The organism is Aromatoleum toluolicum (genome assembly GCF_012911005.2).
GTDB lineage: Bacteria > Pseudomonadota > Gammaproteobacteria > Burkholderiales > Rhodocyclaceae > Aromatoleum > Aromatoleum toluolicum.
Genome location: NZ_WTVS01000014.1, coordinates 57,466 through 98,776 on the forward strand (window position 1 = coordinate 57,466; position 41,311 = coordinate 98,776).

The window sequence follows — 41,311 nt, forward strand, 5'->3', positions numbered from 1 at the left end:
ACATTTGCACGAACAATCGATCCCGGTGTGGAGTTGGAAACTAGTCTTTTCCGATATACGGATTGTGCGAGGTGCGGAATTGTATCCGCAACGGCGTGCCCTGCAGTTTGAACGCCTCGATGAAGGTACGTTCCAGAAAGCGCACGTAGGACACGGGGACGTGGTCGAGCGCGGCGCCGTGGATGACCACGACCGGCGGGTTGTTCCCCCCCTGGTGCGCGTAGCGCATCTTCGGACGGGAGATGCCGTGGCGCGGCGGCGCCTGCTTCGCGAGCGCAGCCTGCAGCGTGCGGGTCAGGCGCGGGGTCGACAGGTTCACCATCGCGGCCGCATAGGCGGCATCGACCGACTTCATGACCGCGGCCACGCCCGCGCCCTTGAGCGCGGAAATGTAGTGGAAGCGCGCGAAGGACAGGAAACCGAGCTTGTGCGCGATATCGCGCTTGATCAGTTCGCGGCGGTAGTCATCGACGCTGTCCCACTTGTTCACCGCGACGACCAGGGCTCGGCCCGATTCGAGGATGAAGCCGGCGATGTGGGCGTCCTGATCGGAGATGTCCTGCGCCGCGTCGAGCACCAGCACGACGACGTTGCACTGCTCGATCGCCTGCAGCGTCTTGATGACGGAGAACTTCTCGATGGCCTCGAAGATCTTGCCGCGGCGACGCAGGCCGGCCGTGTCGATCAGCGTGTAGTTGCGGCCGTCGCGCTCGAACGGGATCGCGATGGCGTCGCGCGTGGTGCCCGGCATGTCGAAGGCGATGACGCGCTCCTCGCCGAGCAGGCTGTTCACGAGCGTCGACTTGCCGACGTTCGGGCGGCCGACGATCGCGATGCGCGGGCCGCGATCCTCGGCCTCGCCCGGCTCATCATCGAGCGGGAAGTCGGCGAGCACCAGATCGATGACCTGCTTGATGCCGTCGCCGTGGGCGGCCGAGACCGGCAGCGGCGCTCCGAGGCCGAGCGCATGGAAATCGGCCGCGACGATGCTGCGCTCCATGCCTTCGGCCTTGTTCACGACCAGATGCACGGGGCGCCCGGCCCGGCGCAGGCGCGAGGCGATCTGCTCGTCGTGCGGCGTCAGGCCGGCGCGGCCGTCGACGAGGAACAGCAGCACGTCGGCTTCGGCGATCGCCTGTTCGGCCTGGCGGGCCATCTCGTGCATGATGCCGGTCTTGGCGACGGGATCGAAGCCAGCGGTATCGACGACCAGATAGTCGCGGTCGCCGACCCGGCCGATGCCGTAGTGGCGGTCGCGCGTGAGGCCGGGCTGGTCGGCGACGAGGGCGTCGCGCGTGCGCGTGAGCCGGTTGAACAGCGTCGACTTACCGACGTTGGGACGACCGACGAGGACGATGGTGGGTTTCAAGCGCTCATTCCCGCTCAGCGGGCCTCATACACATGGATGCCGCCATCGCGCGTCTGGACGACGAAGCCGTCTCGCCCGAAACGGCGCGGGTCGGCGGTAACGGAGCTGCTGTCGGCGCGCGTCCGGGCGGCAAAGCTGCCGTCATCGCGCTTGAGCAGATGGATATAACCTTCGAAGTCGCCGACCGCGACGAAGTCACCGACGATCAACGGGCGCGACAGGGCGCGGCGCTGCAGTGCTGCCTGCTTCCACACGTTCGCGCCGCTGGTGCCGTCGAGCGCATGGACCGCGTCGTTGTCGTCGGTGATCACGACGAAGCGGCTGTCGCGATCCATGCCGACGCTGCTGGAGAAGTCGCGCGACCACAGCGCGTTGCCGTTGGTGGCATCGAAGCATGCGGCGCGCCCCTGGAAGGCGACGGCGCACAGCTCCTTGCGGCCGATCACCGGCGTGCCGGCGACGTCGGCGACGCGCTCGAGTTCGGTCGAGCCCTTGGGCGTCGCGACGGTCAGCTCCCAGAGCTGGCCACCGTTGGCGAGGCTTACCGCGACGAGCTTGCCGCCCGGGTAGCCGGCCACTGCGGCCGGGCCTTCCAGCGTGACACCGGCGAAGCTGCGCAGCGACAACGGCGGCGTCGCGCGCTGGAACACCCAGCGGCGTGCGCCGTTGGTGGCATCGAGACCGATCAGGCGGCTGTCGGAGGCGCGCACGACGACGATCGCGTCGCCGACCGCCGGGGCGGCGAGCACTTCCGCGCCGATCGCGGCGCGCCAGCGCTCGGCACCGTTCGCCGCGTCAAGCGCGACGACCTCGCCGGCCGTGGTGGCGACGACGGCGAGCTTGCCGTTGCTGCCCACGCCTGCGGACAGGCGCTTGGCGGCGTTGACCGACCACACTGCCTTGCCGTCCTTGAAGCGCGCGACGGCGCCGTCATGGGCGGCAGCATAGACGTCCTCGCCGACGACGGCGGGCTGGAACACGTAGGGGCCGGACTTGCCGATGCGCGCCTGCCACACCGGGCGCAACTCGGCCGAGGCCTTGAAGTCGGGCAGCTTGGCCGGCTTCGGTCCCGACTCGGCGAACGGGTTGAGCGAGGAGCAGCCGGCAAGCAGCGCCAGCGAGGCCGCCAATGCGAGCGCGGTGAACGGTCGCTTCATCGATCAGCTCTCCAGGGCCTGCTGCTTGACGCGAATGACTTCGCGCAGGGTTTCGCTGCCGTCGGCACCTTCCGCGGCCAGCGCATCGAGTGCAGCCTGATAGGCGCTGCGGGCCTCGGCGGGCTTGCCGCTCGCTGCCAGCACGTCGCCGCGCAGGTCTTCGAAACGCGCCTTCAGGGCCGGGGCGGGAGCATTCGTGAGCTGCGCGAGCGCCTGATCGAAAGCGCCTTCATCGAGCAGCAGGGCAGCCAGGCGCAGGCGGGCGATGTCCTTCAACGCGGGATCGCTGCCCTTGGCGAGCAGCCATTCGAGCTGGGCGCGCGCGTTCTTCGCATCGCCCTTCTCGACCTGCACGCCGGCCGAGGCCAGTGCAGCCATTTCCGCATACGCCGTCGAGGGGAATTTTTCGATGAGCTGCCCGGCCGCTTCACGCGTCTTCTGCGCGTCGCCGTTCATCACCGCCTGTTCGAGCGCGAAGTACAGCGCACCGGCATCGCTGGCCTGACGGTTCTTGTAGTACTGGAAGCCCTGCCAGCCGACCGAGGCCAGCGCGGCAGCCACGGCGATCGCAGTCACCAAATTGCCGTACCGGACCCACCAGGCCTTCAGTTCGGAAATCTGTTCCTGCTCTTCGAGGTCATACACTGCCATCGTTTTCCTCTTCTTCTTCAGTAAATAGGCATTCGGCGACGACATCGCCGAGGACTTCGAGGGCGACGCGCTGCTGGCCGCCGGGGCCGCGCAGGGGCTTCAGGCCGACCTCGCCCGCCGCGGCCTCGTCGTCGCCGATGACGACGGCGAGCTGCGCGCCGCTGGCGTCAGCCTTCTTCATCTGCGACTTGAAGCTGCCGCCGCCGCAGTGCGTGAGCACCGCGAAACCGTAGCCGCGCAGCGCTTCGGCGGCGCGGAAGGCAAGGCGCTGGGCCTGTTCGCCGAGATGCACGACATACACGTCGGGCAGCGCACGCTCGACCTCGCCGCCGCCGTCGCGCCACAGGGCCAGCAGGCGCTCGACGCCCATCGCGAAGCCGGCCGCCGGCGCAGGCTTGCCGCCGAGCTGCTCCACCAATCCGTCGTAGCGGCCGCCCGCGCACACCGTGCCCTGGGCGCCGAGCCGCGTCGTGACCCATTCGAACACGGTGCGGTTGTAGTAGTCGAGGCCGCGCACGAGACGCGGGTTGATGCGGTACGGGATGCCGGCGTCCTTGAGCAGGGCCTGCACGCCGTCGAAGTGCCGGAGCGAGTCATCGCCGAGGAAGTCGATCAGCCGCGGCGCCGCTTCGACGAGTTCCTGCAGGTCGGGGTTCTTGGTGTCGAGGATGCGCAGCGGGTTGGTGTGCAGGCGGCGCTTGCCGTCCTCGTCGAGACGTTCCTGGTGCGCGGACAGGTAGGCGATCAGCTCGGCGCGGTGGCGCGCACGCTCCTCGCTGGAGCCCAGCGAGTTGAGTTCGAGCCTGACGTCCTCGAGGCCGAGGTCGTCCCACAGGCGCGCGCACATCAGGATGTGCTCGGCGTCGATGTCGGGACCGTCGAAGCCCAGAGCCTCGACGCCGATCTGGTGGAACTGGCGATAACGGCCCTTCTGCGGGCGCTCGTGGCGGAACATCGGCCCGTGGTAGTAGAGGCGCTGGGCGCCCGTCGCGAGCATCTTGTGCTGGATCGCGGCGCGCACGCAGGACGCGGTACCTTCGGGGCGCAGCGTCAGGAGCTCGCCGTTGAGGGCATCCTCGAAGGAGTACATCTCCTTCTCGACGATGTCGGTGACTTCGCCGATGGCGCGCTTGAACAGCGGCGTCGGTTCGACGATGGGCATGCGGATCGGGCGGTAGCCGTAGCTGCGCAGCCAGTCGCGCACGATGTCTTCGAAGTGTTCCCAGGCCTCGGCGTCGTCGGGCAGGATGTCGTTCATCCCGCGCACGGCCTGCAGTGTCTGAATTACTGTTTTCTTTTCGCTCATGGCTGGACGGCTCAGGCCGCCTTTTTTGTGTATTTGGTCGCGACGTAGTTGTCGATGATCGCAATGAATTCGGCCGCGATGTTATCCCCGCGCAGCGTAACCGTTTTTTCGCCATCGACGAACACGGGCGCCGCGGGGGTCTCGCCGGTACCGGGCAGCGAGATGCCGATGTTGGCGTGCTTGCTCTCGCCCGGGCCGTTGACGACGCAGCCCATGACGGCGAGGGTCATGTTCTCGACGCCGTCGTATTGGTCGCGCCACGCGGGCATCTGCTCGCGCACGTAGGTCTGGATGGTCGACGCGAGCTCCTGGAAGAAGGTGCTGGTCGTGCGGCCGCAGCCGGGGCAGGCGGTGACCATCGGCGTGAACGCGCGCAGGCCCATGGTCTGCAGGATTTCCTGCGCGACGACGACTTCCTGCGTGCGGCTGCCGTTGGGTTCAGGCGTGAGCGAGATGCGGATGGTGTCGCCGATCCCTTCCTGCAGCAGCACCGCGAGCGCGGCGGTCGAGGCGACGATGCCCTTGGAACCCATGCCAGCCTCGGTCAGGCCCAGATGCAGCGGGTAGTCGCAGCGACGCGCCATCTCGCGATACACGGCGATCAGGTCCTGCACGCTCGACACCTTCGCGGACAGGATGATGCGGTCGCCGCCGAGGCCGTATTCCTCGGCCTTGGCCGCGGATTCGAGTGCGGAGACGACGAGCGCTTCGCGCATCACCGCGCCGGCATCGCGCGGCTCGGCGAGCTTGGCGTTGTGGTCCATGACGCGCGCGAGCACGGACTGGTCGAGGCTGCCCCAGTTCACGCCGATGCGCACGGGCTTGTCGTACTTGCAGGCGAGTTCGACGATCGCCGCGAACTGCGGGTCGCGCTTGACGCCCGCGCCGACATTGCCCGGGTTGATGCGCAGCTTCGCGAGCGCTTCGGCGCACGCGGGGAAGTCGGTGAGGAGCTTGTGGCCGTTGTAGTGGAAGTCGCCGACGAGCGGGACGTCCATGTTCAGCGCCAGCAGACGGTCGCGGATGTGCGGGACGGCCTTGGCGGCAGCTTCGTTATTGACGGTGATGCGCACCAGTTCGGAACCCGCGCGTGCGAGTTCGGCAACCTGCATCGCGGTGCCGAGGACATCCGCGGTATCGGTATTGGTCATCGACTGCACGACGACGGGTGCGTCGGCACCGATCAGCACGCGCCCGACGCGGACTTGGCGCGTACGGTGCCGCGGCAGGGGGCCGGCGTGATTGTCGGGGGTGGGGGTTGTAGCCAATTCAGCTCACTCCAGGGTGAATCTAGCGACGCTGACGCGCACGTGAGGCTTCATGTCGTACGGCTTGCCGCGATAGTCGAGAGACACCTGCCTGGCGTTGCCGACGACCAGCGCGAAGGGCGGCTTGCCCTGCACGGTGCGCGAACTGCCGGCGCCATTGACGCCCGAATAGACGATGGACCCGCGCGCATCGCGCACCTCGATCCAGGATTCGCCTTCGAAACGGAACACGATATGTTCGACGCCCTCGGCGGCGGGTAGCGCCGCCTGAGTGGCAGCAATTGGCGGCACCACCGCCGGCGGGACGGCCGTGGCGGCAGCGGGGACCGGCGCAAGCGCAGCGGACGGGGGCGCCGCCGGAGCCTGCACCGCCGCGGTTTCCGGCGCAGGCGCGGCAGACGTAGCCGGAGCAGCGACCGGAAGCGAAGGCACGACGCCGCTCGCGGCGAGCGCGGACTCCGACACCTGACCTTGCGGCGCCGCAGCGACGCTGGTCACGGCGGGGGCCGCCTGCGTCGCCGGTTCGACGACGGTTTCCGTGACTTCGGCGGTCTCCGCGGGCATGCGGAACCAGTCGAAGTACCAGCCCACCAGCACCACGAGCAGAAGCGCGCCGGCGATCAGTCCCGCAGGGATTTGCACCGCGCGCCCGCCGCTGCCGCTGGGCATGACGCCTACGGCGTTCGACACCGGCGCGAGTTCGAGAACGCGCGGGGCGACTTCGGCATCGAAGGCCGCGAGCACGGTCGCCGCATCGACACCGAGGTAGCGGGCGTAGTTGCGCAGGAAGCCGCGCGCGAACGCGGCGCCGGGCAGGAGGTCGAGCCGCCCCGCCTCCATCGCCTCGATCTGCCGGCTGGTCAGCTTGAGGGAATGCGCGACGTCGCTCGTCGTTTCGCCACGGGCTTCGCGCAACTGCCGAAGTTGCGCGCCCATCTCGGCAGCGAGGTCGGTCGATGCCGCCCCCTGCTGGTCCAGATGCACTTCTGTCACTCGTAATTTCCCTGAATCATCGTCCGGTATTCGGCACTGTCGGCGAAGCGGCCGCGCAGCTGCGCCGCGTAGCTGGCTTCGGCGTCACGGTTGCCCTGGCGGCGCGCGGTGCGCAGCCCCAGCCACACCGATTGCGGCGTCGGCTCGCCCTGCTGATGCAGGTCGACCAGCAGCGCGCTTGCGACGTCGTAGGCGCCGCGCCGGTAGGAGATGCCGGCGAGCTGATACATCGCCTGACGGTTCGCCGGGTCGGCCTGCAAAGCGCGGCGGAATTCCGCCTCCGCGGCCACATCGTTGTTCTGGCGCAGCTGGCACAGGCCGGCGTTGGTGTAGGGCCGGGTCGGGGTGCGGTAGTACGGGTTGCGCGCCGACGAGGCAAGTCGCGCCAGGCCGTCCTGCACATTTCCGTTGATGCACTGGAACCAGCCGAAACTGTTGTTGAATTCGGGGTCGTTCGGCGCGGCCTCGAGTGCGCGCAGGAAGTGCTCGCGCGCCGCGCTGGCGTCGTCGATGGCCATGTACACCAGCCCCATCAGGTGATAGGCCGGCGCGTAATTGGACTGGCTCTGCAGCGCGATGCGCGCTTCATCGAGCGCGACGGCGTAGTTGCCGAGCTGCAGGTAGGCCACGCCCAGTTCGACGTGCACCTTGGCCGTTGCCTCACCCTTGCCCGACACCGGCATGTCCGCCACGGGACGATCCGCGAGCGGCGTGCCGGCGGCGTTCATGGTGGCGTTGCAGCCGGCGAGCGCCAGCGCGAACAGCGGAAGCGACAGCTTCACGAAGAGCCGGGTCATGCACGATCCTCCATCGGTTTGACAAGGCGAACGGTGCGACGCGTGCGATCCTGGACCTGCCCCGCGAGCTGGCCGCAGGCGGCATTGACGTCGTCGCCACGGGTCTTGCGGGTCGTCGTGACGATGCCCGCGTCGATCAGGATACCTGCAAAGCGGCGTATGCGTTCGGGCTGGGAACGACCGAAACCCGAGTTGGGGAAGGGGTTGAACGGGATCAGGTTGAACTTGCACGGCACGTCGCGCACGAGGGCGACGAGCGCGCGCGCATGCGCGTCGGAGTCGTTCACGCCGTCGAGCATGACGTATTCGAAGGTGACGAAGTCGCGCGGGGCGCGCTCGAGGTAACGCCGGCACGCGGCCATCAGCTCGCGCAGCGGGTACTTCTGGTTGATCGGCACGAGGCGGTCGCGCAGCGCGTCGTCGGGGGCGTGCAGCGACACGGCGAGCGCGACCGGACATTCGTCGCGCAGGCGGTCCATCGCCGGCACGATGCCGGAGGTCGACACGGTGACGCGGCGGCGCGACAGGCCGTAGGCGTGGTCGTCGAGCATCAGGCGCAGCGCGGTGACGACATTGTCGAAGTTGGCGAGCGGCTCGCCCATGCCCATCATGACGACGTTGCTGATGACGCGGCCGTTATCCGCGTCGCCCTCGGCGTCCTTGGCCCCGGCCGGCGTCGACGTGCCGCCCAGCAGTTTGTTCGCGAGCCACAACTGGCCGATGATCTCGGCCGCCGACAGGTTGCGGTTGAAGCCCTGCTTGCCGGTCGAGCAGAAGGCGCAGTCGAGCGCGCAGCCGGCCTGCGACGAGATGCACAGGGTGCCGCGGTTGGTCTCGGGGATGAACACAGCCTCGACCGCGTTCGCATTGCCTACGTCGAGCAGCCACTTGCGCGTGCCGTCTTCCGACACGCTGTCACGGATGGCCTGCGGCGGGCGGACGCACACCTCCTGGGCGAGCTTCGCGCGCAGGCTCTTCGCGACGTCGGTCATGTTGTCGAAATCGGTTTCGCCGAAGCGGTGCATCCAGCGCATCACCTGACGCGCACGGAAGGGCTTCTCGCCGCGCTCGGCAAACCAGGCGACGAGGCCGTCGACGTCGAAATCGAGCAGATTGACCGGTGTTTCCATGTGTTTCCTGTACTGCCCTCAAAATGCAATCGGCCCGCGTTGCACGAAGTGCGCGGGCCGATCCGCGGGCGTAGCCCTGAGAGGCTTAGCGGGCGTAAACGTTCATTCCCGGGAAGAAGAACGAGACTTCGACCGCGGCGGTTTCGGGCGCATCCGAACCATGGACGGCGTTGGCGTCGATCGAATCGGCGAAGTCGGCGCGGATGGTGCCGGCGGCAGCCTTCTTCGGGTCGGTGGCGCCCATCAGGTCACGGTTCTTGGTGATTGCGTTCTCGCCTTCCAGGACCTGAATCATCACCGGGCCGGAGATCATGAAGGACACCAGATCCTTGAAGAAGGGGCGTTCCTTGTGCACGGCGTAGAACTGGCCGGCCTCGCGCTCGGACAGGTGCACCATCTTCGAGGCGACGATCTTGAGACCCGCATCTTCGAAGCGCTGGTAGATCTTGCCGATCACGTTCTTGGCGACGGCGTCGGGCTTGATGATGGACAGGGTGCGTTCGATAGCCATTTGAAAAAACTCCGGTTTGAATCGGTCAGCGAAAAATTGGGCGCAAAAAGCGTAGCTCGTGATTCTAGCAGTTTTTCTTGACAGACTCCCAGCGCGGCGACAACCACACGCGAGCCGCAGCACCTCGCCGGGCGTGTATCTTTTGCGCCGCAGCAAACGTGGTGCGGTTCTTGCGGAAGACCATGCATCAAACATGGAAATACAGGTTCCGCCATGACGCACTCCGGCCATCATCGCCGCACATCCGACATCGATCTGCTGACAATTTACGAGATCAGCAAGGTTCTGACCTCATCGCTCGACTTCAGGCAGTGCGTGCAGAGCGTGCTGCGCCTGCTGCTGACGCAGCTCCACATGCGCCACGCGCTGGTCGGTCTGGTGCAGACGGACGAGCAGTTGCACATTCTTGGTGCAGCGGGCGTGCCGTGGCCGATGAGCGAGGCGCCCATCCTCGACCCCGGCGTAGGGGTGATCTCGAAGGTGATCCGCAGCGGCTCGCCGATCGTGATCCCGGACATCGCCGCGGACACGAACTTCACCAACCGCACCGGGCGCGACCCACAGCAGCTCGCAGGGGTTTCCTACGTCGTGGTGCCGCTGAAGCTCGACCGCGAGGTGATCGGCATCCTCTCGGCCGACCGCCATCCCGACGCCGAGCTGCCGGTCAACTTCGAGCGCGACGTGCGCATCCTGTCGCTGGTCGCGAACCTGCTGGCGCAGACCTACCGTCTGCACCAGTCGGTGGCGGCGGACCGGCAGGTGCTGATCGAGGAGTCCGCCCGTCTGCAGAAGCAGCTGCAGGGGAGCTACGACATCGAGAACGTGGTCGGGCGCTCGAAGCGCATGAAGGAGGTGTTCGCGGACGTGCATCAGGCGGCGCCATCGGGGGCGACGGTGCTGTTGCGCGGGGAGTCGGGCACCGGCAAGGAGGCGATCGCGCATGCGATCCATTACCTGTCGCCGCGGGCGAAAGGCCCGTTCGTGAAGCTGAACTGTGCGGCGCTGCCGGAAACGCTGCTGGAGTCGGAGCTCTTCGGCCACGAGAAGGGGGCGTTCACCGGCGCGACCTCGGAGCGCAAGGGGCGTTTCGAGTTGGCGAAGGGTGGCACGATCTTCCTCGACGAGATCGGCGACATCTCTCCGGCCTTCCAGGCAAAGTTGCTGCGCGTGCTGCAGGAGCAGGAGTTCGAGCGCGTCGGAGGCAACAAGACGTTGCGCGCCGATGTGCGGCTGGTGGCGGCGACGAACCGCAACCTGGAGGAGATGGTGCAGAAGAACGAGTTCCGCGCCGACCTGTATTTCCGCCTGAATGTGGTGACGATCTTCATGCCGTCGTTGCGTGAGCGCAAGGATGATATCCCGCTGCTGGTGGACTTCTTCCTCGACCGCTTCAATCGCGAGAACCGCCGCCAGCTGACGATGACGCCGGGGGCGCTGGAGATCCTGATGCAGTGCAACTGGCCGGGCAACGTGCGCGAGTTGGAGAACTGCATCCAGCGCGCGGCGACGATGACGCGCTCGAGCACGATTCGCGAGGTGGATATGCGCTGCCAGAAGGGGCAGTGCTTCTCGGCAGTGCTGCTGGAGAGCGCGCAGTCGCGGGCGTGCTTCCCGATGATCGGGATGCCGGCGCGCGGCCTTGCCCCCACGCGCACGGCGCCCGTCCCGCCGGCCGAGGCGGACAACGAGGGCGCGGCCGCCCGGGCGCCGGCCAGCGAGCGCGAGCGCTTGGTCGATGCGATGGAACGCTGCGGCTGGGTGCAGGCGAAGGCCGCACGGATGCTGGGGCTCACGCCGCGGCAGATCGGCTACGCGCTGCGCAAGTACAACGTGGAGGTGAAGCAGCTTTGATGGCGCCCGTGCTGCGAATACGCGCCGGCGGGGTGGGCTGCCGGGCAGGCGCTCACGGACAGCCCGACAGCCCACCCCACCGGCGCTCGGACGGGTTGAGGCGAAAGGGCCGCTCACACCGGCCGGTTGTCGGCGACCTTCACCGGCCCCATCTCGGCCAGTGCCTGCGCGTACTCGGCGCGCGGGAAACCGCCGCCCACCTTCGCCGCGGAGTCGACGATCGCGTCGATCTTGGCCTCGGAGGACATCTTCTTGAGGTCGCCCTTTTCGAGGTACAGGAGGTCGAGGAGCTCGTTGTAGACGGTCGCTTCGTCGAGGGGGAGGACGTGGTAGCTGACACCGTCGATGTCGAGCAGGTATTTCTTCGAGATGTCGACGTTGCCCGCGAAGACGAAATACTTGCCGGTCGGCACGAGTGCGGCGCCGAAGGTGGCGCGAACCTCGTCGAGGTGGGCGAGCGAATCGACGTGCAGGGCGAGGAAGCTCACCGTCTCGCCTTCGACCGCGAGGATGACCTGGTCGGCCTTGATTTCGGGCGGGCGTTTTTCGCCGGCGACCGAAGGCGGGAACTTGAGCCCGAGTTCGCCGCGGAAGCCGTAGCGGGCGGTCTTGCCGGTGGGGCCGGAGAAGGTCGGGGACAGGAGCTTGCCGTCGAGCGCGGCGAACAGGGCGGGATGAGTCATGGCAGGGCCTCGCGTGGTGATTGATCGGGCTCGTTCAGCGAGAACCATGCCACCGGTTCCTTTCCGCGTAGCTGCCGCACTCGCGCCCGGCACATCGCGGATTTGTCGCGACAATGTGCGGTATCTGACAGACAGTGTGCGATTGGAACCCCAATGGGTAATGCCGCAGCTGACAGGGGAGATCTCCATGTGACAATGAGTGGCTGTCTGACGAGCCTGTAACGATGCCGACTCCCGCCCGCCCGGACGACCCGATCCTCCCGAACGTGCCGCGCCAGCGCGTCCTCTTCGTCGCGACGATGGCGATCATGGTGCTGGCCGGGCTGTTCGGGTGGTACGGCATTGCCGACCGCCGCACGATCATGGACGAGGGCATCGAGGCAGCCGAGCAGATGGCGAGCCAGACCGCGCTGATCGCCGCGGGGACGCTGGAGTCGGGCGAGCAGTTGCTGCACGCGATGGAGTTGCTCGTGAAGCCGCCAGTCGCCGCCGGCCGCCCCGATCCCGAAGCGGTACGCGCGGCGCTGCTGGACCTGCGCAACGCCGCGCCGCACCTCATGGATCTGCTGATCCTGTCGGGCGATGGACGGATCGTACACTGGACGGGCTCGGGCACGCCTCCGTCCGTCGCGGAGCGCGAGTATTTCACCGCTCACCTGCGGTCCGGCAGCCCGCTCTACGTCGGCCCGCCGCAACTGTCGAAGGTGCATGCCGGTCGGTGGTTCTTCGCATTGAGCGAAGCCCTGCGTGACCCGGCGGGCGGACTCGCCAATGTCCTCGTCGTGATCATCGACGTCGACCTGCTGCGCGAGCGGCTGACGCTGCGCAACCCGCGCCGCGGTGTCAGCCAGGCGCTGCTCAGCGAGGACGCCCGCGTGTATTCGCGCACGCCCGATCACGAACGCCACGTGGGCAAGCAGTTGCCGCTCTCGGCCGAACGCAGCGCGGTGTCGGCCGGCAATCCCTATGCGAGCACGGTGACCGTGTCGCCACTCGACGGGCAGGAGCGCATCGTCGCCTACCAGCACCTGCGCCGCTACCCGATGGTGGCCGCGGCGACGCTGCCGGTCGCCGAGCTTCTCGCGCCGTGGCGCAAGCGACTGACCATCGTGTGCTTCCTGTGGCTGGCGCTGAGCGCGGCCATCGTCGCGATCGCCCGGCGCGCGGCGACGATCAGCCGCATGCAGCGGGAGCAGGCGAGCCTCGACGGACTCACCGGGGTGCATAACCGGCGCTCGATCATGGCGCACGCGGACGAGTTCGGGCGCGTGCTCGATCGCAGAGGCGAACTGTCGATGCTGATGATCGACATCGACCACTTCAAGGAGATCAACGACACCTACGGCCATCTGGCCGGCGACGACGCGATCCGCCGCATTTCGCAACTGCTGCGCGACGAGGTGCGCGGAAGCGACGTCGTCGGGCGCTACGGCGGCGAGGAGTTCCTCGTCCTGATGCCCGACACCGGCACGGAGGGGGCGACCCACGTGGCGGAGAAGCTGCGGGCAGCGGTCGCGACGCAAGTGACGGCGCCCAGGCCGGTCACGATCAGCGTCGGGGTCGCGACGAGTGCGCGCGGCGAGCGCTCGCTCGAGCCCACGCTGACGCGCGCCGATGCCGCGCTGTACGAGGCGAAGCAGGCGGGCCGCAATTGCGTGCGCGTCGCCCAGGCCCCGGCCGAACCCGCAGGGACCACGGGCTGAGCGGCCGGCGGGGTGCGAGTGTCGCGCTTGCGCCGCGATTGTCCCGAACCGTACACAGGTCCGGCCGGGCCACACACCCTAAACATATCGTTACCAATCAACGCACTAGAGCAACAAGGCACGGATGGCACGGGCATTGCAGTGAGGGTATCGATGGCGCAGCCGCGCCGACCCCATATGCCCGAGGGAGAATGCCATGCCTGCGCCCCTGCCGTCCGCTTCGCCGTCGCCAGCAACCCCTGCCCGCCGCGTGATCCCGTTGGCGCCGACCGGCGCCGCGGGGCGCGGCAGCACCTGCGGGACGGCGACCAAGGGCGGTTGCGGTTCGGGTAGTTCCGCCGGCCTGCCCCAGCACATCCGCGACCGGGTGCACGACCACCCCTGCTATAGCGCGGAAGCGCACCACCACTTCGCGCGCATGCATGTCGCCGTCGCCCCCGGCTGCAACATCCAGTGCAACTATTGCAACCGCAAGTACGACTGTGCGAACGAGAGTCGGCCGGGAGTGGTGTCGGAGAAGCTGACGCCGGAACTGGCGGCGAAAAAGGTGCTCGCGGTGGCGGCACGCATCCCGCAGTTGTCCGTCGTCGGAGTGGCGGGACCGGGCGACGCGCTGGCGATCCCGGAGAGGACCTTCCGCACCTTCGAGCTGATCAAGGAGGCGGCGCCCGACATCCGGCTGTGCCTGTCGACCAACGGGCTGGCCCTGCCCGACCACGTCGAGCGCATCAAGGCGTTGGGCGTGGACCACGTGACGATCACGATCAACATGATCGACCCGGAGGTCGGCGCGCACATCTATCCGTGGATCTTCTTCGACCACAAGCGCCGGCGCGGGCTGGAGGCGGCGCGCATCCTGCATGAGCGCCAGATGCTGGGGCTGGAGATGCTCGTCGCCGCCGACGTGCTGGTGAAGGTGAACTCGGTGATGATCCCGGGGATCAACGACCGCCACCTTGCCGAGGTGAACGAGGCGGTGAAGTCGCGCGGGGCCTTCCTGCACAACATCATGCCGCTGATCTCGGACCCGGCGCACGGCACGCATTTCGGCCTGACGGGGCAGCGCGGGCCGACGCCGGCCGAGCTGAAGGCGCTGCAGGATGCGTGCGAGGGCGAGATGCAGATGATGCGCCACTGCCGCCAGTGCCGAGCCGATGCGGTCGGGATGCTGGGCGAGGACCGCGGCGCGGAGTTCACGTCGCAGAACATCGACGCGATGGCGGCCGGGGTCGATGCAGCGGCTGTCGCCGAGTCGCGCGCGGCCTATCGCAGCTTCGTCGAGCGCGAGCGCGCCGATCAGATCGAGGCGGCGGATGCGGCCAGGTCCCAGCTCAGCACGACGGCCGAGACGCGGCTGGTGGCGGTCGCGACCAAGGGGTCGGGGCGGATCAACCAGCACTTCGGCCACGCCGAGGAATTCCAGGTGTACGAGGTGTCGGCCACCGGCGCGAAGTTCGTCGGCCATCGCAAGGTGTCGCTGTACTGCCAGGGCGGCTATGACGATGACGAGGCGCTGCCGGGCATCGTCGAGGCGCTCGCGGGCTGCGGCGCGGTGTTCGTCGCGAAGATCGGCCACTGTCCGCGCAAGGACCTCGCGACGGCGGGCATCGTCGCGGTCGAGGACTACGCGCACGAATACATCGAGGCCTCGCTGATCGACTGGTTCGCAAAGTCGGTCGCGGGCGCCGCCACCATCGCAGCCTGAGGAGGAATGACCATGTGCGTGACCCTGACCCCCGCCGCCGCCGGCTTCATGAAGCGCATCGTGCGCTTCGGCGGCGGCAGCGCCGACAGCGGCTTCCGGCTGTCCGTGAAGCCCGGCGGCTGTTCGGGCTTCGATTCGAGCTTCACGGTCGAGACCGCACCGGCCGCGGGCGACGCGGTGATCGAGCAGCTCGGCGTGCGCCTGTTCCTGACTGAGGACAGTTGCGCGCTACTGCGCGGCTACACGGTGGATTTCACCGAGAACAGCGTGGACAGCCGCCTGAGCTACCACAAGGAGGGCGCGGCGGAGGGCTGCGGCTGCGGCTCGGGGACCGGCGCGCAGGCGCCCGGCGCCGCGGTCGCGGTGAAATTCTTCAAGCCCGGCAGCAGCTGCACCAAGGCATAGGAGGGAATCATGTTCGCGCGCGATTCGGACATCGTCGAACTCGACGGGCAGCCGGCCTTCGACTACGGCGAGAAGGTCATCTCGCGGAAGAACGTCAGGAACGACGGCACCTTCCACGGCCGCGAGATCGGCGACGTGCTGGTAAAGAAGGGCGACGTCGGCTACGTGAAGAGCATAGGCACCTTCCTGCAGCAGTTCTACATCTACGGCATCGACTTCGTCGACCTGGGCTACGTGGTGGGCATGAAGGGGCGCGAATTGCGCTCGCTCGATGCGCCCTCCTCCGGCACCTGCGACGAGGACGATGAGCTCCATTTCGACGAAGAGGAAACGATGCGATGAAAGTCACCGTGCGCAAGGAAGCGGCCGGCCACTATTCGATCTACGTGGCGAAGAAGGATCTCGAGGCGCGCATCGTGAGCGCCGAGCAGCCGGCGATCTGGGGCGGCAAGGTGGAGCTCGATAACGGCTGGACGCTGGAGATGCCGGCGATGGCAGCCGACACGCGCCTGCCCATCACGGTCGAGGCGAGACGGCTGGGCGAGGGCTGAGCTTCAGGCACTCCCGAGCGCGAGCAGGCCGTCGACCTGCCGCACGATCGCGTCGCGCACGTCGCGGTCCAGCCGCTTGATCCAGCGGCCCGGGATCGCGTCCACGCCGTAGTGCGCCCCCGCCAGCATGCCGGCGATCGCGCCGGTGGTGTCGGCGTCGCCGCCGCAGTTGACGGTGCGGATCAGGCAGGATTCGAAGCTGTCGGTGGCGAAGAAGGCGTGCAGCACCGTCTGCACGGTGTCGACGACGTAGCCGGTCGCGCGCTTCGGGTAGGGGTCGAAGCGGAACGGGCGGTGCGCCTCGACCAGCGCCTTCGCTTTCGCACGCAGCTTGGCGAGATTGTCGCGCCAGTCGCCGCCATACAGGAGATCGGCGAGCATGCGGGCGACGCACAGCGTCGCGGCGTCGGACAGCGGATGGTTGTGCGTGACGTGCGCCTGCGCGACCGAGCAATGCTCGAGGAGCGCCGCGTCGCGGAAGGCGTACAGCACCGCGGGGAGGTTGCGCATCAGCGCGCCGTTGCCGGCGTCCCCGTCCGAAAACGGCGATTCGAGCGACCCGTCGCGCCCGTAGCGCACGAGGCCGCGGCGGCAGGTGTTGCCGACGTCGATCGGTTTCGACTTCAGCCACACGAGCCAGTGCGTGGCGATGTTCGTCAGGTTCCACCCGCCGGATTCCAGGATCGCAGCACCGAGCGCGAGCGACATCTGCGTGTCGTCCGTGACCTGTCCGGCTTTCAACCTGAGCCAGCCGCCACCAACGATGTCGCGCAGCTCTCCGTACTGGTGGCGAATCTCGGAAGGCGTCAGGAATTCGACCGTGGCGCCCAGCGCGTCGCCGACGGCAAGGCCCAGGTAGGCGCCCAGGGCGCGTTCGTGCAGGGTCGGACCCGACTCGTTCGTCATAGGACCGCCATCCTGACACCATAGTCGCCGCCGAGCACCAGCATTTCGCCCTCGCCGCGCAGCAGCGGACCCGGCATCAGCTCGTTGCAGTACACGACCTTGCACAGCGGCACCTCGACTTCGAGGATGGTGTCGCCGAACTGGTCGGCGATGTCGCGCCGTGTCGTGAACGAGACAAGATTGTTGTGCCGCGCGATGGCCTCGCGTGCGCGGCCGGACCTGCCGTCGGCGCGCGGCAGCCAGGCGACGACCTGGTGCTCGGCGAAGTCGTTCACGCCGCGGTACAGCGTGAGGTGGCGCCGGCCGGGGTAGAGCCAGCGGCGGAACGTGTGCTGCGCGTACTCGTACAGCAGGTCGAGCTGCGCGTGGATGCAGTTGTTGTGGAAGCGCGCGTTCATCTTTTCCTCGACGTACGCCATCCACGCCTCCGACGGGTAGCGCCCGAGGGGCCGCTTGTGGAAGGTCGGATGCAGACCGAAGCGCGACTCCGCCCAGCCCTTGAGCACCGCCCCTTCGCGGCCGTTGGCGTCGAAACCCCAGCCGCGCAGCAGGCGCAGGTAGCTCGCGCGGTAGCGCTTGCGCCCCGCGGCGTCGCGCTCGCCGGGCAGGTCCAGTTCGAACACGGTGCGCATGTAGATCTGGAAGGCGAGCACGGCCTCGTCGGCGCTCGTCGCGTCGTCGAGCATCGCGAACAGCGCGCGGTTGGTTTCGCGCACGCCGTGGATGTGCAGCGGCAGCGGATGGGCGTTGAACGCGACGCTCGCGACGAGCCCGGTCGGGATGCCGACGAGGTTGGTCGAGTGGCCGTACGCGGCGGCGCCGGGCTCAGTAGTTGCTGAAATGGCCTTCACGCCTTGCCTGCGCACGCGCCTGCTTCACCAGTTCGCCCGACTGCGGCGGCGCGGCGGGCGCGGACACCTGTTTTTCCAGCGTGGAGCCGCCACAGCGCGGGCAGTGCGGCGTCTGGCTCGTGCGCACGAGCAGCTCGAAGGTCTTGGCGCAGGCGGGACAGCGGTAATCGAAGATCGGCATGGGGCCTCCGTGAAAGTCGGTTCGATTCACCTCACATGCAAAAAGGATGCCGTTGTGCGAGCATTTCCCGTAGGGCGGAAGAAGCGCAGCGCATCCCGCCAATCCAGCCGGCCAGCGGAACTCCGCCTGCCGCGCGGCGGGATCCGCCTTCGGCTCCTCCCGCCCTTCGCAATGTGGCCTCGGGCGTCTGGCAGGAGTCGGACGGGCCTCACCGCGACATGCCGATGTCCGACACCCGCCGCGTCCTTGTCGCGTTGCCGACAGCTCCGGCGCCGCTCCTGCAGCCCTCCTCTACCAACCTGGAACCCTTGCTGCGACAGGCTTTCGTGACTTTTTGCCGCCACTGGCACAGCCCTTGCCATAGGAGAAGCGTTCCGGTTCGCCGGGTGTGAAAGCAGGACTCACTTTTCTTGAGGAGAAATGAAATGTCCCTTCGTCAAATCGCGTTCTACGGAAAGGGTGGCATCGGCAAATCGACCACATCGCAGAACACCCTCGCCGCGCTGGCCGAGATGGGCCAGAAGATCCTGATCGTCGGCTGCGACCCGAAAGCCGACTCGACCCGCCTGATCCTGCACGCCAAGGCGCAGGACACGGTGCTGTCGCTCGCCGCCGACGCCGGCTCGGTGGAGGACCTCGAGCTCGAGGACGTGCTGCGCGTCGGTTACCGCGACATCCGCTGCGTCGAGTCGGGCGGCCCGGAACCCGGCGTCGGCTGCGCCGGCCGCGGCGTCATCACCGCGATCAACTTCCTCGAAGAGAACGGCGCCTATGACGGCGTGGATTACGTCTCCTACGACGTGCTCGGCGACGTCGTGTGCGGCGGCTTCGCGATGCCGATCCGCGAGAACAAGGCGCAGGAGATCTACATCGTGATGTCGGGCGAGATGATGGCGATGTATGCCGCGAACAACATCTCGAAAGGCATCCTGAAGTACGCCAATGCCGGTGGCGTGCGCCTGGGCGGCCTGATCTGCAACGAACGCCAGACCGACAAGGAATGGGATCTCGCCGACGCACTGGCGAAGAAGCTCGGCACCTCGCTGATCCACTTCGTGCCGCGCGACAACGTCGTGCAGCACGCCGAACTGCGCCGCATGACCGTGCTGGAGTATGACCCCGAGTCGAAGCAGGCCGCCGAGTACCGCCAGCTGGCGCAAAAGATCCACGCCAACAAGGGCAACGGCACGATCCCGACGCCGATCAGCATGGAAGAGCTGGAAGACCTGCTGCTCGAGTTCGGCATCATGCAGAAGGAAGACGACAGCATCGTCGGCAAGGCCAAGGCCGTCGCCTGAGCCCCCCCGCGCATAGGAGAACCATTATGAGTGCGGTACTGGACGACAAGACGCGCAACAAGGCGTTGATCAACGAGGTGCTCGAGGTCTACCCCGAGAAGGCGGCGAAGAAGCGCGCCAAGCACCTCAACGTGTATGAGGAAGGCAAGCCCGACTGCGGCGTCAAGTCCAACATCAAGTCCCTGCCGGGCGTGATGACGATCCGCGGCTGTGCCTACGCCGGCTCGAAGGGCGTGGTGTGGGGCCCGATCAAGGACATGGTGCATGTCAGCCACGGCCCGGTCGGCTGCGGCCAGTACTCGTGGTCCACGCGCCGCAACTACTACAACGGCACGACCGGGGTGGATGCCTTCGGCGCGATGCAGATCACGTCCGACTTCCAGGAGAAGGACATCGTCTTCGGCGGCGACAAGAAGCTCGACAAGGTGGTTGACGAGATCACCCAGGTCTTCCCGCTTGCGAAGGGCATCTCGGTGCAGTCCGAGTGCCCGATCGGCCTGATCGGCGACGACATCGAGGCCGTGTCGAAGAAGAAGTCCAAGGAAGTGAACCTGCCGATGGTGCCGGTGCGTTGTGAAGGCTTCCGCGGCGTGTCGCAGTCGCTCGGCCACCACATCGCCAACGACGCGATCCGCGACTGGGTGTTCGACAAGGCGGACTACGAGAAGCCGTTCGAATCGACGCCCTACGACGTCGTGCTGATGGCCGACTACAACATCGGCGGCGACGCGTGGAGCTCGCGCATCCTGCTCGAAGAGATGGGCCTGCGCGTGATCGGCCAGGGCACCGGCGACGCGACGCTCAAGGAAATCGAGATGATGCCGCGCGCGAAGCTGCTGCTGCTGCACTGCTACCGCTCGATGAACTACATCGCCCGCCACGTCGAGGAAAAGTACGGCGTGCCCTGGTTCGAGTACAACCTCTTCGGGCCGACCAAGATCGCCGAATCACTGCGCGGCATCGCCGCGTTCTTCGACGACACGATCAAGGAGAAGGCCGAGCAGGTCATCGCCAAGTACACCGCGCTGTCGCAGGCGGTCATCGACAAGTACAAGCCGCGCCTCGCGGGCAAGAAGGTGATGCTGTATGTGGGCGGCCTGCGCCCGCGTCACGTCGTCGGCGCGTACGAGGACCTGGGCATGGAAGTGTGCGGCACCGGCTACGAGTTCGGCCACGGCGACGACTACCAGCGCACGACCCACTACGTGAAGGACGGCACGCTGATCTACGACGACGTCACCAGCTTCGAGCTGGAGAAGTTCGCCGAGAAGATCCGCCCCGACCTGATGGCCTCCGGCGTCAAGGAAAAGTACATCTTCCAGAAGATGGGCATCCCCTTCCGCCAGATGCACTCGTGGGACTACTCCGGCCCGTATCACGGCTACGACGGCTTCGCCATCTTCGCCCGTGACATGGACATGGCGATCAACTCGCCGGTTTGGGGCATGACCAAGGCCCCCTGGAAGAAATAAGGAGCACGACCATGCCTCAATCAGCTGAAAAGGTCCTCGACCACGCCGGTCTGTTCAAGGAGCCGGAATACCAGGAGATCTTCGAGCGCAAGAAGGGCTTCGAAGGCGGCTGCGGCGCGGCCAAGGTCCAGGAGATCGCCGACTGGACCAAGACGATGGAGTACCGCGAGATCAACTTCAAGCGCGAAGCCCTCGTCATCAACCCGGCCAAGGCCTGCCAGCCGCTCGGCGCCGTGCTGTGCGCCTCCGGCTTCGAAGGCACGCTCCCCTACGTGCATGGCTCGCAGGGTTGCGTCGCCTACTTCCGCTCGCACTTCAACCGCCACTTCAAGGAACCGTGCTCGGCGGTGTCCGACTCGATGACCGAGGACGCGGCGGTGTTCGGCGGCCTCAACAACATGGTCGACGGGCTGGCGAATGCGCACGCGCTGTACAAGCCGAAGATGATCGCCGTGTCGACCACCTGCATGGCCGAAGTCATCGGCGACGACCTCGACGGCTTCATCAAGATCGCCAAGCAGAAGGGCTCGATCCCCGAGGACTTCCGCGTGCCGTTCGCGCACACGCCCTCCTTCGTCGGCAGCCACGTCACCGGCTACGACAACATGCTCAAGGGCTTCCTCACGAGCTTCTGGGACGGCAAGACGCGCAGCGAGACGGCCGCACCCGCGATCAACATCAACGGCGGCTTCGACGGCTACTGCGTCGCCAACAACCGCGAGCTCAAGCGGATGATGAAGGAGATGGGCGTCGAGGCGACGATCATCTCCGACCCATCCGAGGTCTTCGATACCCCGACCGACGGCGAATTCCGCATGTACGCGGGCGGCACGACGGCCGAGCAGATGGAAGCCGCGCTCAACGCCAAGGGCACGGTCTTCATGCAGGGCATCTCGGCGGCGAAATCGGCCGAGTACGTCGAGAAGGCCGGCCAGAAGGCGGTGTCGCTCAATTGCCCGGTCGGCGTCACCGGCACCGACGCCTTCCTGATGGCGGTGTCCGAGCTCACCGGCCAGCCGATCCCGGCTGCGCTGGAACTCGAGCGCGGCCGCCTCGTCGATGCGATCGCCGACTCGCAGGCCCACCTGCACGGCAAGCGCTTCGCGCTGTTCGGCGACCCCGACATGCTGCTGGGCCTCACCGCCTTCCTGCTGGAACTGGGCGCCGAGCCGGTGCATATCCTCTGCACCAACGCGACCAAGGAATGGACCGAGAAGATCAACGCGCTGCTCGCCGCCAGCCCCTTCGGCAAGGAGGCCAAGGCCTGGCCGGGCAAGGACCTGTGGCACCTGCGCTCGCTGCTCGCGACCGAGCCGGTCGATTTCCTGATCGGAAGCTCGCACGGCAAGTACCTCGAGCGCGACATCGGCACGCCGCTGATCCGCATCGGCTTCCCGATCTTCGACCGCCACCACCACCACCGCTTCCCGATCTGGGGCTACCAAGGCGGCCTGAACGTTCTCGTGAAGATCCTCGACAAGATCTTCGACACGCTGGACGCGAAGACCTCCGACTCGGCCAGCTTCGATCTGGTGCGCTGAGGAGATCCGGCATGCCCACCGTTACCTTCAGTTCGCCGAAGATGCGCCGCGACCTCACCGTCTATGCCCCTGCGGGCGACCGCAAGAGCATCCTCGGCGTCGCCCGGGAGCACGGCGTCGCGATCGACTGCGAGTGTCAGAAAGGCGAATGCGGCTCCTGCACGGTCGAGGTGATCCACATCGGCAACAAGCCGCCGATGGCGGTGCACCTCACCGAGAAGGAAAAGCTCACGCTGCTGACGTCCGGCAAGCTCGCACGGCAGGAGTTCGAGGAACTGGAACTGCTGGACCTCGCGCCGCGCTACCGGCTCGCGTGCCAGTACCTGCTGCTGGATGAGGATATTGTTGTGAAGTTCTGAGCGGATGGACTCTGCTCACGGCATCCGGCGATCTCTCCGCGTCGGATGTTGCTCGGCCCGCCCCCAAGGCGGGCCTTTTTCCTTTGGGGGCGATTCAGGCTTGGAACTCGCCGAAAAATGCTCCGTCAATTTCGTAGGTGGTTACAGGTTTCAGACCAAGCATCGAGATGCTCAAGCATGTCCACAAGCTTCTCGCCATCGATCAGTTCGATCGGGGGAACTCCATCTCGTGATGCTTCACGACGGGCCTCAGCCGTAAACGTACCTGTGGTGATGATGATGCCTTTGTCCGCGCGGCCTGCCATCGCGCCCCGAAAATCACGAACACCCAAGCGACTTGGTTTCGGTACCTCAACTCCCCGGTAGGAAGGAGCTCATTTTGAATTTCGTCGGGAAGCACAAGGTCGGAGGCAATGCGTTCGACAACCTCGTCAGGTGAGCCTGAACCGCCCAGCCCTCGCAGGGCATCCAACAATGGCCCGAAATACCTTACAAACTGCGAGCCTTCTTCTTTGCCCTTGCGCGCAATATGCGTATCAAATATTTGACTTTAATATATAGAACAAATGTGACCCATCCCCACGTGAATCTATTGGGGTCAGGTCTCGGCTCTTGCCTCAGTAACCGAGTAACCGCCCTACTCGCGTCGGTTCAGCCAGTTTTCCACGGTCAGTCCCGGCACCCGGCGGAACTCCTTCAGATTGGCGGTGACGACGGTAAGGCCCAGCGCGCGTGCATGCGCCGCTATCAGCAGATCATTCGGGCCGATCGGCATGCCGGCGCTTTCCAGCAGGGCGCGGATCTCTGCATAATGTTCGTCAGCGGGAGATTCCAGCGGGAGCACCGTCAGCGCGGAAAGAATGACGTCAAGCTGCCGACGCAGCCGGGGCGAGCCGCTCTTCGCCGCACCGAACCGGAGCTCGCTCGCGACCACGATGCTCGTACAGACGGCCTCTTCGCCCACTTCGGCAATCCGGGCCGCGACCTCTCCCTGGGGATTGCGCACAAGGTCGGAGACGACATTGGTATCAAGCAGGTAACGCGGCACGCCGGGTTGCACCGCCCTCCTCATAACGAAACGTCGTCGAGCGGCGGCAAGCCGGAATCGATGTCGGGGAATTCTTCTGCGATCGCCTCCAACCCGGCCAGCACGGCAAGCAGGCGCTTCCTGCGCACAGGCACGATGATCAGCTTGTCACCTTCGCGGTGGATGATCGCTTCGTCGGCATCGAGTTCGAATTCGCGGGGGATTCTGATGGCTTGATTTCTACCATTCCTGAAAACGCGCACGTGACGTTCGGCCTGCATGGGTGTCGCCTTTAAATTTAGCCTATGCTGGAGCATAGGCCGGTCTGACTGGTGCGTCAATTTTGCCGAACCCGGAGATGGACGCCATGCACCAAACGATTCTGGACTTCTGGTTCGACGAGGTCTCACCCGCCCAATGGTGGAAGAAGGACGCGGCCTTCGACCGCATGGTCGCCGAGCGTTTCGGCGACATGTATGCCCAGGCCGCGCGCGGCGAGTTGTTCGAGTGGCGCGGGACGGCGGCCGGGCGGCTGGCGGAGGTGATCGTGCTGGATCAGTTTTCGCGCAACCTGTTCCGCGACTCGGCGGCGGCGTTCGCGTGCGACGGGATGGCGCTGGTGCTGGCGCAGGAGGCCATCGCGGCGGGCGCGGAGCAGGCGCTGCGGCCGGTCGAGCGCAGCTTCCTGTACATGCCCTTCATGCACAGCGAGTCGCTATGCATCCACGAGGTTGCGGTGCAGCTCTTCGAGCGCAACGGCATACCGGACAACCTGGATTTCGAGCTGCGGCACAAGGCGATCATCGAGCGCTTCGGGCGCTATCCGCATCGCAATGCCGCACTCGGAAGGGAATCGACACCGGAGGAGGTTGAATTCCTGAGGCAGCCGGGTTCGCGTTTTTGAGGGCCGCTGGTCGGGCGGGATGGAATCCCGCCGGTTTCCGGCTGACCCGGGCGGAATTGCTTGCCCGGGCGCAGCATGTCGGGATTCGCTGCGCTGCTCCCGACCTACGAGGACGGGGCAGCTCCTCGCGGTCAGAGGATCATGCGGCCGACGTACCACGCGGCGCCGGCGATCAGGGCGCTGCACGGGATCGTGAGGATCCACGCCCAGACGATGCTGCCCGCCACCCCCCAGCGCACGGCCGAGACCTTGCGCGAGGAGCCGACGCCGACGATGGCGCCGGTGATGGTGTGGGTGGTCGACACCGGAATGCCCAGCGCGGTGGCGAGGAACAGCGTGATCGCGCCGCCGGTTTCGGCGCAGAAGCCGCCGACCGGTTTCAGCTTGGTGATGCGCTGGCCCATGGTCTTGACGATGCGCCAGCCGCCGAACATGGTACCGAGGCCGATGGCGAGGTAGCAGGTGACGATGACCCAGGTCGGCACGGGGTCCGAACTCTGGCTGATGCCGGCGGCGATCAGGAGCATCCAGATGATGCCGATGGTCTTCTGCGCGTCATTGCCGCCGTGGCCGAGGCTGTAGAGCGAGGCCGAGACGAGCTGCAGACGGCGGAACCACTTGTCGACCTTGCGCTGGGGCGTTCGGAAAAATAACCATGAAACGCCCACCATAAGCAGCGAACCGAGCAGGAAGCCCAGCAGCGGCGACACGAGGATGAAGGCGACGGTCTTGATGAGGCCGGAGGCGAGCAGCGAGCCGAAACCGCCCTTGGCGACCGCGGCACCGACGAGGCCGCCGATCAGCGCGTGCGAGGAGCTGGACGGGATGCCGTAGTACCAGGTGATGGCGTTCCACGCGATCGCCCCGACCAGAGCGCCGAACACGACGATGTGGTCGACGACCGCGGGGTCGATGGTGCCCTTGCCGATCGTGCTCGCGACCTTCAACTGGAAGATGAAGATGGCGACGACGTTGAAGAAGGCCGCAAACGCGACCGCGTGCTGCGGCTTGAGCACGCCGGTCGAGACGACCGTCGCGATCGAGTTCGCCGCGTCGTGGAAGCCGTTCATGAAGTCGAACAGCAGGGCCAGCACCACGAGCAACATCACCGTGGCGAGCCCGATCTCCAAAGTTGCCATGTCGTTTTCCTGGAGATCGCGGGTCAGGAGTTTTCGAGCACGATGGCCTCGAGGATCTTGGCGACGTCCTTGCAGCGATCGGTGACCGACTCGAGCAGTTCGTACACACCTTTCATCTTCAGGACCACACGGACGTCGGGCTCTTCGCGGAAGAGGCCCGACAGCGCCTTGCGCAGGACGCGGTCGGCGTCGGATTCGAAGCCGTCGATCTCGTGGCAGATGCGCAGGATCTCGCGGCCGTTGTCCATGTTGGACAGCAGCACGACCGCGGCGCGCACGCTCTCGGCGCAGGACATGGACAGCTCGGCGATGCGCTGGGCTTCCTCGGTGACCTCGACGATGTCGTACAGCGAGACGGTTTCGGCGACGTCCTGGATCGTGTCGAGCACGTCGTCCATGTGCGAGATGAGCTGGTGGATCTCGTCGCGGTCGAGCGGCGTGATGAACGTGGAGTGCATCAGCGCCATCACGTCGTGGTTCAGCTTGTCCGCGCGGGTCTCGATCTCGTCGATGTCGGCGGTTGCCTTGGCCGCTACCGATGCGTCCTTTCCGACGGCCTGCATCAGCGTGACCAAGGCTTTCGCGCCGGCCACGATCTCGTCTGCGTGGGAGTTGAACAGGGTGAAGAACTGTCCCTCACGGGGCATGAAGCGGGAGAACATGATTGTTTTTGCCTGCCGGCGGAGTGAGATTAGGGCGCGATTTTAGCAGCGGAAACAATCCTGTAATGTTCCGCGCGCAAATTCAGCCTGAAATCCCGCAATCCGGGGCCATGTGCCCACCGCGGACTGCCGCGACGGCCTACATGCGCAGGCCGAAGGCCTTGCCGATCGCCTCGACGGTTTCCGGGCTGTCCCATTCCTTCGCGCCGAACACCTTGTGTACGACCTTGCCGTCGGCATCGACCAGCACCGTGAGCGGGATGCGGTTGGCGCCGAGCATGTTCTCGAGCGCGAGCTTGTGGTCGATGAAGTGCGGGAAGCTGGTCTTCGCCTGGGTGAGGAAGGCCAGGGCGCGCTCGGGGTAGTCGTCGATGGAAATGCCGATGACGTTGAACTGCTTGCCGTAGCGCTTCGACAGGCGCTCGAGCGAGCCCATCTCGGCGAGACAGGGCGGACAGTAGCTCGCCCACACGTTGATGATCAGCGGCTTGCCGCGATAGTCGCCGAGCAGCTTGGAGCCGCCGGTGAGGCCCTGCATCGGCATCTGGCGCAGGGTGCCGCCTTCGGGCACTTCTCCGGGGGTGGCGAAGGCGGGAGCGGACAGCGCGGCGAAACACAGGGCGAGGGAAACAAGGGCTTTCTTCATCTTGGCTGCGGGCGGAGGCACGGCGCGGTACGTCGGAAAAGCGTGAGCATAGCAGGAGGCGCCATGCCGCGCAGGGGCGTCAGGGGCGTGTAACGAGTTCGACAAATGCGTTGTCGCGAGTTCGACAGCAGCGGCGACGTATCCGTGTACGCTTCGCAAGCCGTTGATTTTTCTCACCGCGCCGTCTGGCATCGATCGTGCATCGGGTTCCCCGCCCCCCGACATCCGCGCCACGGGCGCACAGAGGAAACCGACATGAGCGCACTCAAACAGAGAATCGACAGCCTGCTGGTCGAACCCGGCTGCGCCACCAACCAGGCGAAGAGCGACAAGGCACGCAAGGAAGGCTGCAAGAAACCGCTGACGCCCGGCGCGGCGGCCGGCGGCTGTGCCTTCGACGGCGCGAAGATCGCGCTGCAGCCGGTGGTGGACGTCGCCCACCTGGTGCATGGGCCGATCGCGTGCGAAGGCAATTCGTGGGATTCGCGCCACGTGTATTCGTCCGGCCCGCAGACCTACCGCACGGGCTTCACCACCGACATGGCGGAGTTCGACGTGATCTACGGCGGCGAGAAGCGCCTGTACCGCGCGATCAAGGAGATCATCGACAAGGTGAATCCGCCGGCGATCTTCGTGTACCAGACCTGCCTGCCGGCGATGATCGGCGACGACGTCGAGGGGGTGTGCAAGGCGGCGAGCGCGAAGTTCGGCACGCCGGTGATCCCGGTGAACGCGCCCGGCTTCGCGGGCAGCAAGAACCTCGGCAACAAGCTGGGCGGCGAGGCGCTGCTCGACCACGTCGTCGGCACGCTGGAGCCGGAATACACGACGGACTGCGACATCAACCTGATCGGCGAATACAACGTCGTCGGCGAGTTCTGGCAGGTGAAGCCGCTCTTCGACGCGCTGGGCATCCGCGTGCTGGCGACCTTCTGCGGCGACGCGCGCTACCGCGACATCGCCGGCTCGCACCGCGCCAAGGCGGCGATCATGCTGTGCTCGCAGGCGCTCATCAACATCGCACGCAAGATGGACGAGCGCTACGACATCCCCTTCTTCGAAGGCAGCTTCTACGGCATCGCGGACATGTCGGACTGCCTGCGCCGCATCACGCGCCTGCTGGTCGAGCGCGGCGCACCGGCCGACCTGCCGGAGCGGGCCGAGGCGTTGATCGCACGCGAGGAGGCGCGCGCGTGGGCGCGCCTGGAGAAGTACCGCGCGCGGCTCGCGGGCAAGCGGGTGCTGCTGTTCACGGGCGGAGTGAAGTCGTGGAGCGTGGTGTCGGCGCTGCAGGAGGTGGGCATGGAGATCGTCGGCACGTCGATGCGCAAGTCGACGCAGGGCGACCGCGCGAAGGTGGTCGAGATCATGGGCACCGACGCGCACATGTTCGACGAACTGCCGCCGCGCGAGATGTACCGGATGCTGAAGGAGTCGCAGGCCGACGTGATGCTCTCGGGCGGGCGCTCGCAGTTCGTCGCGCTGAAGGCGAAGACGCCGTGGGTCGAGATCAACCAGGAGCGCCATCACGCCTACGCGGGCTACGACGGCGTGGCGAATCTCGTCGCCGAGATCGACAAGGCGCTCTACAACCCGATCTGGTCGCAGGTGCGGCAGCCGGCGCCGTGGGAGCTGGCCGAGGGCTGGGGGGAGTGAGCGAGCGCGGGCGGCTCGGTGGGCCGCGGCGCTACACGGCCGATGCCGGCGTTTCGGGCACCGGCAGCGCCTGCGACAGCGCTTCGATCAGGTCGGCGAGCGTGCGTGCGGCGCGGTCGCGGGCCTCGTCGATGTCCGCGGCGGGGGTACCCTCGTGGATACGCCGCTCGAGTTCGGCCGCGACTTCCTGCAGCGGCGCCGCGCCGATCTGCCCCGCCAGGCCTTTCAGCGAGTGGGAGAGACGCTCGGCGGCGGCGAGGTCGCCTGCCGCGAGGGCGGCGTCCAGGCGCGCGGTGAAATCCCCGTAGCCGATGACGAACTTGCGCATCAGGGAAAGGTAGAAGTCTTCCTTGCCCATCAGGCGCCGCACACCCAGGTCGGGATCGAGGCCGGCAATCCGCCTGAGCCGTGCGAGGACGGCGCGCGGAGCGGCGGACAGCGCCCCTGCTGCGCCCGGCGTGGCGGCGGCGGTTGCGTCGCCGCGCGGCGCGATCCAGCGCAGCAGCGCGGCCCACAGGCGATCGGGGTGGATCGGCTTGGCGATGTGGTCGTTCATGCCCGCCTCGATGCACTGTTCGCGGTCGCCCGCCATCGCGTTGGCGGTCATCGCGACGATCGGCAGGTCGGCACAGGCAGGCAGGCGTCGGATCGCGCGCGTGGCGGTCACGCCGTCCATCACCGGCATCTGCATGTCCATCAGCACGAGGTCGTAGGCGGCCTGCTGCACGCGCTGGACGGCTTCCGCACCGTTGCAGGCGATATCGACGCGGAGGCCGGCGGCGCCGAGCAGCTCGCTCGCGACCTCCTGGTTGAGCTCGTTGTCTTCGACGAGCAGCAGCCGCGCACCGCGGATCGCGGCGAGCTCGGCCGGCGCTTCGCCGGCGGCGGCGTGCGGCCTGGCCGGACGCAGGGCGCCGTCGAGCAGCCGGATCGCGGTGTCGAACAGCGCGGAGGCGGTGACCGGCTTGAGCAGGATATCGTCGACGCCGGCGCCGACGGCCGCGCGCGCGACATCCTCGCGCCCGTAGGCGGTGACGACGATGCGCACGGGCAGCCGCGGCAGGCCGAGCTGGCCGATCGCGCGCGCGGCGGCCACGCCGTCGAGCTCGGGCATCTGCCAGTCGAGCAAGAGAATATCGTAGGGTTCGCCGGCGCGCGCCGCGCGCTCGACTTCGGCGACGGCCGCGCGCCCGCAGTCCACGGCGTGCACGCGGAAGGTCATGCAGCGCATCATCTCGGCGAGCACCTCGCGCGAGCTGAGGTTGTCGTCGGCGACCAGGGCGCGCAGGCCGCGCAGGTCCGGGGCGGGCATCAGCAGGTGCCCCTCGGAGCGGCCGATGCCCAGGCGGCAGGTGAACCAGAAGGTCGAACCGGCGCCGGGCTGGCTGTCCACGCCGACGCTGCCGCCCATCATGCCGGCGAGCCGCTTGCTGATCGCGAGCCCCAGGCCCGTGCCACCGTACTTGCGCGTGGTGGAGGTGTCCGCCTGCTCGAAGCTGCGGAACAGGCGGTCGCGCAGTTCGTCGTCGACGCCGATGCCGGTGTCGCGCACTTCGAAGCGCAGCACGACCTCGCCGTTCTCGAACTTTTCGCGCCGGATGCGCATGACGATCTCGCCGCGGTCGGTGAACTTGACCGCGTTGTTGGCGTAGTTGAGCAGGATCTGACTGATGCGCAGGGGATCGCCGACGAGGCTGGCCGGCACGTCCGCCGCGACGTCGATGACCAGTTCGAGGCCCTTCGCGTTGGTCTTCTCTACGATCTGCGCGCCGACGTCCGCGACGGTCTTCTCGAGGTCGAAGTCGATGCGCTCGATGACGAGCTTGCCGGCCTCGATCTTGGAGAAGTCGAGCACGTCGTTGATGATGCCGAGCAGGTGCTGGCTGGACGCCTGGATCTTTTCGAGGTAGTCGCGCTGACGGGCGTCGAGCTGCGTGCGCAGCGCGAGGTAGGTCATGCCGATGATGGCATTCATCGGCGTGCGGATCTCGTGGCTCATGTTGGCGAGGAAATCCGCCTTGATGCGTGCGGCATCCTCGGCGAGCGCGCGCGCCTTCTGCATGCGCTCGATGGCTTCGAATTCGGCGGAGATGTCGTCGATGACCCACACGGAGCCCTTGCTGCGGTCGGACGGGTCCACGGCCGTGCCGGTCAGCCGCACCCAGAACAGCGAGCCGTCGCGGCGCATGAGCTGCTGCTCGCGCCGGTGCGACTCGCCGCGCCAGATCGCGGCATACACCGGGTCACCGCCCGCCGCATGCGCGGCCTCGTCGGGATACCACACCGCGGTGCGCTGCCCGACGAGCCCGCCCGGCGGCCAGCCGAACATCTCGTGCAGGCGCCGGTTGCCGCGGACCAGCACGCGGTCCTTGATCAGCGCGATACCCGAGGTGGCGGTGTCGAAGATCGCCTGCTGCTCGGCGCTGGCTTCACGCAGCGAGGCGCTGACCGCGGCCAGTTCGGCGGTGCGCGCGGCGACGAGGGCTTCGAGCCGCTCGCGGTACTCCGCCAGCTCACGCTGCGCCTGCTTCTGCGCGGTGACGTCGGTGAGCACGGAGTGCAGCAGCGCGTGCTCGCCGTCGTGGATCACGGTGACGAGCATGTCGACCTCGACCAGCGTGCCGTCGCCGCGCACGTGTTCCCATTCGAAGCGGCCGCCGCCGTCGGCGAGCGCGCGCCGCGACATCTCCTCCGCCAGCGCGGTGGAAGGCTGGCCGTCGGGCTGCAGCGGCGGCGAGATGTCGGCGAGGGTACGACCGAGGAGCCGGTCGAGGCCGTCCAGGCGCAAGAGGTCGAGCGCCGCGCGGTTGGCGGCGACGCAGCGTCCGTCCTCGATGAGGACGATCGCGTGGCGCGCGTCTTCGAACAACATGTGGAAACGCGCCTCGCCGGCGGGCGAGCGGATTTCGACGCGGCCGTGCGTCATGTGCGGGCGACTCCGCTCGCGGTTCGCCTCAAACGGCCGACAGGCATCCGATAGACGGGCATCTGCGCTCCTCGTGTCCTGAATTCGACGTTCATCGACATACGTGCCGGAGGCCGGGCAACGCCGGATGGGTGCGTCCTCGCGGGCAGGCCGGGTAGCGGCGCACGGCTCCAGCCGGCCGTCATCATACCGCGCACGGATCGACTTGCGCCCGAGCAGTCCGGGTTTTGTGGCGCTTGCGACACGTTCGTGTCGGACATCCGCCAAAGCGCCGTTCGCACGCTCGGGCGCTGCGGCCATGTGCCTGTTTTTACTGAGAATGCACCGCTGGCACCGTTCCTGCTGTGCTGTGCCCGTACCCTTTCGAGCACGCATCATGGCCACGATCATTCCCGGCAGGAAAGCCTGCACGACGAACCCGCTGAAGATGAGCGCTCCGATCGGCGCCGCGCTCGCCTTCCTCGGCATGGACCGCGCGCTGCCGCTGCTGCACGGCTCGCAGGGCTGCACGGCCTTCGGGCTGGTGCTGTTCGTGCGCCACTTCCGCGAGACCATCCCGCTGCAGACGACCGCGATGAACGAGGTCACGACGATCCTCGGCGGCCTGGAGAACATCGAGCAGGCGCTGCTGAACATCAGGAAGCGCGCGAACCCGGCGCTGATCGGGCTGTGCTCGACCGGCATCACCGAGGCCAAGGGCGACGACGTCGCAGGCTTCCTGAAGCTGATCCGCGAGAAACACCCGGAGCTCGACGGGACGGAGGTGGTGTTCGCGCCGACGCCCGATTTCGTCGGCGGCTTCTCCGACGGCTGGGCGAAGGCCGTCACGGCGATGATCGCCGCGCTGGTGCCGCAAACGAAGGTGCGCACGCCGTGGCAGGTGAACATCCTCGCGGGCTGCCATCTGACGCCGGGCGACATCGAGGAGATCCGCGAGACGGTCGAAGCCTTCGGCCTCACGCCCATTGTGCTGCCGGACCTCTCCGGCTCGCTCGACGGCCACATCCCCGAGACCTTCCTGCCGCACACGCTGGGCGGCACACGCCTGGAGGACGTGAAGCGTATGGGCGCCTCGGCGATCACGATCGCGATCGGCGAGCAGTTGCGCCCGGCCGCGGAGCTGCTGCAGAAGAAGGCCGGCGTGCCGGTCCGCGTGTTCGAGCACCTGTCCGGGCTGGCCGCGTGCGACGCGTTCATCGCGCTGCTGTCCGATCTGTCCGAACAGGACGTGCCGGCGAAATACCGCCGCCAGCGCAGCCAGCTGCAGGACGCGATGCTCGACGGCCATTTCTACTTCGGCGAGCAGAAGGTCGCGATCGCCGCGGAGCCGGACCTGCTGTTCGCGCTGTCGCACTTCTTCGCCGACATGGGCGCGCAGGTGACGTGCGCGATCGCGCCGCAGGACGCCCCGGTGCTCGCGCGCGTCGCGGCCGACGCGGTGCGCATCGGCGATCTGGGCGACTTCGAGGAGCACGCCGCCGGCTGCGATCTGCTGGTCACGCACTCGCACGGCCGCCAGGCCGCGGCGCGGCTGGGCATCCCCTTCTGGCGCGCCGGCCTGCCGACCTTCGACCGGCTCGGCGTCGCGCACAAGGTCACTGTCGGTTATCGCGGCACGCGCGATCTGATCTTCGAGGTGGGCAATGTCTTCATGGAGCAACTGCACGCGCATGAACAGCACGTCACCCCCACCGGCTTCGGGCCCGACCTCCACCGATCCGGCCCCGCGCCGGCCGTGGATGCGCCGGCTCACGCTGGTCACTGACTCGTCACTGGGAGAACTCGGCATGAAAATCGCCTTTGCAACGGAAAACCTGATCGACGTGGACGCCCACTTCGGCTGGGCGAAGAAGATCGCGATCTACGAAGTGCAGCCGGACGCGAGCCGGCTGGTCGAAATCGTCGAGTTCGCCGGCGATCTCGCCGAGGACGGCACCGAGGACAAGCTCGTGCCCAAGCTCGACGCGGTGCGCGACTGCGCGATGCTGTACGTCGCGGCGATCGGCGGCTCGGCGGCGGCGAAGGTGGTGAACCTGCGCGTGCATCCGGTGAAGGTGACGAATCCGCAGCCGATCGCGAGCATCATCGAGCGCCTGCAGGAAGTGCTCAAGGGCACGCCGCCGCCGTGGCTGCGCAAGGTGCTGCTGAAGGGCCGCGAGCGCAGCTTCGATTTCGATGCGGAGCACGACGCCGCGAGCGAGGCCGAACATGCCTGACACCCTCGCACCGGATGAGGCGGCCATCGTCATCGCCGCATCGCCCTTCCTCGCGGAGCTGGTCAAGCTGATCCGCGCCCAGGACACCTTCGGCCGGCGCGAGCACAAGAGCGATGCCGAGATCCTCAAGCCCTTCGTCGTCGACAAGGCCGCGCGCAAGCAGATCTCGATCATCGACGACCCGGGCCCGGAGGTGATGGCGCGGGTGGATCTCTTCTACAACGCCGCCGGCCTCGCGATCGAGCGCCGCACGGGGCTGATCGCGTCCCCGACGATCAAGCTCAACCACGAAGGTTTCGGCCGCGCGATGCTGACGACGGGACGCCTGATCGTGTTCTCGAAATACCACCGCGACATCCACCGCTTCGGCTTCGACACGCTGCAGGCGCTCGCCGAGGCCGGCGACCGCATCGTCGACGAGGCAGCCGGCCTCATCGGCCGCTTTCCCGAAGTGGCGAATTTCTGAGGCATTTCGAGGACGATGACGATGACGAGCGACGAACTGAAGACGCTGGTGAAGAAGCTCAACGCGCAGGCCACGCAGGCCAAGATGGACCTCCACGACCTGTCCGAAGAGCTGCCGATCGGCTGGGAGCGCGTCCCCGAGCAGGCGCAGAAGACCTTCGAGGCCTACGCCCGGCTGGCCGCCGCTGGTTGAACGCCGGATCCCGACCGACCTTTTCACGGAGCAGCCATGTCCCACTTCACCGTCACCCTGCCCTCGGGCGTCGCCTGGACGCCCAATTTCATCGCCGCGATCAATCAGGAGCGCTGCATCGGCTGCGGTCGCTGCTTCAAGACCTGTGCGCGCGAGGTCCTGCAGTTGATGGCCGTCGACGACGAGGGCGCGATGTTCGCGATCGAGGACGAGGACGACGAGTACGAGAAGAAGGTGATGCACATCGCACACCCGGAGAACTGCGTCGGCTGCGAGTCCTGCAACAACAACTGCGCGCGGCGCTGCATCTCGTATGCGCCGAAGGCGATGTGACATGCGCCCCGCCGCCGCTTGGCTCGCGATGCTGGACGCGCGCTGGAAACCCGGCGGCAGCATGTTTGCCGGCGGCGCGCGCCACGACGAATACGAGGACGTGCGCCGCCTGCTGCTGCAGGGCGCCGCGGGGCGCAGCGCCGACGTGGTCGCGCTGGCCGAATGCGTCGCACGCGCCTGCATGGGCGATGACCACCTGTGGCACGACCTCGGCCTGCCCTCGCGCGCCGAGCTGTCGGCGCTGCTGCACGAACACTTCCCGCGCCTCGCCGGGCGCAACGTGAACGGCATGCGATGGAAGAAGTTCTTCTACAAGCAGTTGTGCGAAGAGGTCGGCATCACCGCCTGCCGCGCGCCGTCCTGCGGCGTGTGCGCGCACTACGGCGAATGCTTCGGCAGCGAGGAACTGCCGCTGCTCGCTTTCGCCTGACCGTCATCCGAACCGGACCAAGGACACTCGAAACATGAAGATCGCGATCGCCACGGACGACTTCGACAAGGTCGCCGGCCACGCCGGACAGGCACGGCACTGGCTGCTGTACGACTGCGAACCCGGCGTCGGGGTGCCCGCGGCGCGGCGGATCGAACTGGAGCGCCGCCAGGTGTTCCATCATTGGGATGCGGATGAAGCGCATCCCCTCGATACCGTCGAAGTCATGGTCGCGCGCAGCGCCGGCGACGGCTTCCTGCGCCGCATGCAGAAACGCGGCGTGAACATCCTGCTGACGAGCGAGACCGACGCGGCGCCCGCCTTGCAGAAGATCCTGGCCGGCGAGGCGCTGCCCGACCCGCGCTGGGACGTGTCGCTACTGCTGTGCAAACTGCGGGATCTTTTCTCGAAGCATTGACCCGCGCGACGCGCGCTCAACCGCGCCGCGACAGCACGAGCGGCACCGCCGCGGCGCGGAACACCCGCGGCAGCGCGCGCGTGACCAGCACGCCCAGCACGAGGCCGCCGAACGCACCGAGCACCGCGGCGACGTCGGTATGCGCGAGCCAGTCCCCGCCGACCGCGCCGGCGACGATCAGCAGCGCCGGCAACAGGTAGCCGAGGAGCGCCGCGCGGTTGATTGCATCCGGATCGGCCGCGACCGTCACCGCATCGCCCGGCACGAGCCCCTCACTCTCGCCGACGGGTACCGTCACGAGCGACACCTTGCCGCCGCCCGCGAACTTGCCGACGCCGCAGCGGCTGCGTTCGCCGCAGCTCGAACAGCCCTGCACCGGCACCGCGACAAGTGCCTTGCCGTCGTCGATCGACCGGACCACACCTTCGTGCATCAACGCATCGGACATCGTCGCCCGCCTCCGTTCAGAACGCGTAGGGCCGGTGCAGCCACTGCCGCAGCACCGCGAGGTCGCGTTCGGGAAGATAGGAAAACCCCGCCGCCGCGTCGGACGCGACCGCCGCGGGCACCCAGTGCCCGACCGCCTTGCCGGCGAGCATGCCGAAATACCACGCCATCGGATAACCGACGGCGCGGTCGAAGGCGAGCAGCGCCGCGTGCAGCGACAGCCCGTTCGTGCCCTCGCGCGCGCCGAAGCGCGGCGCCTCGCCGGTTAGCGCCGAAATGGGCGTCGCGCGCACGATGGTCTGCCGGAAGCGGTCCAGATGCTCGCGCAACGCGATCGCCCAGTGGTTGCAGAAGGCCGTCGCCGGCCCCGCGCTGGAGGCGTCCCAGTCCGCGACGAAGCGGTGGATGGGCTGCGGTTCGAGCGCCTGCGTGCGCATCCGCGCGAGCAGGTCGCCGACGTGCGTGAGGCGGCGGAAGCGGTAGCGCGCGGCCGCGACCGGCGTGCCGCAGCGCGGCCTGTGCTCGCCCGCGCACGCCTCGCCGCCGCAGGGCGCGTCGATCAGCTCGTCCAGCGTCTCGGGCGAAGCATCGTCGCGGAACAGCGGCGACGCCCAGGTTTCCTGCAGCGCCTCGACCTCCAGCTGGACGAAATCCGTGCTCGCGCGCCCCGGTGTCGCGGCCGCGAAGTAATGCGTGCGGCCGCGCAGGTGGGTCGCGCGCAGGGTCGAGCCCGCATAGTCGTCGAGCAGCACGCCGAGCTCACCGTCGCGAGCCTCCAGCTCCGCGACGGCCCACTGCTCGAGGTTATCGGAAACGCGCACGCCGTCCGCGTCGATCACACCGCCCAGCCGGTACCAGCCGCCGCGGCACAACACCTCGCGGAACGGCCAGTCGGGCAGATACTTGCGGATCGCGTGCGCGAGCGCCGCCGGCCCTGCGGCAGCGGGGGTCACGGAGCAGGCTTCGACGACGGGCTCGGCAAGCTGGCGGCAGCGCTCGCCCCAGGCAGTGGGCGCATTCATGCGGACCTCGTTCCCGGATGGCCGGACGACCCGCGCCCGGCAGCGGTTTGCACGCGCATCACAGATAGACGATGCAGTTCTCGCCGGCCGGACACACCGCCAGGCATTGCGGCGAATCGGCGTCGCCGTCGCATTCCGTACAGGTGTCGGCGGTGATGCGGAAGACACCGCCCTTCTCGGTGATCGACTTGGTCGGACAGGCGGGCTTGCAGTCGCCGCAGGCGGTGCATTCGTCGGCGATGATCTTCATGGCCATGGTGGGCTCCTTCAGGACGGGTGGATGGGATCCGATTCCCCGCACCGTCGCGACAACGACGGCGCGGGAGGCTCACGGGGCTTATCGCAAGGACGGTGCCAAGCCCGGTCAATCCACCCAAGCCGCTGAAAACAAATGACAACCACACTCGGCGCGACCCTCGCCCGCCGCGTCGCGAATGTCGGGTTTGTGACATGCGACGAGCCACGCCGCACGGAACCTGCCGACATCCAAACCATCGAACACTCGCCCGCCCCGACAGGACGACACGATGCCCACTCCGACCCGCAGCACGATCCGCCCCCACACCGCCGACACGCCGCGCGGCACGCTGCGCCGCCGCCTCCTGCGCTGGCTGGGTGGCCTGCCCTTCCTGCCGCTCGGGCTGGCCGCCACCGCGCTCCCGGCCGGCGCGGCCAGCCTGCGCCCCACGCCCGAGGACGACATCGGCCCCTTCTACCCGCTCGACTGGAACGGCGACATCGACGCCGACCTGACGAAGCTCGCGGGCGCGACAGGGACAACTGTCGAAGGCACGCCGCTGCGCGTCAGCGGCGCGGTGCGCGACTCGGCCGGAAAGCCGGTCGCCGACGCCGCCGTCGAGATCTGGCAGGCCGACGCGCGCGGCCGCTACCGCCACCCCGGCGTCGATCCGCGCACGCGCGACCCCGCCTTCCAGGGCTTCGGCCGCACGATGACGGACGCCCAGGGCCGCTACAGCTTCCTCACGATCCTGCCGGGCAACTACGGTACGCGGCCGCCGCACATCCACTTCCGCGTCGCCCAGCCGGGGCGCGCCGAGTTCGTCACACAGATGTACTTCCGCGGCAACAACCGCGAGGGCAACGGCTATGCCCCGCCCGAGCGCGAAGCGCTGACCGTCGACATCGCCGCGGCGAAGGCCGGCGCCCCCGCCGCGGCCACCTTCGACATCTTCCTCGCCGCCCGCTGAACAGGTCCCCGGGGCAGTCCGCGCGGGCTGTCGCAAAGACGACAGCGGCGTCGACTTTGTCAGGATTGCCCCCCGCGCCCCACCTCCACGCCCGCTTTCAGGGCAACCCGCACAGCATCGCAAACCGCTGAATCCGCGACACTTTCCGCCCGCAGCGGAGCCCGTGGCACGCTCCATGCACTAGCGCCGTCGTAACGGCCCCCGCCGCAACCGACACGACGCGCCAATGACCGCCACGACCGAAATCCTGTTGCTGCTACTCTCGACCGCCCTCGTGAACAACGTGGTGCTGGTCAAGTTCCTCGGCCTGTGCCCCGTGATGGGCGTCTCCAAGAGCATGGACGCCGCCTTGGGCATGGGGCTCGCGACCACCTTCGTCATCACGCTCGCCTCGGCGCTGTGCTGGATGCTCGACCACTGGCTGCTCGCGCCCTTCGAGCTCGGCTTCCTGCGCATCCTGTGCTTCATCCTCGTGATCGCCGCGGCGGTGCAGTTCGTCGAGATGGTCATCAAGAAGACCAGCCCGGCGCTGTACCAGAGCCTCGGCATCTACCTGCCCCTCATCACGACCAACTGCGCCGTGCTTGGTCTCGCGCTGCTCAACGTGCAGCAGCGCTTCGGCTTCATGAAGAGCGTGCTGTACGGCTTCGGCTCGGCACTCGGCTTCACGCTGGTCCTGCTGGTGTTCGCCGGCCTGCGCGAACGCCTCGCGCTCGCCCGCGTGCCCGCCGCGTTCAACGGCGCGCCGTCCGCATTCATCACCATCAGCCTGCTGAGCCTCGCCTTCATGGGCTTTTCCGGCCTGATCTCCTGAGGAGCGACGCCATGCTCGTTGCCGTCTCCAGCCTCACCGTCCTCGGCGCCGTTCTGGGCGTGCTGCTCGGTTTCGCAAGCCGCCGCTTCCACGTCGAAGGCAACCCCGTCGTCACCGAAGTCGAGGCGCTGATGCCCGGCTCCAACTGCGGCCAGTGCGGCTTCCCCGGCTGTGCCGGTGCCGCGGCGGCGATCGTCGGCGGCGCGGCGCCGGCCACCTGTTGCCCGCCCGGCGGCAAGGCGCTGGCGCAGAGCCTCGCCGCCAAGCTGGGATTCGAAATCGACCTCTCGGCGATCACCGACGCCGGACCGCAGCTCGCCGTCGTCACCGAAGACATCTGCATCGGCTGCTGCCGCTGCATCAAGGCCTGCCCGACCGACGCCATCCTCGGCGGCGCCAAGCAGATCCACGCGGTGCTGCGCGAGGCCTGCACCGGCTGCGGCAACTGCGTCGACCGCTGCCCGACCGAAGCCATCGGCCTGAAGCCGATCCCGATCACGCTGCAGCACTGGGTGTGGCCGAACCCGGCCCGCGCCTGAACCGGAACGCACATCATGGGACTCTTCGACAAGATCTTCCGCAACCTCGGCCGCAGCGAACCCTGGGGCGTGCATCCGGACGAGCGCAAGCGCCCGGCCTCGGAAGCGCCGATCCGCCGCCTGCCGGTTCCGCCGCTACTCTATCTGCCGCTGTCGCAGCACGTCGGCGCGGCCGCGGAGCCGATCGTGCGGATCGGGCAGAAGGTCCTCAAGGGCGAGTGCCTCGCGACCGCCACGGGCAACATCTCCGCCCCGGTGCATGCGCCAACCTCCGGCGAGATCGTCGCGATCGGACCGATCACCGCGCCGCACCCCTCGGGCCTAGAGATGACGGCGATCACGCTGCGCAGCGACATGGAAGACCGCTGGGCGCCGCTCGCAGGCCTCGCCGACCCGCTCTCGTGTCCGCCTGAAGAACTGGCGCGCCGTGTCGCCGACGCCGGCATCGTCGGCCTGGGCGGTGCGACCTTTCCCGCCTCGGTAAAGCTCGGCCTCGGCCACCGCTCGCGCATCCGCACGCTGATCCTCAACGGCAGCGAGTGCGAACCCTACCTGTCGTGCGACGACCGCCTGATGCGCGAACGCGCGGCGGGCATCGTGCGCGGCGCCGTGCTGATGCGCCACGCCACCGGCGCGCGCGAGGTGCGCATCGGCATCGAGGACAACAAGCCCGAGGCGATCGCCGCGATGCGCACCGCCGCCGACGGCCACGCCGACGTGCATGTGTGCGTCGTCCCCGCGCGCTACCCGATGGGCTCGGACCGCCAGCTCATCATCGAGCTCACCGGCATCGAGGTGCCCGCCGAGTCGCGCGCCGCCGACGTCGGGGTGCTCGTGCACAATGTCGGCACCGCCTTCGCGATCCACCAGGCGATCGACCTCGGCCGCCCGCTGGTCAGCCGCGTCATGACGCTCAACGGCGAAGCCCTCGCCCAGCCGGGCAACTACGAGGTCCCGATCGGCACCCTCATCGAGGACCTCCTCGCCTTCGCCGGCGGGGTGCGCTTCGAACCCGCGCGTCTCGTCATGGGCGGCCCGATGATGGGCCTCGTCCTGCCCTCGGCCAAGGTGCCCGTCGTCAAGGGCTGCAGCGGCATCCTCGCGCTGTCCGCCGCCGAAGTCGCACGCGACGAGCCTGACGCCTGCATCCGTTGTGGCAGCTGCACCCGGGCCTGCCCGGTCGGCCTGTTGCCGCTGGAGATGAACGCCTGCATCGCCAACGGCGCGCTCGATGCCGCCGGCGCACTCGGTCTGCACGACTGCATCGGCTGCGGCTGCTGCGCGTACGTGTGCCCCGCCCGCATCCCCCTCGTGCAGGCCTTCAACCACGCGAAGGGCGAACTCGCCGCGCGCGACCGCGACAAGAAGCGCACCGACGCGACGCGCCGGATGGCCGAAGCGCGCGCGGAGCGCCTCGAACGCGAAGCGCGCGAAAAAGCCGAAGCCGCCGCCCGCCGCGCCGCCGAGCGCAAGGCGCAGAAGGCGCAGAAGGAACACGAGGCCGCCGCGAGCACCGCATCGAACTCAGAAGGAGTCCTGGCATGAGCCCCACCCCCTCCTCCGCCGACGACGGCGCCC

General features: G+C 67.7%; 46 protein-coding genes and 1 pseudogene. 23 read left to right on the plus strand and 24 right to left on the minus strand.

The window, feature by feature from the left end:
- Positions 1 to 40: 40 nt before the first annotated feature.
- The 9 genes from der to ndk all read right to left on the minus strand — a co-directional run bounded on the left by der (position 41) and on the right by ndk (position 9,182).
- Complete coding sequence (der, locus tag GPA27_RS08655) at positions 41 to 1,369, minus strand: ribosome biogenesis GTPase Der (protein ID WP_169139531.1); 1,329 nt, start codon at positions 1,367 to 1,369, stop codon at positions 41 to 43.
- A gap of 14 nt (positions 1,370 to 1,383) precedes the next feature.
- The gene (gene bamB / locus GPA27_RS08660; protein WP_169139533.1) at positions 1,384 to 2,526 is read right to left on the minus strand and encodes an outer membrane protein assembly factor BamB; all 1,143 of its coding nucleotides are present in this window, start codon (positions 2,524 to 2,526) and stop codon (positions 1,384 to 1,386) included.
- Between the two features lie 3 nt (positions 2,527 to 2,529).
- Complete coding sequence (locus GPA27_RS08665) at positions 2,530 to 3,177, minus strand: tetratricopeptide repeat protein (protein WP_169139535.1); 648 nt, start codon at positions 3,175 to 3,177, stop codon at positions 2,530 to 2,532.
- On the minus strand, positions 3,164 to 4,483 hold the full coding sequence (gene hisS / locus GPA27_RS08670; protein WP_169139537.1) for a histidine--tRNA ligase: 1,320 nt from the start codon (positions 4,481 to 4,483) through the stop codon (positions 3,164 to 3,166). The genes GPA27_RS08665 and hisS overlap by 14 nt, the downstream gene beginning before the upstream one ends.
- Before the next feature lie 11 nt (positions 4,484 to 4,494).
- Complete coding sequence (gene ispG, locus GPA27_RS08675) at positions 4,495 to 5,751, minus strand: flavodoxin-dependent (E)-4-hydroxy-3-methylbut-2-enyl-diphosphate synthase (RefSeq protein WP_169139539.1); 1,257 nt, start codon at positions 5,749 to 5,751, stop codon at positions 4,495 to 4,497.
- A 6-nt stretch (positions 5,752 to 5,757) separates the two neighbouring features.
- Positions 5,758 to 6,744, minus strand: a complete 987-nt coding sequence (locus GPA27_RS08680) for a RodZ domain-containing protein (protein ID WP_256222861.1) — start codon at positions 6,742 to 6,744, stop codon at positions 5,758 to 5,760.
- On the minus strand, positions 6,741 to 7,541 hold the full coding sequence (pilW, locus tag GPA27_RS08685) for a type IV pilus biogenesis/stability protein PilW (RefSeq protein ID WP_169139541.1): 801 nt from the start codon (positions 7,539 to 7,541) through the stop codon (positions 6,741 to 6,743). The genes GPA27_RS08680 and pilW overlap by 4 nt, the downstream gene beginning before the upstream one ends.
- A complete protein-coding gene (rlmN, locus tag GPA27_RS08690) occupies positions 7,538 to 8,671 on the minus strand; it encodes a dual-specificity RNA methyltransferase RlmN (protein WP_169139543.1) in 1,134 nt (377 codons plus the stop codon). The genes pilW and rlmN overlap by 4 nt, the downstream gene beginning before the upstream one ends.
- Before the next feature lie 85 nt (positions 8,672 to 8,756).
- Entirely contained in the window at positions 8,757 to 9,182 is a 426-nt protein-coding gene (gene ndk, locus GPA27_RS08695) for a nucleoside-diphosphate kinase (protein WP_169139545.1), read from the minus strand.
- Between the two features lie 213 nt (positions 9,183 to 9,395).
- On the opposite strand from ndk, the gene nifA reads away from it, so the two are divergent.
- Positions 9,396 to 11,033 (plus strand): nif-specific transcriptional activator NifA, encoded by a 1,638-nt coding sequence (gene nifA / locus GPA27_RS08700; protein ID WP_169139547.1) that lies wholly within the window; start codon positions 9,396 to 9,398, stop codon positions 11,031 to 11,033.
- Between the two features lie 113 nt (positions 11,034 to 11,146).
- Here the strand turns inward: nifA and GPA27_RS08705 are convergent, their stop codons facing one another.
- Positions 11,147 to 11,716, minus strand: a complete 570-nt coding sequence (locus tag GPA27_RS08705) for a hypothetical protein (RefSeq protein WP_169139549.1) — start codon at positions 11,714 to 11,716, stop codon at positions 11,147 to 11,149.
- A gap of 224 nt (positions 11,717 to 11,940) precedes the next feature.
- Here GPA27_RS08705 and GPA27_RS08710 point away from each other — a divergent pair, with 224 nt between their 5' ends.
- From GPA27_RS08710 to nifT, 5 genes are all read left to right on the plus strand, one after another.
- Complete coding sequence (locus tag GPA27_RS08710) at positions 11,941 to 13,419, plus strand: GGDEF domain-containing protein (RefSeq protein ID WP_169139551.1); 1,479 nt, start codon at positions 11,941 to 11,943, stop codon at positions 13,417 to 13,419.
- Between the two features lie 196 nt (positions 13,420 to 13,615).
- Positions 13,616 to 15,124 (plus strand): nitrogenase cofactor biosynthesis protein NifB, encoded by a 1,509-nt coding sequence (nifB, locus tag GPA27_RS08715; RefSeq protein ID WP_169139553.1) that lies wholly within the window; start codon positions 13,616 to 13,618, stop codon positions 15,122 to 15,124.
- Between the two features lie 12 nt (positions 15,125 to 15,136).
- Positions 15,137 to 15,529, plus strand: a complete 393-nt coding sequence (locus tag GPA27_RS08720) for a HesB/IscA family protein (protein WP_169139555.1) — start codon at positions 15,137 to 15,139, stop codon at positions 15,527 to 15,529.
- 9 nt (positions 15,530 to 15,538) lie between these two features.
- The gene (locus GPA27_RS08725) at positions 15,539 to 15,871 is read left to right on the plus strand and encodes a nitrogen fixation protein NifZ (RefSeq protein WP_211164898.1); all 333 of its coding nucleotides are present in this window, start codon (positions 15,539 to 15,541) and stop codon (positions 15,869 to 15,871) included.
- Positions 15,868 to 16,080: a putative nitrogen fixation protein NifT gene (gene nifT, locus GPA27_RS08730; RefSeq protein ID WP_076601592.1), complete on the plus strand. Its 213-nt coding sequence runs from the start codon at positions 15,868 to 15,870 to the stop codon at positions 16,078 to 16,080. Before GPA27_RS08725 ends, nifT begins: the two co-directional genes overlap by 4 nt.
- 3 nt (positions 16,081 to 16,083) lie before the next feature.
- Here nifT and draG read toward each other — a convergent pair whose 3' ends face one another.
- Genes draG through GPA27_RS08745 form a run of 3 tightly spaced genes read right to left on the minus strand, consistent with a single transcriptional unit; the run spans position 16,084 to position 18,018 of the window.
- Positions 16,084 to 16,986: an ADP-ribosyl-[dinitrogen reductase] hydrolase gene (gene draG / locus GPA27_RS08735; RefSeq protein WP_169139557.1), complete on the minus strand. Its 903-nt coding sequence runs from the start codon at positions 16,984 to 16,986 to the stop codon at positions 16,084 to 16,086.
- Entirely contained in the window at positions 16,983 to 17,837 is an 855-nt protein-coding gene (locus GPA27_RS08740; protein ID WP_256222862.1) for an NAD(+)--dinitrogen-reductase ADP-D-ribosyltransferase, read from the minus strand. Before GPA27_RS08740 ends, draG begins: the two co-directional genes overlap by 4 nt.
- Positions 17,812 to 18,018 carry an FmdB family zinc ribbon protein gene (locus tag GPA27_RS08745; RefSeq protein WP_169139559.1) on the minus strand — a complete coding sequence of 69 codons (207 nt, stop codon included), beginning with the start codon at positions 18,016 to 18,018 and terminating at the stop codon, positions 17,812 to 17,814. Before GPA27_RS08745 ends, GPA27_RS08740 begins: the two co-directional genes overlap by 26 nt.
- Positions 18,019 to 18,443: 425 nt before the next feature.
- Here GPA27_RS08745 and nifH point away from each other — a divergent pair, with 425 nt between their 5' ends.
- The 4 genes from nifH to GPA27_RS08765 are packed head-to-tail and all read left to right on the plus strand — an operon-like array spanning position 18,444 to position 22,688.
- Positions 18,444 to 19,316, plus strand: coding sequence for a nitrogenase iron protein (gene nifH / locus GPA27_RS08750; RefSeq protein ID WP_169139560.1), 873 nt, complete (start codon positions 18,444 to 18,446; stop codon positions 19,314 to 19,316).
- Positions 19,317 to 19,342: 26 nt separating this feature from the next.
- Entirely contained in the window at positions 19,343 to 20,788 is a 1,446-nt protein-coding gene (gene nifD, locus GPA27_RS08755) for a nitrogenase molybdenum-iron protein alpha chain (protein ID WP_169139561.1), read from the plus strand.
- An 11-nt stretch (positions 20,789 to 20,799) separates the two neighbouring features.
- Positions 20,800 to 22,329 carry a nitrogenase molybdenum-iron protein subunit beta gene (nifK, locus tag GPA27_RS08760; protein WP_169139562.1) on the plus strand — a complete coding sequence of 510 codons (1,530 nt, stop codon included), beginning with the start codon at positions 20,800 to 20,802 and terminating at the stop codon, positions 22,327 to 22,329.
- Between the two features lie 11 nt (positions 22,330 to 22,340).
- The gene (locus tag GPA27_RS08765; RefSeq protein WP_050414613.1) at positions 22,341 to 22,688 is read left to right on the plus strand and encodes a 2Fe-2S iron-sulfur cluster-binding protein; all 348 of its coding nucleotides are present in this window, start codon (positions 22,341 to 22,343) and stop codon (positions 22,686 to 22,688) included.
- A gap of 125 nt (positions 22,689 to 22,813) precedes the next feature.
- On the opposite strand, the gene GPA27_RS08770 is transcribed toward GPA27_RS08765, so the two are convergent.
- The 4 genes and pseudogenes from GPA27_RS08770 to GPA27_RS08780 all read right to left on the minus strand — a co-directional run bounded on the left by GPA27_RS08770 (position 22,814) and on the right by GPA27_RS08780 (position 23,996).
- Positions 22,814 to 23,020, minus strand: a complete 207-nt coding sequence (locus GPA27_RS08770; RefSeq protein WP_246261002.1) for a restriction endonuclease — start codon at positions 23,018 to 23,020, stop codon at positions 22,814 to 22,816.
- A 53-nt stretch (positions 23,021 to 23,073) separates the two neighbouring features.
- Positions 23,074 to 23,163, minus strand: a pseudogene (locus GPA27_RS29470) (hypothetical protein); the annotation flags it as partial.
- Between the two features lie 162 nt (positions 23,164 to 23,325).
- A complete protein-coding gene (locus GPA27_RS08775; protein WP_256222863.1) occupies positions 23,326 to 23,748 on the minus strand; it encodes a type II toxin-antitoxin system VapC family toxin in 423 nt (140 codons plus the stop codon).
- An 8-nt stretch (positions 23,749 to 23,756) separates the two neighbouring features.
- Complete coding sequence (locus tag GPA27_RS08780) at positions 23,757 to 23,996, minus strand: antitoxin (protein ID WP_169139565.1); 240 nt, start codon at positions 23,994 to 23,996, stop codon at positions 23,757 to 23,759.
- Positions 23,997 to 24,082: 86 nt separating this feature from the next.
- On the opposite strand from GPA27_RS08780, the gene GPA27_RS08785 reads away from it, so the two are divergent.
- Positions 24,083 to 24,619, plus strand: a complete 537-nt coding sequence (locus tag GPA27_RS08785) for a DUF924 family protein (protein WP_211164900.1) — start codon at positions 24,083 to 24,085, stop codon at positions 24,617 to 24,619.
- A 131-nt stretch (positions 24,620 to 24,750) separates the two neighbouring features.
- On the opposite strand, the gene GPA27_RS08790 is transcribed toward GPA27_RS08785, so the two are convergent.
- From GPA27_RS08790 to GPA27_RS08800, 3 genes are all read right to left on the minus strand, one after another.
- Positions 24,751 to 25,758, minus strand: coding sequence for an inorganic phosphate transporter (locus tag GPA27_RS08790; RefSeq protein WP_169139568.1), 1,008 nt, complete (start codon positions 25,756 to 25,758; stop codon positions 24,751 to 24,753).
- Between the two features lie 23 nt (positions 25,759 to 25,781).
- On the minus strand, positions 25,782 to 26,420 hold the full coding sequence (locus GPA27_RS08795; protein WP_169139570.1) for a DUF47 domain-containing protein: 639 nt from the start codon (positions 26,418 to 26,420) through the stop codon (positions 25,782 to 25,784).
- A 139-nt stretch (positions 26,421 to 26,559) separates the two neighbouring features.
- A complete protein-coding gene (locus tag GPA27_RS08800; RefSeq protein WP_169139572.1) occupies positions 26,560 to 27,066 on the minus strand; it encodes a TlpA family protein disulfide reductase in 507 nt (168 codons plus the stop codon).
- Positions 27,067 to 27,321: 255 nt separating this feature from the next.
- On the opposite strand from GPA27_RS08800, the gene nifE reads away from it, so the two are divergent.
- Entirely contained in the window at positions 27,322 to 28,722 is a 1,401-nt protein-coding gene (gene nifE, locus GPA27_RS08805) for a nitrogenase iron-molybdenum cofactor biosynthesis protein NifE (RefSeq protein WP_169139574.1), read from the plus strand.
- 31 nt (positions 28,723 to 28,753) lie between these two features.
- Here nifE and GPA27_RS08810 read toward each other — a convergent pair whose 3' ends face one another.
- Entirely contained in the window at positions 28,754 to 31,648 is a 2,895-nt protein-coding gene (locus GPA27_RS08810) for a response regulator (RefSeq protein WP_169139576.1), read from the minus strand.
- A gap of 376 nt (positions 31,649 to 32,024) precedes the next feature.
- On the opposite strand from GPA27_RS08810, the gene nifN reads away from it, so the two are divergent.
- From nifN to GPA27_RS08845, 7 genes are read left to right on the plus strand one after another with little or no spacing between them, the layout of a single operon-like run.
- On the plus strand, positions 32,025 to 33,413 hold the full coding sequence (gene nifN / locus GPA27_RS08815) for a nitrogenase iron-molybdenum cofactor biosynthesis protein NifN (RefSeq protein WP_169139578.1): 1,389 nt from the start codon (positions 32,025 to 32,027) through the stop codon (positions 33,411 to 33,413).
- 22 nt (positions 33,414 to 33,435) lie between these two features.
- Complete coding sequence (gene nifX, locus GPA27_RS08820) at positions 33,436 to 33,864, plus strand: nitrogen fixation protein NifX (protein WP_169139580.1); 429 nt, start codon at positions 33,436 to 33,438, stop codon at positions 33,862 to 33,864.
- On the plus strand, positions 33,857 to 34,330 hold the full coding sequence (locus tag GPA27_RS08825) for a NifX-associated nitrogen fixation protein (RefSeq protein ID WP_169139582.1): 474 nt from the start codon (positions 33,857 to 33,859) through the stop codon (positions 34,328 to 34,330). Before nifX ends, GPA27_RS08825 begins: the two co-directional genes overlap by 8 nt.
- A gap of 21 nt (positions 34,331 to 34,351) precedes the next feature.
- The gene (locus GPA27_RS08830) at positions 34,352 to 34,522 is read left to right on the plus strand and encodes a CCE_0567 family metalloprotein (RefSeq protein ID WP_169139584.1); all 171 of its coding nucleotides are present in this window, start codon (positions 34,352 to 34,354) and stop codon (positions 34,520 to 34,522) included.
- 36 nt (positions 34,523 to 34,558) lie between these two features.
- A complete protein-coding gene (gene fdxB, locus GPA27_RS08835) occupies positions 34,559 to 34,855 on the plus strand; it encodes a ferredoxin III, nif-specific (RefSeq protein WP_169139586.1) in 297 nt (98 codons plus the stop codon).
- A 1-nt stretch (position 34,856) separates the two neighbouring features.
- Positions 34,857 to 35,285 carry a nitrogen fixation protein NifQ gene (locus tag GPA27_RS08840; RefSeq protein WP_169139588.1) on the plus strand — a complete coding sequence of 143 codons (429 nt, stop codon included), beginning with the start codon at positions 34,857 to 34,859 and terminating at the stop codon, positions 35,283 to 35,285.
- A gap of 34 nt (positions 35,286 to 35,319) precedes the next feature.
- Entirely contained in the window at positions 35,320 to 35,703 is a 384-nt protein-coding gene (locus GPA27_RS08845) for a NifB/NifX family molybdenum-iron cluster-binding protein (RefSeq protein ID WP_169139590.1), read from the plus strand.
- Positions 35,704 to 35,719: 16 nt separating this feature from the next.
- Here GPA27_RS08845 and GPA27_RS08850 read toward each other — a convergent pair whose 3' ends face one another.
- From GPA27_RS08850 to GPA27_RS08860, 3 genes are read right to left on the minus strand one after another with little or no spacing between them, the layout of a single operon-like run.
- Entirely contained in the window at positions 35,720 to 36,151 is a 432-nt protein-coding gene (locus tag GPA27_RS08850) for a SoxR reducing system RseC family protein (RefSeq protein ID WP_169139592.1), read from the minus strand.
- Between the two features lie 16 nt (positions 36,152 to 36,167).
- Positions 36,168 to 37,172, minus strand: a complete 1,005-nt coding sequence (locus GPA27_RS08855; protein WP_169139594.1) for a hypothetical protein — start codon at positions 37,170 to 37,172, stop codon at positions 36,168 to 36,170.
- A gap of 58 nt (positions 37,173 to 37,230) precedes the next feature.
- Positions 37,231 to 37,428: a 4Fe-4S dicluster domain-containing protein gene (locus GPA27_RS08860; RefSeq protein ID WP_169139596.1), complete on the minus strand. Its 198-nt coding sequence runs from the start codon at positions 37,426 to 37,428 to the stop codon at positions 37,231 to 37,233.
- Between the two features lie 271 nt (positions 37,429 to 37,699).
- Here GPA27_RS08860 and GPA27_RS08865 point away from each other — a divergent pair, with 271 nt between their 5' ends.
- The 4 genes from GPA27_RS08865 to rsxC all read left to right on the plus strand — a co-directional run bounded on the left by GPA27_RS08865 (position 37,700) and on the right by rsxC (position 41,278).
- Complete coding sequence (locus GPA27_RS08865; RefSeq protein ID WP_169139598.1) at positions 37,700 to 38,380, plus strand: dioxygenase family protein; 681 nt, start codon at positions 37,700 to 37,702, stop codon at positions 38,378 to 38,380.
- Positions 38,381 to 38,606: 226 nt separating this feature from the next.
- Positions 38,607 to 39,194 (plus strand): electron transport complex subunit RsxA, encoded by a 588-nt coding sequence (gene rsxA / locus GPA27_RS08870; RefSeq protein ID WP_169139600.1) that lies wholly within the window; start codon positions 38,607 to 38,609, stop codon positions 39,192 to 39,194.
- Between the two features lie 11 nt (positions 39,195 to 39,205).
- A complete protein-coding gene (locus tag GPA27_RS08875) occupies positions 39,206 to 39,733 on the plus strand; it encodes an RnfABCDGE type electron transport complex subunit B (RefSeq protein WP_169139602.1) in 528 nt (175 codons plus the stop codon).
- A gap of 15 nt (positions 39,734 to 39,748) precedes the next feature.
- Entirely contained in the window at positions 39,749 to 41,278 is a 1,530-nt protein-coding gene (rsxC, locus tag GPA27_RS08880) for an electron transport complex subunit RsxC (protein WP_169139604.1), read from the plus strand.
- The last annotated feature ends 33 nt before the right edge of the window (positions 41,279 to 41,311 follow it).

Excerpts from the sequence above, each read along its gene's own strand:
- bamB (WP_169139533.1), bottom strand. The coding sequence starts at position 2,526 with ATGAAGCGACCGTTCACCGCGCTCGCATTGGCGGCCTCGCTGGCGCTG.
- GPA27_RS08665 (WP_169139535.1), bottom strand. The coding sequence starts at position 3,177 with ATGGCAGTGTATGACCTCGAAGAGCAGGAACAGATTTCCGAACTGAAG.
- hisS (WP_169139537.1), bottom strand. The coding sequence starts at position 4,483 with ATGAGCGAAAAGAAAACAGTAATTCAGACACTGCAGGCCGTGCGCGGG.
- pilW (WP_169139541.1), bottom strand. The coding sequence starts at position 7,541 with ATGACCCGGCTCTTCGTGAAGCTGTCGCTTCCGCTGTTCGCGCTGGCG.
- rlmN (WP_169139543.1), bottom strand. The coding sequence starts at position 8,671 with ATGGAAACACCGGTCAATCTGCTCGATTTCGACGTCGACGGCCTCGTC.
- ndk (WP_169139545.1), bottom strand. The coding sequence starts at position 9,182 with ATGGCTATCGAACGCACCCTGTCCATCATCAAGCCCGACGCCGTCGCC.
- nifA (WP_169139547.1), top strand. The coding sequence starts at position 9,396 with ATGACGCACTCCGGCCATCATCGCCGCACATCCGACATCGATCTGCTG.
- GPA27_RS08705 (WP_169139549.1), bottom strand. The coding sequence starts at position 11,716 with ATGACTCATCCCGCCCTGTTCGCCGCGCTCGACGGCAAGCTCCTGTCC.
- GPA27_RS08710 (WP_169139551.1), top strand. The coding sequence starts at position 11,941 with ATGCCGACTCCCGCCCGCCCGGACGACCCGATCCTCCCGAACGTGCCG.
- nifB (WP_169139553.1), top strand. The coding sequence starts at position 13,616 with ATGCCTGCGCCCCTGCCGTCCGCTTCGCCGTCGCCAGCAACCCCTGCC.
- GPA27_RS08720 (WP_169139555.1), top strand. The coding sequence starts at position 15,137 with ATGTGCGTGACCCTGACCCCCGCCGCCGCCGGCTTCATGAAGCGCATC.
- GPA27_RS08725 (WP_211164898.1), top strand. The coding sequence starts at position 15,539 with ATGTTCGCGCGCGATTCGGACATCGTCGAACTCGACGGGCAGCCGGCC.
- nifT (WP_076601592.1), top strand. The coding sequence starts at position 15,868 with ATGAAAGTCACCGTGCGCAAGGAAGCGGCCGGCCACTATTCGATCTAC.
- draG (WP_169139557.1), bottom strand. The coding sequence starts at position 16,986 with ATGACGAACGAGTCGGGTCCGACCCTGCACGAACGCGCCCTGGGCGCC.
- GPA27_RS08745 (WP_169139559.1), bottom strand. The coding sequence starts at position 18,018 with ATGCCGATCTTCGATTACCGCTGTCCCGCCTGCGCCAAGACCTTCGAG.
- nifH (WP_169139560.1), top strand. The coding sequence starts at position 18,444 with ATGTCCCTTCGTCAAATCGCGTTCTACGGAAAGGGTGGCATCGGCAAA.
- nifD (WP_169139561.1), top strand. The coding sequence starts at position 19,343 with ATGAGTGCGGTACTGGACGACAAGACGCGCAACAAGGCGTTGATCAAC.
- nifK (WP_169139562.1), top strand. The coding sequence starts at position 20,800 with ATGCCTCAATCAGCTGAAAAGGTCCTCGACCACGCCGGTCTGTTCAAG.
- GPA27_RS08765 (WP_050414613.1), top strand. The coding sequence starts at position 22,341 with ATGCCCACCGTTACCTTCAGTTCGCCGAAGATGCGCCGCGACCTCACC.
- GPA27_RS08780 (WP_169139565.1), bottom strand. The coding sequence starts at position 23,996 with ATGCAGGCCGAACGTCACGTGCGCGTTTTCAGGAATGGTAGAAATCAA.
- GPA27_RS08785 (WP_211164900.1), top strand. The coding sequence starts at position 24,083 with ATGCACCAAACGATTCTGGACTTCTGGTTCGACGAGGTCTCACCCGCC.
- GPA27_RS08790 (WP_169139568.1), bottom strand. The coding sequence starts at position 25,758 with ATGGCAACTTTGGAGATCGGGCTCGCCACGGTGATGTTGCTCGTGGTG.
- GPA27_RS08795 (WP_169139570.1), bottom strand. The coding sequence starts at position 26,420 with ATGTTCTCCCGCTTCATGCCCCGTGAGGGACAGTTCTTCACCCTGTTC.
- GPA27_RS08800 (WP_169139572.1), bottom strand. The coding sequence starts at position 27,066 with ATGAAGAAAGCCCTTGTTTCCCTCGCCCTGTGTTTCGCCGCGCTGTCC.
- nifE (WP_169139574.1), top strand. The coding sequence starts at position 27,322 with ATGAGCGCACTCAAACAGAGAATCGACAGCCTGCTGGTCGAACCCGGC.
- GPA27_RS08810 (WP_169139576.1), bottom strand. The coding sequence starts at position 31,648 with ATGACGCACGGCCGCGTCGAAATCCGCTCGCCCGCCGGCGAGGCGCGT.
- nifN (WP_169139578.1), top strand. The coding sequence starts at position 32,025 with ATGGCCACGATCATTCCCGGCAGGAAAGCCTGCACGACGAACCCGCTG.
- nifX (WP_169139580.1), top strand. The coding sequence starts at position 33,436 with ATGAAAATCGCCTTTGCAACGGAAAACCTGATCGACGTGGACGCCCAC.
- GPA27_RS08825 (WP_169139582.1), top strand. The coding sequence starts at position 33,857 with ATGCCTGACACCCTCGCACCGGATGAGGCGGCCATCGTCATCGCCGCA.
- GPA27_RS08830 (WP_169139584.1), top strand. The coding sequence starts at position 34,352 with ATGACGAGCGACGAACTGAAGACGCTGGTGAAGAAGCTCAACGCGCAG.
- fdxB (WP_169139586.1), top strand. The coding sequence starts at position 34,559 with ATGTCCCACTTCACCGTCACCCTGCCCTCGGGCGTCGCCTGGACGCCC.
- GPA27_RS08840 (WP_169139588.1), top strand. The coding sequence starts at position 34,857 with ATGCGCCCCGCCGCCGCTTGGCTCGCGATGCTGGACGCGCGCTGGAAA.
- GPA27_RS08845 (WP_169139590.1), top strand. The coding sequence starts at position 35,320 with ATGAAGATCGCGATCGCCACGGACGACTTCGACAAGGTCGCCGGCCAC.
- GPA27_RS08850 (WP_169139592.1), bottom strand. The coding sequence starts at position 36,151 with ATGTCCGATGCGTTGATGCACGAAGGTGTGGTCCGGTCGATCGACGAC.
- GPA27_RS08855 (WP_169139594.1), bottom strand. The coding sequence starts at position 37,172 with ATGAATGCGCCCACTGCCTGGGGCGAGCGCTGCCGCCAGCTTGCCGAG.
- GPA27_RS08860 (WP_169139596.1), bottom strand. The coding sequence starts at position 37,428 with ATGGCCATGAAGATCATCGCCGACGAATGCACCGCCTGCGGCGACTGC.
- GPA27_RS08865 (WP_169139598.1), top strand. The coding sequence starts at position 37,700 with ATGCCCACTCCGACCCGCAGCACGATCCGCCCCCACACCGCCGACACG.
- rsxA (WP_169139600.1), top strand. The coding sequence starts at position 38,607 with ATGACCGCCACGACCGAAATCCTGTTGCTGCTACTCTCGACCGCCCTC.
- GPA27_RS08875 (WP_169139602.1), top strand. The coding sequence starts at position 39,206 with ATGCTCGTTGCCGTCTCCAGCCTCACCGTCCTCGGCGCCGTTCTGGGC.
- rsxC (WP_169139604.1), top strand. The coding sequence starts at position 39,749 with ATGGGACTCTTCGACAAGATCTTCCGCAACCTCGGCCGCAGCGAACCC.